Raw genomic sequence first — 57671 nt, 5'->3', positions numbered from 1 at the left:
ACGGTTTTTTTCATAGCGACCCCCATCCCGGGAATTTACTCCTCACCGCTGACGGCAAGTTATGCTTACTTGATTTCGGACAAGTCGGACGTTTAAACCGTTCGATGCGTAATGATTTCATTAATTATGTGATTGCCATGACGAAAAGAGATCCGGAGGAAGTTGCCCGTATGGTCTACAACATGGCTGATGTTCCCGAGGATGTGGACGCTGAAGAATTTGCGGACGAAGTCGAACATTTATTATCAAAATATTACGATCGCCCATTTGAAGAGGTGCGCATCGGCGAAGCGCTCAACGATATTTTTTCCGCTTCGCAACGCTTTCGTATTCGTATTTACAAGGAATACACGCTGCTTGCAAAAGCCGTGATTACGATCGAAAGCGTTATTTCCGAGCTAGACCCCGGATTAAGCATTGTGGAAATCGCGGAACCTTACGGGCGATTGCTTGCCCGCGAGCGGATAAATCCAAAAACATGGTCTAAAAAATGGCTCAAAGAAGCAAAGCGGCAACGGGACACCTTGCTCGTATTGCCCCACTCATTGAAAGCGGCATTGGCGAAAGTCAATGAGGATGAGCTCTCTATTGGGATACGGCTGCCGAAACTCAACATTTTTTTGAATAAGCTTGACCGGATCAGCAACCGAATTTCGTTTAGTTTAACGCTGCTTGCGTTTTCCATTATTATGGTCGGGTTGATCGTCGGTTCAACGTTTGGCGATTCTTCATCCTTTCTTGTGCAACTTCCCGTCATTGAAATTAGTTTTATCATTTCGTTTCTTATGTTCTGTCTCATCATCTTCTCTATTTTTCGTTCCGGACGATTTTAAGAGCATTCTGGAATAGCAAAAACGATAGCGGGACCTGTCGGAACCCTGCTATCGTTTTCTTGTTTCCAATTCTTCGAGTACGATATTCAAAATGTACGCAATTGCTTGTTGCCGTTCTTGATAACGCTGCTTTTGTATATGCGGTTGAAAAGATTCCGTGGCCAGTACGTACATATTTTCATACGTATGCTCCACCTGGTCGGGATGCAGTACACCGAGTGCGCGTTTGGAAAGGAGCGATTGCACGTCCGCACGCCACTCCTCGGCTCTGGCCTGTACATCGTCCACGAAAGGAACGATCTCCTCTTGAAACGAAAACGATCTGCCTTCGTCAACCGCGTTTCGATAAAAGTTTGCTTCTTCCATATCTTTCGATAAACGCCGGCTCAGGGCGATGATTTCTTTTTCCATGATCCAACCTTCTAACTTGAAAATAAAAACATATTTGCTAATTTTCCCCGTTCTTTCTTCGGACCTTCAATCCTTCGTTCGGGTTCAATCTTTTCGACTTGCAAATCTTTCAGATCTTTTTCCATCGCGGCCAGGGAACACTGAACGTCGTCCAATTCTTGTCGATGCTTAAGGAGTTGGAAACTAACGACTTCATCGGCTTTTTGCTCGATCATATTTTCAAGATGATCCAACCTGCGCAAAATGTCATCCATGCGCTTCTCCGCTTCTTCGTATGTCGGCTTTGCCTCTCGTTCAATGAATGGTTCCTTTTCCTCCGGCATCTGCGTGGACTTTACGGTTCGCAAACGGTCAATGGAGTTATGGTCATATAAATAGTGGCCACGGTCATTCGTTTGCACCGGAATTTGATATTTTCTTACCCACGTTTGCACCGTCTTTGGGGCAACTCGCAATACTTCAGCGACGTTTTTCGTCTTCACCAAGGTTGCCATCCTAAACACCTTCCTTTTCACGCTTGTAACTTTTAAGTTTCTCTTTTCGTTAAAAGAAACCTGCAAGCCTGACAAAAGAGGTGTCTATTCGGCAAAGGTTCCGGGATTTCGCTGCATGTTTTCCTTAAGCATCCAATCTTTGCGCGACGGTTTCCGGATGGATCGCCGACAAGATTAAGTGCTCGCTGTCCACCAATATAATGCTTCTCGTTTTGCGGCCATTTGTCGCATCGACGAGCATCTGGCGCTCTCGTGCCTCCTGAATCATCCTTTTGGTCGGCGCAGAATCTGCTTGTACGATCGAAACGATCCGACCCGAAGGCACAATGTTGCCAAAACCGATGTTTAAAGGCTTCTGCGTCATAATATGCCTCATTTCCGTAATATTGTTCCCAATGAAAGTTTAACATTTCAATGGACAAGGCGAAAGGTGGTTCTATAATTCTTATATTTATGGTATTATTTAATGTTGATTGGAAACCATGCATAATGAAAGGATGGGGAACTCGGTTGCGCTTTCGATACCCCAACGGAAAATTATATACGTCAAAAAAAACGTCCTCCTCCCTTCCTGCAACGAACAACGGGAATCGGGGGATGCGGTTGGAAGATGATATCAACGAATCGATCGCTTACTATCGGCGGGAAAAGTTGGCCGTCATTCACAAAAAACCAACACCCGTGCAAATTGTTAACGTCGACTATCCGGCAAGAAGCCGGGCGAAAATTACGGAAGCCTACTTTCGGCAAGCTTCCACAACTGACTACAATGGGGTTTACCGTGGATGTTATCTCGATTTTGAAGCGAAGGAAACGAGACAGAAACAATCGTTTCCCTTTAAAAATTTTCATGAGCATCAACTGCGTCACTTAGCGGATGTGGATGAGCAACAAGGGTGCGCCTTTCTGATCCTTCGCTTCGCGGAAACCGACGAAATTTTTGTAATGAAGGCTTCTGTTTTTGTACAATTAAAAGAGAGAAGCACACGCAAATCATTACAAAAGCAAGTGATTGCCGAAAATAGCTTAGCTGTGTCGAGTGGTTTCATTCCGCCGATCGATTTTTTACCGGCTGTGCATCGGTTATTTTTTTAGGTAACTGCGTAACAAATAAGGACAAACGTCGACAAATGTATGAGGAAAATGGCTCATTCAGAAATGAGGGAACCGTAATTCTATGTCCGAATATAGATCGAGAACTGAAAAACGGCGTGCCCGGGAAACGGCGCGTAAAGGAAATAAAAACACTAAAAAACGGAGGAAAAAGAAAAGTGGCGCTTTAAAGAAGAGCTTGGTAAGCGCGCTCATTGTCATGCTTGTTGCCATTATCGGCGGAACAGCGACAGCGGTAGCGATGATTTCAAACGCCCCTCCCATTGATGCCGATGAGCTGGTGTTCGCAGAAGGTTCAACGATTTATGACCAGGATGACAATGAAATTTTTCGCTTACAAGGGACGGAAAATCGCACGTATCGTGATATTTCGGAAATGCCCGAGCACATGAAAGATGCCTTCATTGCTGTTGAAGATTATCGCTTTTACGATCATATGGGTATTGATGTCCGCCGGATTGGCGGAGCCATCACTTCGAATATTACGCAAGGTTTCGGTTCGGAAGGCGCGAGCACCATCACACAGCAGCTTGTTAAACAAGCTTTTTTGTCCACGGATCAAACGATTGAAAGAAAAGTGCAAGAGCAATGGCTTTCCGTGCGCATGGAACAACAATATTCCAAAGATGAAATCCTGGAAATGTATTTGAACATTAATTATTTTGATGAAAGCGCTTGGGGGGTTGGCGAGGCTGCCATTCGTTATTTCAACAAAGATGATCTAAGCGAACTCACGGTGGCCGATTCAGCTGCATTGGCGGCCATTCCACGGCGCCCCTCCTATTATAACCCGGAAAGTAACCCTGAAAATGCCGAGGAGCGACGAAACTTGGTCATTTCCCTGATGGAGGAACAGGAGCTAATCACAGGTGATGAAGCCGCCGAGGCAAGAGCGGTCGATATTGAAGATCAACTGGATTACACGCCTGCCGAAGACGAGGGGATGTATGAATCATTTGTCGATCAAGTCATGAATGAAGTGGAAAATATCGAGGGGATTGAAAGCGCGGACTTGTATGCTGCCGGTTTTGATATTTACACCACATTGGATCCAGACGCCCAAGCATACGCCGAAGACGTGATTCAAACCGATGATTATATTGCCCAATACCCGGATAATGAAGATTTTCAAGTCGGTTTTACCCTGCTGGATACCGAGACCGGAGCCTTGCGCGCAATGGTCGGAAATCGTCAGGAAACCGATGAGCAAAGAGGCTGGAACCACGCGTCCACAGGTGGTGGCCAACCTGGATCTACGATCAAACCAATCCTTGATTACGGACCGGCCATTGATTATCAGCAATGGTCAACGGGAGAACCGCTCGTCGATGAGCCCCATTCGTATACCGACGTTGATGAAACCGAGGTGACGAATTACGGCGGAGGCTACAGCGGTGAAGTGACAATGCGTGAAGCCCTCGTGCGCTCTTTGAATATTCCGGCCGTGAAAGCGATCCAGGAGGTCGGAACAGACGACGCACAAGCTTTCGCGGAAGGGCTTGGGCTCGACCTAGGTGATGAAATTTATGAATCCTACGCATTGGGTGGTACCGAAGAAGGCGTGCCGAGTTTGGATATGGCGGGTGCGTACGCAGCCTTTGGCAATGACGGCGTATACAATGAACCGCACGCTGTCCGCAAGATTGAATTCCGGGACGGTCGGGAAATCGAATTCTCCCCTGAATCCGAGCGCGCGATGAATGACTACACCGCTTATATGATTTCGGATATGCTCAAGGGTGTAGTGAGCGATTCATCGGGGACCGGACAGCGGGCCAACATCGAAGGATTGCCGCTAGCGGGCAAAACCGGCACATCGAACTTTGACAAGGATCAACGGGCAAACGTGCCTGAGGGCGCGGTTCCCGACGTTTGGTTTAACGGTTACACGACCGATTATACGGCAGCTGTATGGACCGGCCACAGCAATCGTGGAGACGGTTATTTAGCTGCCGGTGAGGAGCAACAGATCGCCCGGGATATTTTTAGGATAATCATGTCGAACGTCCACGAAGGGGAAGACACCGCTGACTTCTCGCAGCCTAATTCCGTTTGTGAAAGTGAAATGGAAGAAGGCAGCGGGCAACTACCGAGTGATTTTACCCCGAGTAATGAGATCACAACGGAGCTATTCATCTGCGGAAACGAACCACAGGAAACCTCCGACACCTATGAAGTGGATGCTTCGATTTCGGAGTTGGATGCCACCTATGATGAAGAAGACGAGGAAATCGTCGTTAGTTGGGACTTTCCAGAAGATGAGGCGGATGATGTCACGTTCTCGGTCAGCCATGATCCCGGGGATGGCATGAGTGAAGTTGCCGATAGCGATGAACAAGAATACGTTCTTTCCGAACCCGAATCCGGTGAGCACAGCTTTGAAGTGGTGGCAACACAAGATGGAAACAGTATCGACTCTGCCGAAACGAGCGTAGACGTCCCGGATGGCGTCGAGGATGACGAGGACGATCCGGATGAGGACGAAGAAGGACGTACCGAAGATGAGGATGACGAGGAAGATGATGAAGAGGAAGAGGAAGAGGAAGAGGGAGATGGAGACGAGGATGAGGATGAGGATGACGATGAGGACAACGAGAATGATGAAGAGGATGACGAGGACGATGAGGATGACGATGATGACGATGATGACGACGAGGAAAATTGAAGCAACAAAATCCTAAAGGCACATGCTGAAGCCATCGAGTAGCAGAGACCATATACGGCGGTTCCGGTCAAGTCAAACGAAGACGTTCACATAACGGTTTAACAAGTTTTTCAACCCGTTGTTCGTCCAGTATTGGGTGCCGAGGGTTTTGTGTAGGATCGGGCTATGGGCGATATGCCAATAGCCCTTTCTTGTGTTCGCCCATGTCCATGCTTTTAGAGCGTGGAATTCCGAGGACCATAAGGTTTTTGAATTTCGCCTTCAACTTTCTTCCACTGAGAAAGGAGATTTCTAACATGCTTTCCATTAAGCAAAAAACCCTTGCACTTCTGGCAACGTACGGAGGGATGACGCTGCAATGGCGTAGACATCAAAACAGACGCGTCAAGCCCCCGCAGCGCCGGTGTTGCGCGAGGAGGCTTGACCGTTCGTCCGCGGAAAGCGAAGCCATGGAAGCGGCATCCCGGCTTCAGCTGATAGCTGCAAGTTGTTCAGCAATCCTTAAATAACGGGTAACATGTTATGCTTCTTCGTGCGGATACTCAAAATAGAACACATCAGCAACGATTTTTGCATGCTTCTGAAACAATTCTTTCATTGTAAACAAAGCTTCCCAAACTCCTTCATCACTGCCATCTGCATACGTTAGAAGGAGTGATTGCCAATATTCTTGCATTAGAAATTTTTCTAAATACTTTCCGAATTTCCCAATACTAATAGAAAAGTTTGTTTCTAATTGGGCTATTTAAAAACTAATGTATTGCCAACTAATAATTACAAAAAACGCCCCTGCCAATACGATATATCCAGAAAATATTGTAATCTTTCCTGCCGTAGATATCTTCCTCATCCATCCAAATTTTTCAAGATTCACTTTAAAGATGCTATAACTCCCGTAAGTAACAGCAACAATTATAAGTAAAGCTATTAATGGGTGAACCATGAAAACACCTCCTGATATTACAAGACTTCCTCAATTAAAGCCTGGTTCTGGTATAATTTGTATTTGATTAAGACACCCCAATTCCGGAAAATTTTACATTCATTCTTGAGTTAAACCTTTCGATTTGTCCTGAAAATAGTGATTTTTTTACATTTCCATGTTAACATCAAAACCTTTACACATCTAATTATTTTAAATATATGTACCTGTCCTCTGTTTCAGTGACGAAACAATGACGACTTCATCACTTTATATGCTGTTTATAATTAATACTAAGCGTTTATTTCCCACTGTTTTAATCACAAATATCGCAAAGAATATGCGTTCCTCTAATGCTCAATCTATAAAATCACCATAAGAATCCATACATGAGTGTCATTCCATATGAAATACTGCCTGACATTCGCAAAATGGTTCAATACGTTTTCCCTTTGATTATGGCACAGCAAATTGTATATACTTTTGCATCTACTCTGTTGAACCATCTGATAAGTCTGTCGGGCGCTCACTTTCCAACGTTTGTTTTTTCGTGAAGTGAACTGGTTGGATAATGGAGTTCACCATAGCGATTTCTCCTCTCCTTTGTTAGTGTCACTTCACAGAAGGGGCATTCTGTGAAGTGGCATTGATGGATCAAAAAAGGAACATGCGTGTAAACTTTATTCCGAAACTGGAAATTCCATTGAAACTATTAAGCCTTTGTGGGGGGCATCACTTTCAAGCGTTAGGTTACCACCATGGGCTTCAACAATTCTCGCAACCATTGGTATTCCAAGTCCATGACCATGTTTGTCAGGTCGAGGTTTTTTTGATGTATAAGGCAATTCGGTGACATCTGCTATGTCTCTCTTTGGTATCCCTTTCCCGTTATCTTCTACGATCAGGTAATATTTTGACCGATCCTCGGATAAGTGGGTTTCCAACATGATGTCGCAACCTTGAGGATTATGGCGGATGCTATTTTGGACCAGATTACCAACTGCTCGGGACAATAGTTTCTCATCTCCAATAATCTGGATGCTTTCAACCAACATGTTTAGTTCAATATTAAACTTATCGTCTAACCCATCATTCAAAAAGTCTGTGACAACCTGTCTAACCAAAACTGAAAGTCGAACCTTCTTTAAATTTATCGGCTGCATTTCGTACTCGAGCATCGAAACCAAATTCAGATCATTGATCAGTGAACCAAGCTTTTCCCCTTGCCGTCGAATAACAGTAGCCTGATTTCGTTGCTCGTGCGTTAAGTTCGTATTATCTTCCATGTCGCTTGCATAGCCAAGCACCATGGAAAGTGGTGTCCGAATATCATGCGAAATTCCGGCTATCCAGTTAGACCTTGCTTCATCTCTTTCTTTCAATGCCATTGTTTTATTTTCAAGCGTAGATGAAGCGGCATTAATACTTTGCGCCAAATCACCAAATAGCCCACTATGATCTAATTGAACGTCTTTTTCCTTACCCAGATTATGGACTGCAGTTACCAAAGGGCGTATTTTTTTTATGAGCCGTGAACCCATGATGATCGAAATAAGCATAGCTAAAGCAATATTAAATAAAAACAGAAGCACTAATCTCAATGGGAATGATTCAATCCAGTCTGACAAAAATTGAATTTGGTATTTCCAATAACTATCCTGAGGATAGCCCATCACAACTAAGCCATTCTCATGCTCCCAAATATAAACAGGATAATCATTTAGATAGTAACGGGAGAATTGCGCAACATCTACCAAATCGTAGGAACGCGGCAGATCATCTGGCAAACGATAGTTCCATTGAACGTCGCCATCGTTACCAAGTAACATCGCCCAAGCCTGATTATCTTGCAAAAGAGCCTCACTATGCTCATTCAGATCATAGCTTCCGCCCTGTATGTTTAAATCATCAGCAACCTCCTCTACAACGTTCTCAGGTGAAGGTTCTTGGTTGATTTCAGTGAAAACTAGTGTGCCTAATAGGAAGAAGTTAATCAGAAGAAGAAATATGGAAATTAAGATCGTCGTAACGACATAGCGTCGTAATATATGAAGAACGCCTTCCACTTAACGTTGCTCCTTCCCTATCAGTTTATAACCAAGTCCCCGAACGGTGAGTAGATAACCGGGCTTGGAAGGCTCTTGTTCGATTTTTTCTCGAATTCGCCTAATATGAACCATCAATGTATTTTCGTAACCGTAACTGTCATCTCCCCAGGCAGATTGACATAGAGCATCGTTCGTGACAATTCTTCCTTGATTCTCGTACAATTTTACAAGAAGCGCATGTTCCTTCGCTGTCAAAGGTACGGTGTTTTGCTTGTTAGTTACCACTGCACTTTCTAAATCAACCGTCTGGTCACCTAATTGGAAAATAGGTAATCTTTCTTCTGTGTCAGAGGAGCTATAGGTACGTTTTAGGATGGCGATCAAGCGCAATACCATCTCGCGAGGTAGGAACGGTTTTACGATATAATCATCTGCACCTAAGCCCAAACCTAAAATTCGATCTTCATCTTCACCGCGAGCCGTCAAAAATAGGGCAGGCATATCCGAAAACTTTCGAATAGAAGTGAGAAGCGAGAAGCCGTCCCCATCAGGTAACATGACATCCAGTATTGCAATATCAGGTTTAACCGACCGGCATAAAGATAAAGCTTGAGAGCAATCACCGGCTTTATAAACACGTGTAAAACCATCTTTTCTTAGAAAGTTTTCAATCATCACTTTGCTGGGTGGGGGTTAACAGCTTTTTGTGAAGCATTGTGTGCTGGAGTATTTTCAGCAACTGTTTGCTCTCAATATCCAGACTAAATTCAAAAAAATAATCCAATTTTAGCTTTAAGAAACACCACCGATTTTATCGGTGGTGTTTCTGTATAAGCAAACCGTTTCCATGTCTATATAGGTTTAATAATAGTTTATGATTTTCCTTTTATATAATATTCGCAATGACATTATATAAAAGGAAAATATTATGAAAAATATAATCAGATATATAGTTGAAAATGTTGAAATAAAATCATCTTGCCCGATTCTCCAACCATAAAAAAAGAGGGGTAAAGCAATAACTAATAACATAGTTAAAATGCCTTGACGAAGGTACTTTAACCTTTGTTGATTTAAATTTGATTTAAAGTAGCCAAAAAAGGAAACTGTACCAACTATTAATTGAAGAAGAAAAACTGTCATAATACCAGCAATAGAAGCGTTAAATTCTCCATGTAATATAGGTAAAGCTAAAGGTCCAAATGGTGCAATCACTGAAACAAACGCTAATTTAAATTTTGTATCATGTGCATCTAACGAATGTTTTTTTGCTTTATAATGTTCGTTTAGAATATCATCGGCTAGCTTTTCAGGCGAGACAAAAGACTGCAATGTTTTCTTTTCAGAGGAATCACTTTTATCTTTTATCTCATACAAGTGATCACGGATTTCATTTATTTGCTGTTTTTTTTCTTCTTCAGGTAGTGGATGTAAGTGGTATTTTAATATATCTAAATAGGTTTCAATTGATGCATATTCTTTCATATTTGTGCTTTCACTCCTTTAAAAGCCGTAAAAAATCATACACATTTTCTAAACGTTTAAAGTTACTCAATGCTATAGTTCTCCCTTCTTTTGTTGTTTCATAGTACTTTCGAATACGTCCTTTATGATACTCCTCAAAAGAAGAAGCCCATCCTTTTTTAATTAATCTTTGTAAAATGGGATAAATGGAACCATTGGCTAAAGTAAAGGTATGGTTTTCTTGAAGGTAAGTTGTAATTTCATAACCATACATTGGCTTCTTCGATATTAAAAAGAGTACAACTAATTCAAAAATTCCCTTCAACAATTCAGTGTTTAGGCTATTCATGTTTTTATTTTCCATATCAAAATTGTATGTCATTTACATATATATGTCAATGACATACATATGGTGTATGCATGATCGACGGAAGCCAATTCTTTAAACATATGATATACTGGACGGAACAATAGAATGTCGTTTCTCAGGGGTAGGAGTTTACCGTTTGTACCTTCCACCCGTCGCTAACGGGTAGAAGGGAGGTGAACGGTCATGTATGTCACGTACGAGTCATTGATGCTATGTATTGCAGTTGGCACACTCGTTTATTATGTCGTGTCACATGATGAAGATAAAAAAAAGTGACTACCCCTGGGATTAGCCATCTAGTAGGTAGTCACCTTGCACAAAGGTGAACTTCGCCTCTGTGGGACGAGTTCTATTGGGAGACCGTCGGTGTATCAGCACCGTTCGGTCTTTTTTAATGTATGCCTTTTCTATCCATAGTATACAATAACATCGGTTTTATGGCAAATTTAGTGGATATTATATATCTTCTTTCATCTTCATCATAGCACGTTCTGAAGCTACAACAGTTTTCTCTAACATGCGAGCATGCCTTGCAGCATAGCTGTCTAAAACTAGAATAATGGCTTCATCTTCGGATATACTTTTTAATGTCATAATTCTTTCGATTTGGCGCTTAGTGTCGGCGTTTATAAGGTTTTTATCCACGCTATCCCCTTCCCTTTCTTGTGAATTTCCAAACTTCTCTTTTTTGAGCATCTAAATGTTCATCGTTTTGTTACCTCATCCAAAAATACCTGAAGGTCATACAGGGCTTTGTGAGTGTTGTAAGTGATCACATTAATTCCGAACAAAACCCTACTATATTTTCAAATTATTTCAGATGTTTAAGTGAAACCTTCTGAAATAATGTGCTAAAGTTTAAGCAGATTATTTCGGAAGGATTTTTTTTATGATTATTCATGATTTTGAGATGGATTTGACCACGTATGCCGAAAAGGGCTTGGATAATGATTTTCCCGCCTATGCCTGCCCTAATCCAGAATGTTCTTCCATAAACATCCTTCATCGGCATGGGTTTTATTGGCGTTACGGGATCGCTGAGGAAGACATCGAGTACATACCGATTTGTCGGCTTCAATGTCCGGTTTGTAAGAAAACCTTTGCCATTTTGCCGGACTTCCTCATTCCCTATTACCAACACACCTTACATACCGTTCTCGATCAAGTGGAAAACGTGTTGAGCTTTTTGCGTTGTAACGATTTTTGCGCTTTAGGCGTAAAAACGGGACCAGGTTCACTCCTGGTTTTTTGTTGAAAACGCCTTAAAATTTCCTTCCACGAACCAAAATCGCTACTATTCGAATATCATTCGTTTTTATACCTCAAAAAAGACACACGTACCCTGTTATCCACAAAAACTGTTTTAAAATTCGGTTTCCCACATGTGGATGCTTTCAGGAAACCAAGCTTCGCATTTTTTCCGGGCGGCCTTCTTGGATATGGCCTAAAGCCATCGCCAACATCGTGCACAGAGCCAACCCAGTTTTCATTTTCATCTTCTTTTGCCCGCGTGTGGTATGCTGTTCGAAGCCAAAGGAGACGTCAAGCCGGCTGTTCACACGTTCCACGGCCGTTCGTTTCGCGTATGCCTTCGCCCATGTGTAACTGGCTCGATCGATCGGCGTGAAGATCCGGCGGTCCTCCTTGAGCGGAATCCGAATTCCTTGGGCAATCGGACACTCCGCTTGTCCTTCACAGGTGATGCCATATTGTTTGGCCGGACAACGCTTTTTGAGGGTGGCTCGATCTTTCTCAAAGCCCCCATTCGCCATTTCGCGCTCTTTCCCGGTCAGCGGGCAGTGACAGTACACGGTGCCTTTATAGTCATGCGTGACATTTTCAATGTCCATCAGTTGGCGCGTGTCCTCGCCATCTTTCCACATGTCCCGGATATCAATGACAGGCTTGGTTTGATGGTCATCCCACAGCCGCTCAAGCATTTTGGTGTCATCGTAACCGCGATCACCGGCGAGTGTTTCTGCTTGTCCCAAAAGCCAAGGGCGTTCTTTTTCAAGCTCATTGATCATATCATGACCGGCGTTAATATCGGGCACCGATGCTTTCGTAACTGAATAAGCCACAGGCAATTCATAGGCCGCGTCGACGATCAGGTGGATTTTATAGCCGAACCATTTGATCACTTTGTTCCAGATCGTCCCGTCTTTGTGTTTCCCCTTATATTCTTTCTTCCCATAATCGGCATCGGTATCACGGCGTCCGTCAGGATCCTCATCCTTATGTTTTCCCTTCGCAAAAGAGTCTACTGCCTTACCATCGATCGCAAGGGCCTTCCCGAAATCAGGGAGGAGCTCGCTCAATTGTTCCACCATCGTTTCAAAAATCGCTTCAACCTTTGATTCGTGCGCCCGCAGCTTTTTTAAAAAGCGCGTATATACATAAGCAGGGGGCACGATCACGGTGAGGCCACACAATTCGCGTAGCTGTCCATTGCGGCTCAATTCCCGACGCAATGATTCAATCGATGTGTGCTCAAAGACAACCCCTGCAAGCATCGTATTCCACATCGCGCGAACAGGGTATTCATTTCGCCCTTTATATCGTTTTTTCTCCAACGTTCGCATCAACGCTTCATCCGGTAAATAATCGAGCACCAAACGTAAGCGTTCCAAATCTCCAAGATCCGCAAGATCTTCCCATGAAAACAAGCTCATTTGTGGTATAATAGCCATAACAGGTGACCCTCCAGGGTAATAGTTGGTTTTTTGTCTATAACTATTCTAACCCACTAGTGGAGCGGTTTCACCTGTTTTTTTATGATTTGGGGTCGATGTATCAGGATCCGTGCTTTTGACCTTCGCCAAGCCTTTAATTCCGTTTGATTTTGGGAGAAAATATTTTTTTACGTCACTCGCACCCCTTGTGCGGCAACGGTTTTGAAACAGCGCAATTAGCTCGTGTTGAAAAAGAAAAAAGGACAGATCCTTCGCCAGCTTGTCGCTTTTTACCTGCGGCGGTTTCTTTATTTCCTTACTTGGTTGCACAGCTTCTTCATGGATCAGAGGGTTGCCCTGAACGTCCGGTGTAAAAAAGAAAATGCCACAAAATACCTGACAATGATCCGAGATTTTGGAGAATCCACCTTCCTAAAAAGGTCAAAGGGTCATTTATCAAGCTATTTTATGGCACGACCAGTATAACATAATCAAATTATTTCGGCATCAGGGCACCGCTCATTCGTTGTTTTGGCCATCCCACATAACGTTTGCGTATACGTGCCAAGAGGAAAAAGATAGAATCATAGATAACGGATGGCCGGCCATCCTTCAACATTTTTGAAGGGGGAATCCGAATCCATGGATGAACAAACGAAAGAAAACGTGGCTCTATTTCGCTACGGGCTGATCACGCCATTACTCAATGACTTGGTGGAGCGCAAAGACTACTTGGATCAGCAAGCGCAGAAGACGCATGACATGCCGTATTACGGTGAAAAGCAGATTGCCGCAAAGACCATCCTGGAATGGTTGTCGGCGTATCGGCGAGAGGGGTTTGATGGCTTAAAGCCAAGACATCGCGGGGACAAAGGGAATGCCCGACGGTTGTCGCCCGACCAACAGGATCATATTCTCGCTTGTCGTGAAGAGGTGCCGGATATGCCGGTGACCGTCTTTTATCAACAGCTGATCCAAAAAGGTGACATCAACGCCGGGGAAGTGTCCTACGCCACGGTGAACCGGTTATTGAAACAACAGGGCCTCACAGACAAAGAGACCAAAGATGCGCGCCGAAAACGTTTCGCCCACGGCAAAGTGAATGTGCTTTGGCAAGGCGATGTCTCCCATGGGCCATTTATCAGGAAGAAACAAACGTATCTATATGCGTACATCGATGATTGTTCGCGCCTCGTCCCATACGCACAGTTTTTCGATAACGAGAAATTTGACGGCCTTCGTGAGATTACCAAAGAAGCATTGCTTCGCCGAGGGGTTCCAAAAGTCCTATATGCGGACAATGGTAAAATCTATCGGTCGGAAACATTGCAATTCGCTTGTGCGCAGTTGGGAATTACCTTATCACATACGCAACCTTATGATGCCCCTGCAAAAGGTTATGTATAGTAAATGATAATGTAAAGTAAACTAATAAATCTCCTATTTTTCAAAACTTTTTATTGATTTACTTTACATTATCACCCTATATTTTAAATAGGCAGATGCCTAATAAAAAATATAGGGAGGAATTTAATGACGGGTGAAAAGAAACAGACACTTTGTGAAATTACATCGGAGGTGGAGGCTTATTTTAACGAACTTTCATATCACAAAGTGCGAATCAGGGTTTACCAAAATGGTTGGAAACGTCTGAAGCAATTTATGGAAGAGCAGCGAACGGAAATCTTTGATGCGAAGGTGGGCGATGCATTCATAACAAACATATTAAATAAAAGATCTTATACGGAACTTAGCAGGAAAGAAAAGGACTTAATACGGAGTACCAATGTGCTTATTGAGTATCAAACCACCGGGATGATAAAATTCCGGTCTGTTCGAAAGGACTATAATTTTGAAGGTGAAATAGGAAACCTTATGCAAAATTTTCTGTCCTATAGAAAGGCACAAGGGATGTCGAAAGACACTATAGCTAGCAACAAATTGTATCTCCATAGATTCTTAAGCTATCTTAATTCGAACAAAATATTGTCTCTTTCTGGTCTTGACAAACAACACATTCTGGGATTTATTAATGTACTTGGCTTTTCTTCTAAGTCGACAATACACTGTACGCTTAGTTCCATACGTGGTTTTCTAAGATACTTATTTGATAATCAATATTTAGATTATGATTTAACGTATCTTGTACCTAAAAGTAGCTATAAAAAAGAAGCACGTCTCCCTACAACCTATACAAAAGATGAAGTAGAACGGGTATTGGCCACTGTAGATACAGCCAGCCCTAAAGGTAAAAGAGATAAAGCTATGATACTATTGGCAGCCAGACTCGGATTGAGAGCCTCGGACATCTGTGGCTTAAAATTTGAAAATATACTTTGGGAAACCAACACTATACATCTAATTCAAAAGAAAACCAAAGAAAAATTAGAGCTCCCACTTTTAGTTGAGCTTGGAAACGCTATTATCGATTACCTTAAATACGGAAGGCCTGAATCAGATCTTCCATATATATTTTTACGAGCTGGGCAACCATATGACAAACTTGAAGAGCCTACGCTTCATAGTATCGTTTCCTTTTATCTAAAACACGCAAACATCAGTAATATTGATCATAAAAAACATGGTCCCCATGCATTGCGGCACAGTCTTGCGGGAATTCTTCTGGAACAGAAGACACCCCTTCCAGTTATTTCAGAGGTTTTAGGACACACCAATACGGAAAGCACAAAAACTTACCTTCGGATTGATTTGGAATCCCTTCGTGAATGTGCGCTGGATGTACCAAAAATTCAATCACCCCATTACCAGGGGGGTGAACTGAAATGAAATTATCAGGGGTTAATACGTATTTGATAGAGCAATATATAGCATTTAAAAGAAATATGGGCTATGCCTTAAGTGATACTTATACTTTCAAAATGTTTGACGATTTTACAATCAAAAATGAATCAACTTCAGTCGGCTTGACAAAGGAATTGGCAGACAAATGGATAGAAAAACGCCCGAATGAATCTGATGTCACCAGGTATAAACGAATTAATGATATAGCCAACTTCTGTATATACCTGAATCAGCTGGGATATCAGTCTTGCATTCCGAGAACGCCTAAAAAGTATCAATCAACTTTCACACCATATATTTTTTCAAAAGAGGAGCTAAAATCTTTCTTTACTGCATGTGATACGATAAGGGTTCATCGTAATTCTAATATGAAGTATATTCTTCCTGTCGTTTTCCGTGTAATTTACGGCTGCGGGTTAAGGATAAATGAAGCATTGTCCCTTAAAAATAAAGATGTGAACCTTGACGAAGGTTATATTATGGTTCGGGAAACGAAAAATGGAAGTGATCGAATACTCCCCCTTTCCGATTCTTTAATAACTATTTGTAAACAATACAATCTTCATTTATCGTCAAACGGCTCCGAGGATTACTTTTTTATACAGTGGAATGGTAGCCGGTACGCTTCGGACACAGTATATAAGTGGTTTCGTAAAATTCTCTGGGAAGCTGGGATTTCCCATGGTGGGAAGGGTTTGGGGCCAAGGGTACATGATCTTAGACATTCATTCAGTGTGCATTCATTGGCAGAAATGTCCCGTAAAGGAATGGATTTATACTATTCTCTCCCGATTCTTTCCAAATACTTGGGTCACAATTCATTGGAAGCTACCGACAAGTATGTCAGATTAACCTCGGATATGTATCCGGAATTAATTCAAGATGTAAACAAGCTGTGTTCATACTTGTTTCCGGAGGTGAAGCCAAATGAAGCCCACTGATTTTTCCTATTATCTAACGAGGTTTCTGACTAAATACCTTCCAGGCGAAGCCGGCGCAAGCACAAACACCATAGCCTCCTACAGGGACTCGTTTATTCTTTTTCTTCGCTTCTTAAACGATGAAAAGGAAATTCCCGCGGATAGTTTGACCTTGAATATGGTAACCAAACATATCGTAGTGGAATATCTGGATTGGATGGAAGACGTACGTAGATGCAGCACATCAACAAGGAATGTGCGACTGGCAGCTATCCACTCCTTTTTTAAGTATCTTCAATACGAGAATCCAGATCATCTATTGGAATGGCAGAAGATCCTTTCTGTTCCAGTCAAAAAGACAAACAAGAAAGCCATAAACTATCTAACCCTTGATGGAATAAAGCTACTTCTAAAAATGCCAAATTTAGAAACAATAGCCGGACGTCGAGATTTAGCTTTATTAACACTAATGTATGAAACGGGTGCCAGGGTACAGGAAATAATAGATTTAACGCCATCAATGGTTAGGTTTGATAAACCCTATACAATAAAATTGATCGGTAAAGGAAACAAAGCCAGGATTGTACCTTTAATGGATCCTACTGTACAGATACTAAGGCGATATATGGAAGAACAAAGTCTTTTGAGGAATTCTTCGAATTTATATCCTCTGTTTTTCAACAAGAGGAAGGAGAAACTGACAAGAGCCGGGGTAAACTATGTATTAACCAAATACAAAAATTTAGCACGTGAAGAAAACAAAACATTGATTCCAGAAGTGTTTACCTGCCATTGTCTCAGACACTCAAAGGCAATGCACTTGCTTCAAGCCGGTGTAAATCTTGTATATATAAGAGATATTCTTGGTCACAGTTCTGTACAAGTGACAGAAATCTATGCCAAAACAGATTCAAAACAAAAAAGAGAGGCGATAGAGAAAGCATACACTGATGTAGCACCTTCTGAGGCACCGGAGTGGCAAGAAAATGAAAATCTATTGACTTGGCTGCAAAGTTTCAATAATTGATAGTGGTAATGTAAAGTAAATCTCGCATAAATTAATTAATATGACCACAAGAAAAGGTTTACTTTACATTATCATTTACTATACATAACCCTTGCTCTGAGGGTCTGCTTTGCGACAGATGTACATGGTTAATTTCCTCTCCTCGCGATACGCCTGAAATGCCTCCGTCAAGATCAAATCCCCAGCATTTTCGCTCACGACAAGCAAGGCATCTTGGTCATAAACGATTTCATAAGGCATGCCTCCAAAAGCATGAAAGGCCTTCTCGTGGCAGTTAATCACATCTTTTGTTGTAAAAGGCCTGTCCAGCCACTCGACAAATTTATAGCGCGAGTGCGAAAGAACGAATGTAATGAACGTGAGCTTCATCTCCTTGCCGTCAGCTGTTTTTTGGACGGTGTGACCAAAGTCTACTTGAGCCTGTTCGCCCATCGGTGGATCTGGAAGGCTTTGAAAGTCGCGCGCCTCCGCCGTTTTAGGAATGTTGTATGTTTCACGAAGCTCATTGACATACAGACGCACGGTGCTTTCGCCAACCTTGAGATTCGAATGTCTTTCAAATAACCAATCATGAATTTGTGATGCGGATAGATCCGGATGTTCACTGAGCCATGTTTGGATGAGCATTTCATACGGATCTAACTTTTTCTTTCTGGTTTGAGTTGAGGCCATCCATTCACTCATTTCTTCCGGAGATTTTTCGAGATACTTGTAGACCGTCGTCCTTGAGATGCCTAGCTTTCTGGCAATTCCTCGAATCTTGAACCCTTGCTGTTTTAATTGATAAATATCCATGTACACGTGCCACTTTTCCACCTTTCCGTCTCCCCCATTGCTGTATGTAGTAGAAATGTTCAACATCTAAGCATTATACAGGAATGGTGAAGCAAAAATTTCAAGATCAGGGGAGAAAAATTTTCGAAAGCGAATGGAGGGCTGCCCCTCGGGGCAGCCCTCCATTCGCTGCTACCCCCTGCCAGAAAGTGTTCATTTTTATTTAGCGGAAACTGTCTACTTTAGTTTAGCAGTCACAACATTTCTTTTCTTAATTCAGCTTTTATTAATCTATTCATATTTTATTTACCTTTTCCAGTCCTTGCTGTTAATTCAAGGTATCTGTCTTCAAGGTTGTGTGACTTTTCTTCAAACCCATAGATATCAATCTGATGATTAACTAATAATCGTATAACCTCAGGTATTTCCTTATAATCACATTGAATAAAAAGTTGTTCGTTCTTAATCATTGAGTTATATTGGTTTTGTCTGAGGCAATTTAACGCTGATTGTAATTGAACAGTTTTTATGTTATACATCTTCTCTGATGTTTTATTTACATTCTCCACAGCCAATAGATCACTGTTTTTTATAATGCCGATTCGATCACATATGAGTTCAATTTCACTCATTAAGTGACTCGATACAATAATTGCTTTTTTCTTTTCTATTGCAATTCTTCGAATATATTGCCTTATTTCTCTTATACCGACGGGGTCTAGACCATTTGTTGGTTCATCGAATATAAGGACTTTAGGGTCGTGTAACATAGCTTGAGCAATCCCTAATCTTTGCTTCATACCAAGAGAGTAAGTAGAAACTTTATCATTTATACTGTCATGAAGCCCAACTATATCTATCATCTCTTGGATATTTTTAAACGTCCCACCACTTATTTCTGCAAAAAATTTCAAGTTTTGATACCCAGTCATAAAAGGATACATCTCGGGCTTTTCAACTATTGCTCCAATATTTTTTAATGCTTCTTTTTTATTAGTAATGATACTATGTCCACAAATCCTCACATCTCCACTGGATATATTAATCAAACCAACCATCATACGGATCGCTGTTGTTTTACCAGCACCATTTGGACCAATAAATCCAAATACTTCCCCGCCACTAACATTAAAATTTAATTCTTTGACCAAATGTTTTTTTCCAATTTTTTTATTTACATTTAATATCTCGATATTATTTTCCTTCATCACATAACCTCCGGAAAGTGTGGTATACTATTTTATCCTTGTAATGATTTGCTGGTAAACTCCTACTTTTTCTATAAAGGAGATATATGGATCTTTCACATCATCTATTAAATGTTTTCGCCCTCTACTTTCATCCCTACCTTTTTTACCCATACCTATAAATGATCGTTCACTATGGAAAACAGGGTTACCTTCTTTGCCTTTTAGGTAAATTAATGTTTTAGTTCCAAATTTCGAGGTTTCGAGTACGTATGTTTTTCCTTCTACGTGATAGAAACACTTAAATGATAATCCCCTTTTTAAATTTTTCATCCCAGTTTCCATCTCTAATATTGCATGCTCTTCTCTGTTTAGGAAAACCTTCCACTTATACCTACGTAACGACTTTCTAATAGGCATTGTTTGAAAATAGACGATGTCTTCCCCATCTGCCAATTTTATTAGAATATTGCTATAATCCATAAATCCTGTTACACTTGTTAATTTTTCCCAATTATTCTTGAAACGTATGTCTAATATAGCACTCGGATGCCCTTTTTTATTAAATATACGCACCGGCTGATGATCTAACTGGTGAAGTGGCTCCTGGTATATATACTGGTTTTCATTGAGTTCATCATGATTATTTTTTTCTCCTACATTTTTTTCATTTTCTAGATTCCTTTGTGCTTTTGCTCTTGCTGATATAGTGTATAATCTCCATCCTATAAGAACTGCAACAAATAAAATAAACCCACCAACTAAAGCAGGATACCCAGACATTAAATCTCGATTTTGAACAGTTGCAAGAAACGGTTCAACGACAATTAACACCATAAATGCTATAACTAAAGTAAACAGTTTAGATATTCTCAATAACGTCAACCACCTTAATCACTTGATTACATTCAGGACATCTGTCTAGAATATACATTGTCTTGTAATTCTTGCTCATTGACAAAGTTTATGAAAGCCTCGGTTCCTTCAACAGATGTATGCTCAGCACTTAATCCTAGTGCATCTTGTACTTTTTCGTGTGAAGAAAGTTTAGAGATTTCCTTCGCATTATAAACTTTATGTGTTTTCAACGTAACTTCAGCCAAATTGATCGCCTCCGATGAATACTGTTATTCAATTAAATGGCCTCTTTTCCGCAAGAAAGGCCATTTATTCTTATTCCGCAAAAGCGCCACGCTCGACAAGTTCTGTTATAAACGCTTTATAGCGCGAAATACAGAGGGTTTTAAAAGACACCCTAACTTTACAACCGAGGATGGGAATGACGGAACCACGTTTCCCGAAACCATCCCGTCAATCCTCCTGCATGCGTCGTAACGGACAGGTTACGGGGTTTGAAGTACAGGTAGATTCGGCAGAACGAAGGCTGGAGCCACTCGGGAAAAGAGAAGGTATGCCGACGGATATGCCGCACGGCTGAAAAACTGGATAGGGTGAGAATGGTTTCCACAGAAGGAAACTGACGAACGCCCGAATATACAGGTCTAGATTTTGACTATAGGGAAACCTATAGGCCATTTAACGATGGCGTGAGTGGTGTGAAGTAAAACTAGGCGCTCTGAAACACGCTATACCGAACAACGGCGGTATCCAGCTCACAGGCTTAGAGGGAACACCTACGTCCAGTATCTAAAGCTAAGTTGTAAGGGACTTGGAAAACAAGGACCATTGAAACAAGGACTGTCATCCGAAATGGTTGCTATAAGACTTAATGTCGAAAGGCATTTATCCTTGCGAGGGTAGGGGCATGACCAAGGAAGCTCCTGTAATGGGAGGGGAGGAATAGCCCCAAGTCTAGCGAATGGAACGATCATTTTCCAAACGTGCATTGCATCGATCGGGTAAGAACGTGGGAACATCACTCTTTCGGGAGGGATGCCACAATGCAAGCTTTACGTTATTGGGATTACTACGATATGACGGAAACATTTACGGATTTGTATGAAAAGTCCATCGAACGCCAAAGCTTTTCTCGTCTTTATGATGTCATCACAGCACGGGAAAATATCCTTTTAGCCTATCGGACCATCAAATCCAACAAAGGTTCAAAGACATCGGGAACCGATGGGAAAACCATCGCCGATTTAAAATCGTGGTCGGAAGAAGAATTAATTACTGAAGTCCGAAACAAACTCAAAAACTATTGCCCAAAGAAAGTCCGAAGGAAGTGGATTGAAAAAGATAACGGAAAATGGCGACCACTGGGTATTCCATGTATACTCGACCGTATGATCCAGCAATGTTTTAAACAAGTGCTGGAACCGATTGCGGAAGCGCAATTTTACAATCACAGCGATGGATTTCGCCCTCTTCGGTTTGCCCATCATGCAATGGCAAGAATCCAAACGCTGATCAATACTGCCCAGTTCCATTTCGTGGTAGACATTGATATAAAAAGCTTCTTTGACCATATTAACCATACGTTACTCATTAAGCAACTATGGCACTTGGGCGTGCAAGATCGAAAAGTCTTGGCTTGCATTTCGAAAATGCTCAAGGCGGAAATTGATGGAGAAGGTAAACCTACCTGCGGCGTACCGCAGGGTGGATTGTTATCAACTTTACTTTCAAATATCGTGTTGAATGATTTAGACCAATGGGTCGCCGGTCAATGGGAGTTCTTCCCTTTGTCAAAGCCCTATCAATCCAAAGTTGGGGAAAGAAATGCCAAGAAACGCAGCCGACTCAAAGAAGGTTACCTTATCCGTTATGCAGATGACTTTAAAATCCTCTGTAAAGATGGGGAAACGGCACAGAAATGGTATCATGCGGTTCGCTTATACCTGAGAGATCGTTTGAAACTGGATATATCGCCAGAGAAATCCCATATTGTGAATATGCGGAAAAGGGAATCGGAATTTCTCGGGTTCACCATCCGTGCGGATAAAAAGGGCAATAAGAGAGTCGCGCGTACAGGGATCAAAGCAAATAAAAAGCAGAAAATCAAGCAAAAAGCGAAAGAGCATATTCGAAGGATCAAAGCTTCACCTTCTGCACTCAATGCGCTCCTTTTCAACAGTTTTGTTTCAGGACTTCATCATTATTTTAGACGAGCCACAAAAGTAAATCTAGAGTTCTCACGTCTTGCCTATGATCTACAAGCCTATATCTATAACCATCTCAAGCCGGTCGGGAGATACGAACATCCTGCCAATCCGCCACCAGTTTATCATAAGCTCTATAGTTTGGGTTTCAAAACGTTCAAAATCGCCGGTGTGTATTTATTTCCACTTGCCGACGTGAAAACGGCGAACACTAGGGGGTTTACTCCTGCGCTTACGCCTTACACGAAGAAAGGCAGGGAAGGCATACACAAACAGCTACGTCCTGATATCCAACGTGAGATTGGCGTTTTGATGACCTCAACGCTTCCGAATCGAAGTGTGGAGTATATGGATAATCGGATCAGCCGATATAGCATGAAAATGGGGAAATGCGAAATCACAGGCAATGACTTGCTGGCTTCAGACGTCCATTGCCATCATTATACCCCAACATGTTTAGGTGGAACCGATCAATTCAACAACTTACGAATCCTTCATAAAGATATACACCGACTCATCCATTATACCGACAAAGAGAAGATAAAGATGCTCCTCCGTCGGTATAGTATTACTGCATCTATGCTTGAAAAGATCAACAGATATAGAGAAAACTGTAGATTATCAAAAATCGAGCAATCCTAAACACGAAAGTAACGGGGAACTTATGGTCAAGTATATGTCGTTAGATGGAACGCGGAGTGCTGGGAAACTAGCACGCTCCGTGTGGAGCAGGGGAAAAGCCGGAGATAACGTCAAACGCTTACCTATTGCTGACCGTTTGCGGTATAAATTGTATTAAACAATCAGGAACAAACCAAGACCTGAAAAAGCCCACTCCAACGATGATTACAAATGGCCGAGCTAAGGAAAAAGGTAAATTGTAGATTAACAGTGTAAGCCATTCAATCTCAAACAAGAAGTTGTCACCACGTCTTGGTTTTAAGATCTTTATGACTCATTTTCTTTGCTCCTATGGCAAGTACACCCCATTTAAGAACAATGCACCTAAAATAATGTTCAACCCCCAATCTTGCCGAATTCATAGATACAGGCGATGATTTTAAACAATTACGCTCGTTTGCCTAACTAATGCTTTTGTTCATCGTTCTGCTTTTGAGATATTTTTTTGTTTCCAATAGCCAACAAAATTATAGCTAAAACAAAAAACAACATACCAATGAAAAATCCTAGTCCTGAATCAAGAAATACTAATTGAATGATCATACTAACTCCAGCAAGGAAAAAGCTCATTTTCATTAAAATGTTGTAGACCATCATGAAGACCCCTACCTTTAATTATTCCGAAAAGCGTGATCCTGGTACAACTTTTATTCCGCAAAAGCGCCCGATTGCGGTATAGTTAAATCATTCTTTTTCAAGTAGTACATTGATCTTTCGCTGGTAGCATTCTACTTGCAACAAAAACCAACACATACCACAAAATATTCATCATCCATACTGTCATGATGAAGGTTGAATTAGAATAGAATAGAATACTGTCCATAAAGATATTTCAATGCCAAGTGCATTATATTCTAAAGCCAAGAAAGTCGATAGCATCACATTATTTGCAGCATGTGCTCCAATCGCAAATTCAGATCCATTGAACATAATAACTGAATATACATTGTCTTGTAATTCTTGCTCATTGACAAAGTTTATGAAAGCCTCGGTTCCTTCAACAGATGTATGCTCAGCACTTAATCCTAGTGCATCTTGTACTTTTTCGTGTGAAGAAAGTTTAGAGATTTCCTTCGCATTATAAACTTTATGTGTTTTCAACGTAACTTCAGCCAAATTGATCGCCTCCGATGAATACTGTTATTCAATTAAATGGCCTCTTTTCCGCAAGAAAGGCCATTTATTCTTATTCCGCAAAAGCGCCACGATTCTGGAATAGTCCAGTTCTTTTATAAGCTGATATAGTTACACGGGTACCAATATTTAGACGTGATTATTTTTTAATGATGAATACGCCACCACAATGAGAAATCGGATAAAACTGGCACTCGCTCTTTAATGAAGAATTAATTTCATCGTAAACAAAATAAAATTCGTCATCATCCCAGTTATCAATATTATTTAAACGGCATTTTTCAAGTTCATCCCTTGTTTCAAAAGAAACATCACCAATCAAAATTTCACCATTCTTTTTAAGAAGAGATAGCAAATTGGATATGAACGATATTTTTTCTTGATCTCCAAGATGATGCAAGGTATATGTGCTTATAATTGAATCATATTTGTTACCAGTAATTTCAGGTGGTAGACCATTTGAAATATCCCACTCTAACAAATTTGCATGAGGCATTTTAGTTTTTGCAATAGCAAGCATCTCAGATGAAAAATCTATACCATCAATTTGGTGTCCATTTTCATATAATGCACTTGATAATACCCCTGTTCCAAACCCGACATCTAAAACTGTAGAATTTCTTTTCTGCATCGCTTCATCAAAAATTGTATTAAGGATTTCCTTGTATCCTGCGAAGGGATAACGATCCTTTTCATCGCTAACCTGAACTGTTTCATCATAGTTATCTGCCCATAAATTAAACCCTTTATTGTTTAACATAAAAACTCTCCCAATCCCAACATAGTGATGTTCCACAATATGTTTTGAGAGCGCAATCCCTGTTACTCCAGAATCGCGCTTCTATTGTGGAATATTGTTTTCCGTGAAAATACCCTTTGAAGCATTTTCAAAGGGGTAAACCTTTGCAAACTTTATTTTGAATCCCCACAGGGTATCTCGCTTGAGCCCTAAAATAAGTATTACAGCAAGAAAACATAATAAAAACGATTCCTGTATTGGAAAACTTTTGTTAAATGGATTTTCCATCGGTTTGTTCTTTTTTGTTATTTTCTTCAATTAGTTCATTAATTATATTGTAAATTAGAGTAAACCTCCGTTGTTTTCTCAGTGTATCTTTCATTACCGTTACTATTACATATAAGGTACTAATGATTAATGTGAAACCTGAGATTTCTATATTTAGTACTATGGGAATATAATCTCCACTAATTATTCCTTGTAAAGCAAAAACTGATAAGACTAAAAATAACCCTAAAACTGTTTGTACAATAGGTTTTTTGTTGTTAGTAGTTAAATTGCCATAGTAAGCTCTCATCATCCTTAGAGTATTATCACCCTGATTCCACTCATAACAATATTCAATTATACTATCTCTAATAAAATGCAAATTCCCACTAACATCAATACTGTTAATATGATTACCTTTATATTTATCTTTCTTTTTCTCTCTAAATTCTGTATGGGAAACATAACTAGAAATCGGATCGTCATTGTCATTCATTTCGCTAATCCAATCTGCAATGAACGGATATTTTACCCTAGGTCTTTTAATTTCATCAGAATCTAATGCTGAATTAAAGATTGAATATACATAGTAAATTATAATGGGACTCAAAGCTAATACTAATGAATTTACAAAAAACTCGTTATCTTGAAATATAAAAAATGAAATAAAAAGCAGGAAGATTGCTGTCACAGGTACAACATGTTCAATTAATACACTTAAAATTTTAATATTTCGTCGACTCTTTAATAATTTTTGGAATTCTGGATCTTCCTCTAACCTTTCTATTTCTTTTTGTAATCTGGGATCATCGTGAGATGGTTTTTTCTTTAAAAAATTCACCCTCATTTCAAATTACCTCCCCCTTGTGCGTTACAATTTAGCCAAGATAAAGCCTAAACCACAACAAAAGTCTATCATAATCTATAAAATGTCTCTGTTTATTTTACCCGTTTCAGCACCAATTTCCAAGTTTTTTCAGTAATATAACAATAACCTATTGATTTTAAAATCATCATATCCAAGGTATAGCTTTAAAATAAAGTTTGATCAAAAATACCTCACAAATCCTTATTAGCATAAACAGAAAAGTCCATTTTTGAAAAAAGAGTGATCAAAATAGGTTCTTTCTTCGTGAGGTTTAATTTCTATACAAAAGTTTGATCGATTTCTAATGCGTCATCAACAATCGCGACTCGATTACGGTACTTTTATTTAGCCATTCGTAGATTCTTCGAGCTTTGCTTTTTTGTATTGTTGTACGAGGATAAACATAACTACTATTATTGGTGGAATAATCGTTACCACATATGTAATACTTAGAGTGTTCATCGCTAAAACAGCCATTATAATTAGTAATACAGAGAAAAAACACTTGATAAGATAAGCCATGCTTTTAGAGTTTTCACCTTAGTTTCCATAACATCCTCTCTCGATACTTATGCCAAAAATACGTTCATTTCAGAATTATCAAAGACCTAATCCCCGCCCCTTTTGACAAACTCTTAAGCCATCCCCATCTTTGTTGATCCACATCAAGAGCGAAATAATCAAAGATCACTACAACTATAATTAAAAGAATCACTAAGAACGGATTAACCACCCCAATCACACCTCTTTCAAGTCAGAGTTATTCAACAATCTGGCCTCGATTGTTGAATAGTAATTCTTACATTTCCACATTAACATCAAAAACCTTTACACAGCTAATTATTTTAATTGTGAGCTTTTTGCGTTGTAAGAATTTTTTCGTTTTAGGCGTAAAGACAGCACCAGGTTTTACCTAGCTTTTTTGCTAAAATCGCTTTGAAATTCCCTTACACGAACAATAGTCGGTATTGATCGAATATTGTTCGGTTTTATGCTCTAAAAAGGACACACAGGTATCCTGTTGTCCACAGAGCCTTTTTAAAAATCCGCCTTCTCCACATGTGGATTACTCAGGACACCAGGCTTCGCATTTTTTCCGGTCGCCCTTCCTGGTTATGACCGATAGCCATTGCCAACATGGTGCACAGGGCTAACCCGGTTTTCATTTTCATCTTCTTTTGCCCGCGCGTGGTATGCTGTTCGAAGCCAAAAGAAACATCAAGCCGGCTGTTCACGCGCTCCACGGCCGTTCGTTTCGCGTATTCCTTCTTCCATGTGTAACTGGCTCGATCGATCGGTGTGAATATCCGACGGTCTTTTTTGAGCGGAATCCGAATCCCTTGGGCAACCGGACACTCCGCTTGCCCTTCACAGGTGATGCCATATTGCTTGGCCGGGCAACGCTTCTTGAGGTTTTTCCGATCTTTTTCGAAGCCTCCATTTGCCATCTCGCGCTCTTTCCCGGTCGCTGGGCAGTGGCAGTACACCGTACCTTTGTAATCATGAGTGACATTCTCAATGTCCATTAATTGACGGGTTTCATCGCCATCTTTCCACATGTTCCGGATATCAATCACAGGCTTGATACGATGATCATCCCACAGCCTCTCAAGCATTTTGGTGTCATCGTAACCGCGATCACCGGCAAGTGTTTCTGCTTGCTCCAAGATCCAAGGCCGTTCCTTTGTCAGATCCTTGATCATATCATGACCGGCGTTAATATCGGGAACCGATGCTTTCGTGACTGAATAAGCCACAGGCAACTCATAGGCCGCATCAACGATCAGATGGATTTGATAGCCGAACCATTTAACGACTTTAGTCCAGATCGTCCCGTCTTTGTGCTTCCCCTTATACGCTTTCTTTCCAAAATCGGCATCGGTATCACGGCGCCCGTCGGGGTCCTCATGCTTATTTTTACCCTTTGCAAAAGATTCGACCGCCTTGCCATCGATCGCAAGCGACTTCCCGAAATCAGGAAGGAGATCGCTCAACTGTTCCACCATCGTTTCAAAGATCGCTTCTACCTTTGATTCGTGTGCCAAAAGCTTTTTGAGGAAACGCGTATACACATAAGCAGGGGGAACGTTATGAAGGCCACACAATGCACGTAGTTGCCCATTGCGGCTCAATTCCCGACGTAATGATTCAATCGTTGTATGCTCAAAGACAACCCCTGCAAGCATCGAATTCCAAACCGCGCGAACAGGGTAGTCATTGCGGCCTTTATATCGTTCTTTCTCCAACGTTTTCATCAACGCTTCATCCGGCAAATAGTCCAGCACCAAACGTAAACGTTCTAAATCTCCGAGATCCTCAAGATCTTCCCACGAAAATAAACTCATTTGTGGTATAATACCCATAACAGGTGACCCCTCCATTCCAGTGTTCAATTGTTTGGCTATAACCATTGTAACCTACTGGCGGCGCGGTTTCACCTGTTTTTTATGCTTTGGGGTCGATTTTTCAAACATAATGCTTTTGGACGTCGCTAAGCCCATGAGTATATTGAATTTTGGGGGAAAGTTTATTTTCTCCTTACCCTTAGCCGTTACGTGGCAAGGATTCTGGAACAGCGCAATTAGCTCATTGTATGTAACTGTTCTCCATTTCAGTGACGAAACAATGACGACTTCATCACTTTATATGCTCTTTATGGTCAATACCTTTTCCAAAAGTGGTGATTTTCCTCGGTTTCATTCATAAATATTGCTTATATTTCTCTTATTTTCCCATGGTAAGGATGAGGTCGCCGGTTCGAGTCCGGCAGGAAGCTCCAGTATAAATACTTTCATAGTGCGGGTTCCAGGTGTTTACCGAAACTCGCATTTTTAATGTTCTGGGGTCAACTGGCAACGGATTGGCAACGTTTCGCACGGTATAATAGTCCCTTTATTCAACAATCGCGCCCTTTAACGGAACAATAGATCTACCCTTATCAAGCTAATGCACTCCGTTAATTGAATACCACGCTATTTTTTAGTGGCATTTCCTGAGACATTGACTCTCTTTGATACAAAGAAATATACAAATACATAAACAAATACACTTCCAATTATAAGGTTGAATACGTTAGCAGTAGAAGTAAGCATGAACGTTGCGAAATATAGAATAAAAAATTGAGTATATAGCATGACCAAGACAAACTTTAAGAAAGAATCTTTTATCTGAGATTTTGAAATAGGATAAAGTGTGACATTTTGCTTCATTTCATGTTGCAAAGGAATTACTTGAAATCCTGTCATAATTAGAATTAGGAGATTAAAAACCCATCCACTTGTTGGTATTACATAATTAACAAATATGCCAATTACAGTCAGTCTTAAATAAAGGTAAAAGTAATCATTATATCTTACAAATAATTGTGAATATAGATATACGAATGTATTACTCTGTCTATATGAGATACATCTTTTCAGAATCATTGTGAGCAATCGTCTACGCCGAAAAGAACGTTTAAGATTAGGGACATCTATGAAAAAATTAATAAATTTGTAATTTCTTACTAAGGCACTTTCTTCTTCATCTATTAGCCACTGCCAATTTAACTTTCTTTTTTTTCTTGTAAAGTAAATCAAATACACGAAATTTATACTCATTAATGCAAGTACATAAATCCAGTCATTTCCAAGCAAAAAATAACACATTAAATATAGTAAAAAAAATCTATTCAACCTATGTAACACAAGTTGTACATGGCTATCTAACCATTGCTCAATCCACTTCATTAAAATGTTATAAGCAGCAACCCCCACTATAATAAAAAGAAAGAGAAGATTTATACTAGTTGCGTGCAAAAATAAGGATAAAAAAACAGTAAAGAAACTTACCAATTTAATAACATCAATAACAAAACTATACATAAGTGATTTAATAAAATAGTTCTTCAAACGCCATTCTAATGGCAACAAAAAGGGGATATCTGCCCTTTTAACAAAAGTGCGAACTTTTGATCGCATTAAAATGTAGGTTACAAATAGTGATACGATTACTTCAACAGATAGTTGAAGAGGTAACCACTGTAGAAATAAATTAAAATAATAAATAAAAATACTGCTTATGATCAGAAAAAAATAAAAAACATTTGCTCCAATTATTGAATAGTATCTGAACATTTTTTTAGAATATTCCTGTACCCTTAAACCCCATAATGTTTTTATATCCATTAGTACACCCATACCTTTATTGAATACTATCCCAATCCTTTATTAAATGTAACGTATATGCTCATTTTCCTTTTTACATAAAGATACCACAAACGACCGCTTATGGTACTGATGAACTTGTATGGGTCGTTCTTTGAATTCACCTTGCTGTAACCCCATCTATGAAGTATTGCACTCCTCCGTGGGCAAGCAGATCATACACCAGGTCTACGTACTGTCATATTTCACCAAACAAAACACTCCAAAAATGAGTTTTTAACTCTCACTCTTGGGGTGCGGTACCAAATAGTAGCCGTTTTTCATTTAATTGCCCGATTCTGGCATAACTTTTATTTACAAAAGCGCCTCGTTTGCGGTATAAATTTATGTCTCCATTCAACAACTTTGTATGCTTGCTATTACTCTGGTTTTTTCGTTTACTAGGAGCTACTTTAATTCTGTACGAATCCATAATAAACAAATACCATTACTACGTTAATAACAAATAATCCAAAGGATCTCCCCTTTTCTCCACTCAAAAAACTTCCCACAGCAAAAATCGCACAGATAACGGAAAGAATAATAACCGCCCAAAATGCAATAGGTTGTAACGCTGGTAATCCTGTCGCCAAAAATAGCTCAGTGATAAAAAACATATTAATCCCCTCTTTTAAAAATATAGACTAAGACGAGGAGCGAAACCCCTCACCTATTACTGACTAAATGTATCGTCTCTTGGAATAAGATCGATTCTTGTTAGTAAACCTTACTGTAATATAATAATGACAAATACATTGTGATTACGATTGCACTAATTAACAAAGTGAACATCCATGTCGCAGAAAGCCCAAATATGACTGTCAGGCCAAATGCCACTACGATTAATCCTAATGTGATAAACATAGATGTCTTCATGGCTTTATCCTTAATTAGCACCGATCGTTCATCTTTTGCAATCAATTGTGGATAAAGGTGGTACATGACAAAACTAAGGAAGGCCATTGCTGCATTCACATATGTTTGCGAACTGGGTACCGATGAAGCCATAAAAGCTACAAATAGATAAAATAACGTGAGCAATGAAAAAAATACGCCTAACGGCAGAAAAGTTCTTCTTTCAAATTTTCGATATTTTTTCTGCGTACGGCTCTTCATCTGTATCGTCCTTTCGTCGTTTCATGATGATTATCTTCAAACAAAAAAACCTCTTCAATCGTCGCTCCAAAGAACTTGGATATCCGATAGGCAAGTTCAAGCGAGGGATTATATTTTCCTTTCTCAATGGAAATAATCGATTGCCTTGAGACATTCATTTGTTCGGCTAAATATTCTTGAGAAATCTGCAGATCCTTTCTACGATGTTTAATGTTATTTTTCATCCATGTATCTCCCTCTCTATAGGGATGTATATTCCCATTTTAACGTAAAGTTTCATTTACGTAAAGCTTTGTTTACATTATCTAAAACAGGTTACTCATTGAATGATTTTTCGAGCTATTTTACAGAAAGCTTGTATAAAAAAAAGTAACCAGTGCTGTGAACCCTGGTTACTAATAATCGGTTTAATTATTCCAGATAATGGCCCTTGAATAAAGACATGAGATTAGCCCTTTTCCGCAAGATTGGCGCTGATCGTTATTCCGCATAAGAGCCTTGTTTGATGAAGATCGTGGCAGATGAACTGTAGTGTTAAATTATCAGATACAGCTGATATCCTAAGTAAATGGCTACCCCCCAGATAATCACTGCGGAAATTTTATTAATAAGAACAGTTATCTTCCCTTCCTGATCGATCGTTCGAATGGTTTTTCCGATCATTACTAACCCAAGAAAAGAAATCCAAGATACAGCTATACAGGCGACTGTAAACCCGATTAACTCGGGTGCTGCTGAATATCTTAAAGAGTTGGTTCCAATAACTCCTACCGTATCAAGCACAGCATGTGGGTTCAAAAGGGAAACAGATATAGCGAATAGGATTTGTTTTTTTGCACTCATAGCACCGTGCTGTTTATTCACTTTTACTGGATCACTGGCCCATATTGTCCATCCAATGTAAATAAGGAAAAGGAATCCAGCAGCAAAAAATATCACTTGAAAAACAGGGACAGTCATGACGATGAGTGACACACCTAGAACTGCGAGAATAATTAAGATGGTGTCACAAATGGAAGCTGTTACCACCGAGGGCATCGTATGCCGTAACTTTTTGTGAGCAGCCCCTTGATTAAAAAGGAATATATTTTGCGCTCCAAAAGCTAAAATTAACCCAAAGGATAATACGAATCCGTGTATGATAGCACCAAACATAACTGGTTCCTTTCATATTTCCATCGTTCAAATACATATATGGAAAAAATAGGTGAAATGCTATTTGACTTTATTATACATTAATATCGGCAACACATATTTATTCTCCTATATTTATCTGTCCTTCTACACAAGTCACTGCATGTCCTCCAAGAAGTATGTCTCCGTTTTCTTGATAACGTATCTCCACTCGACCATCTCGCCCTACACAATACCCTTGGCTAGCAATGTAACTTGAATCACTTATAAGTTGTAACTGTCTGACCATTGTCGCAACACAGCCATTGCCACTACCACATACAGGGTCTTCAGGTACCCCTTCACTAGGAGCAAATGAACGCACTTCAAACAGTGTATCTGTATTTGTTGATGTTCTTCCAAAGACAGTGACACCAGTTACATCAGCAGGAGTCAAAGCAGTTAGCTTCTCCATATCCGGTTTTAAACGTCGTACCATTTCTTCATCAGAAAGCTGTAATGTCATCCATACTGCTCCAATATCGATAATGAGACTTGCCTTTACATTGTTTGAATCTACTCCTAAAGCATTTGCAAGATCATTAACGTCCACATGATCTATAGATCTTACATTTGATTCAGGCAAAGTAAAAAACAGTTTATCCCCTTCAGAAACAATGGTAACAAATCCGATTCCACTCTCCTGCACCAAACGCCCCGATATCTTTGGCTTAAGCCCATTTTTAAGTACAGCAAAAGCTGATCCCAACGTAGGATGACCAGCAAAAGGCAGTTCATTATTTGGGGTAAAAATGCGTAGTTTATAGTCTGCTTGTGAGTCTGTAGGTTTACACACAAAGGTCGTTTCCGATAAATTCGTCCAATTTGCTATTGATTGCATTTCATCTGAAGACAAATCATTTCCATCAAGCACAACAGCAACAGGGTTACCTTTAAATGGAATATTTGAAAACACGTCTACTTGTTGAAACGGAACCTGTAATTTCATTATACTGCCCCTTATGAATAAAAATTCTCCAACGATCTAAACACCAAAAAATAGAATCATTTTTCCTTTTCCCTTATTAAATCTGACTCAAGTCAGGAATAGAGATTGCTCGATTAAAGTGTTTATTGTAAACTACCATGTTCTACTCTCATTTATTTTCATTTTCTCCGCGAATGCTTGTGATAAGTCAATATCAAGTTTGTTGGCAAGGTCAAACACATTCCAGACCACATCAAACATTTCCATCCCAAGATTTGTTTTCGCCTCTTCTTCGTTAACATTTGGATTAAGTTTAAGTTTAAGCAATTCATCCGAAATCTCACCAATTTCACTGACTAGAAATTGATAACGCTGTTCTACGGTTAATTCTTCGAATCCTTTTTGTCTACTGAACTCTTTTACGTAATGTTGAAATTGCGCAACATCCACTAATAAATCACCCTTCTCACATTCTTCAACCGTTCATTTCTTAAATAAAATTATTTTGTGTAAAGATTATTTCATAGCTATGCAAAACATTTCTGCAAAATCATTTGTAATTGTGCTCTGCCGATCTTTTTTCACGTCATATTTGAGTCTTTCACACCCCTGTTTATAATCTTCGTCGTTTATTAACGTAAGTACGGATATACCTCTATTTTCAGCGTGATCCAAATAATCAGCAGCTTTTACTTCTTCCATTCGATAGCCAATCTTCAACTGTGCTTTAAATCCCAAGTTTGATAATTCATTAAATATGGTCACTTTACTCCAATATCTTTTCACATCTTCATCATAAGCTGAGGGAAAGTAATAATAAATCCACCATTTGGGCATGTCATGAATAGATATATTATGTAGCTCATAGATACCGCCATTTTTCAAAATACGGTGAATTTCAGTCAAGACTTGATCTTTATTTTTAAAATGATGTAAAGCATGGTTGATATAAGTGAATAATTATGGTATTTACACTAATAGCCTCTCGGAATTAGAAGGCGACGGGGGTGGTTCGAGGCAAGAAACGGATAGACAATAGGCCTAAAATGGTTTGAAGCATATGGAAATGAAAACCATTTTCAAAAAAGGGCATACGTGCAGAATTTTGGATGTCGTTTTTTAAAACTTAAGCAGCGGCAGGGCAGATAGTCGTTTTGAGCTGGTTCCAGTCGTCTTTTTGGCTTTCATACCAGGCGTCTATGTGTTGGCAGATCATAATGCCATAAATACGCATGTACCACATCATCGTTGATCGGTGTCGACCGGCTTCCAGTTGATAATCATTCTTCTCGCGTTTGTTTGTCCGTTCGCTTGAAGTGCGGCGTTTGTAGATGTCTTTCCACGCTTGAGAATCGCGTGGCGTTTTGGGAAACAAACGCAGGTTGTCACTTGATTTCGTGTGATAGGTCCGGCCGTATGTCGCGTCCGAACACCCGCAGGATGGCGTGCAGCGCCACTTCCTGCGATTCTGGGATTTGTCGAAGCCATTTGGTTTCATTTCACGACCGTTGGGGCAGATGGGAATGCCCTCGGGTGAAATCTGAATATCACTGTTCGTTTCGATATTCTTTTTGCTTCTGTTGTTCAAATCGATGAAAGGCTCGGTACCTTGCTTATCCAAGAGCTCATAGATAGCCTCGGCGTCATGAGCGGCATCGAGAAGCATACGATTCACGGATCCCAAGGTGTAGCGTTGGTTGAATTCAACCGCGCTCGCGACCAAACTGACGGCATCATGCCGGGATGCCGGATGCAGACGTGGATACAATGGCAGGTCATGCGGGCTGTCCGCGGCCGCTAACATATAGAGATGATAGCCGTTAAAGTACTTCTCACGGGAGCTGTCCCATCCACCGTCACAATCCGGCTGGGAATAGATGCGATGATGATGGCAGCCATAAATCCCGTTCGCGCGACAATCACAGGTCGGTTTGCTTCGCCGGTAAGCTTGCGTGACAACAGGCGTACCATCCCCGGCGACACTGAGCGCATCAGGATCTCCGATCAGGCCTAGGTCCGCAGAAACCTTTAAGATATTCTGTTCGAAAAACTGAAAAAGTGGGTCGCCGGGCAATGGTTTGACGATGTCCATATGGCGTTCCGACCATCGTGCGAAGCGTTCGACTTTACCCGGTTTGTAATTGGCTTTTTGGCCTTTCTTTCCTTTTTGGCCCTTCTTCTTGTTCTTTTTCGGTTTTTGCTTCTTGGGTTTTAAGTTTTTGGTCGCCTCGGGCCAGAGGCGCTCGATAAACTCATAGAACGTGCCAACCCCGGGGATATCATCAGGAGAAAAGCCGCTCAAGATCGCGTAAATAGGTGTGCGTTTCATTTCGTTGATCCATTGGGTGATCCCGATGCCGGGATTTGTGAACAAAAAGACGAGATAGGAACGCAACATGGAAGCCGGATCGCGGGGTTCTGGCCCTTGATCCGCATACTGCTCCATCAGTTGGCCGGTAATGCCTGAAAGGTCGGCTTGCCAACATTTGAGGATGAGCGGCCAATCCTGACTCAAATGGATAATGGAGCGTCCGTAGTGTTCCTGAAGTTGTTCAAGGACAAAGGTTTGATACGTGTCATGAGGAAAAACCGTTGGTTTCAAAAGAAAACCCCCAAAAATCGTAGTAAAGGAAAATACATTCCCTTCACCGGCGATTATGAGGGTGATTTGAAAAAGTCAAGGGCTTACAGACCCAATTATAAAAGAAATTTTCGTGATTCACATGACTGGATTTAAAATTGAAAAGATAAAAATCTCCTACCGAAGGTAGGAGGATAGCAAAATGGGTGCGACAAGGAATCCCTTGCCGCGCCAGCCTTGGCGAATGCCGAGAGGCTATACTAGCTAGCGGAGGAAAAACACGGAGACTCCTGTGGGAAAGCGCAGGGCGAAGACCCCGCAGAAAAAAGCGAACTTCTTTTTTCGAGGAGGCTGAGCGCAAGCCCACGGAAAGCGTAGTGTTTTTCCGTAGCGTTTATCATCAATTACACCTATTTGTCAACCATAGGTTTTAGTGTTGACCCTTTAGAAATTGAAACAAAAATGCAAAACCTGCAAATTGTACTAATCAAACAAAAACATCTGAGAATAACCCCTATAAAGCTTGTGCATTATGAAGCTTGTCAAGTTTCTTTTGCCAATTCGAACTATCCGTTACAACCGCTAACTGAAAGGCGGATACACTATTGGAAAGTTTTGTCGTCTCATAACCATGAACATCGTTGAAGAAGATCGCTACCTCCGTTTTGTTTTCCTGTTTGTCTTCCGCATATAACGCATAGGTAACAATTTGAGCCGTTGATCCTCCCTTTCCACCTAAATGGTGAAATTTTTCTTGGTTTTTCGGATGTTTCATTGGCCATTCCAAAATAGGTCGAAGTATTCCCTGCACGGCCTGCGTAAAATAAAATAAGTCATTGATTTTTTGCAAACAACATATTCTGATGTTGTGGAACGAATATCTCTTTTAGAGGCTATCTGATCAAATGCCATATTATGCCATGCTTTTACATTCACCTGTTCTTTGTAAAAACCGTCGTGGTCTTGGCTTAACTTTGTATGAATATTTATCGCCTCTTCAATGTATGCCTCTTGAGACATTTCTTCGATGAAGGTTTGTACTTTTTTTGCATCTGTTTTCTTAAATATATTCAGTTTATGTTTTTGTGCGATCTCATATGGAATAAGAAGACTTGATACCAAAGAAGGGTAAAGTTTTTCGTGTTTCGGTAATTGAAGTTGTTTTAGATTGTCGTTCATTCGGGCAAGTCCTAACCGCATCATCAAATATTCCGTGTTGGCATTGGAACTGTGGGAAATCATTCCTTTAGCAATCTCTTCTAATGAAACGTTTCCATTTTGGAGAAGTTCCTTCGATTCCATCGACTTTAACCACGTTTCATGCGCGCCACCGTCCGTTCGCGGAATATAATAACGGGCAAGATCATCCGTGTTTAATCCTCTCTTCCGGATCAATCTCTCCGTTAGCCACCTGATGAGCACACTCAATAGCTACGATGATCTTAACTGTACTCGCTAAAGGACGCAATTCATCCGACTGAACATCGGCAAGATCTCTTCCATTTCTCACAATAGACAACGATGCTCGCTTTGGATTCTTGGCAATAAATTTTAAAACGTAATCTGCATCAGGCTTTTGCGTCCATCGATGTAACCAGAAGAATCCGATTGCTAACAATAAGAATACTGCAAGCCCTGCTGCGATGATATATATCAACTTAATCTTCCCTTCATTAATATTTTCATCAGGAGTTATTCCGTTAAAGGTCTCGATTCTGGCACAACTTTTATTCCTTTCGCCTCCCTTAAAAGAATAAAGATAAGTCACATATAAGCTGGTATGCAGAATTATATGCGACGTCTAACCTTACCTTTATCCAACACTTCCTTCATCCATTTGTTTTTGGCTATAGTATTTACTTTTCGAATTATCAAATACAACTAGATTAATCATTAATCCTAAAGTCAAAAATACAAATGAACCAATGATATAAACTGGACGAATTTCAAATAGATCAGCTGAAACCCCAATCACTGCCGTGAGTAAAATTATTAGCACAGCTTCTAAAATACCTAGAACACTCGAAAACCTCCCCATAATGTTTACCGGGACATTATTTTGATAAAAAGTTAAAAAGCCTGTGTTTGCGAATGACAGGGCAAAGGTTAGAGTGAAAAAGCCTATAGATGCAAAAATAAAGTCATGCGAAAACGCAAAAATTAAATAACCAACCGGCGTAAAGATAGCACCAACGCCGATTAATATATTTAGTTTTAAGTTTTTAACGAATAAAGCATTTATTAATGAACCAGCTATGATGCCTATTCCCGCAATACTCACCAAAAATCCATACGCACTTTCAGATAAGGAAAGCACTTCAGTTGCAAATGCTGCCTCTAAAGAATCTAACGCGGTCATAAATACAGTCATTCCACTAAAGAGAATGTACACCAACGTAATGTGCAAATTTGATTTACCAAAACGAAGAATTTGCTTCCAATCATTTCTTATTACTTTTACATTTACTTTTTCCGACATTACTGATTGTCTTCTTAATTCCAAGTTCGGGAGCAAAAGGATGATTAAGGCTGATATACATAATGCAAGAGCATTTAATTGGATAGCTAAATACGGGGATCCTAAAATAAACAGAAAACCTGCAATTGAAGGCCCTAATATAAAACCACTTGAATTAATGAAATTTCTAAGTGCATTAAATCTTTGACGATTTGTTTTAGGTATAAGCTTCGTCATGTAGACCATGGATGTAGGCTCAAAAATTGAACTTGCAATATTGATGATGAAAACAAATACATAAATGAAAATAAGAGAATCCATATATGGAAGCGAAAATATGAATATCGCTCTCATGAAGTCTAAGAAAATCATCAGATTCCTCTTATTTAATCTATCGATAAAACTTCCCGACCAAAAATTAGTACATATAGTGGCGACTGGTATAAGGATGTACAGAATCGATACCGCGAGTGGCGAGCCTGTCATATCCAAAACAACCAAGTTTAGCGAGATTAAATAAACCCAAGCACCTAAATTTGATACACCAATACCTACAAGAAGCAATAAGGGACTTTTCCACCGCTTCAAATCTCACTCCCCCCTAAATTCGATGTTTTGAAACAACAAAAAAAGAACCTCTCCTCCTAGTCATTCGACTTGAGGACGAGACTCCTTGAATTTAGAAGTTCGCGGTGCCACCCCAGTTTGTTCTTGTGTCACCACAAAAACCTTTTCAAGTACGCCTGCAGTGTATACTGTAGGATATACTCTATCTCTATAACGGGAGATACCGGCACATCATCAATCGTCATAATAACAGTATCCTCTGTGCAGCTCCAAGGTTTGGTTCCATGTACCTGTACATCCTCCATCGCAGCAAACGGAGTTCTCTGTCATGCTTAGCTACATGTACTCCTCTCTTCATCGCTTTTTAGTATGAATATATTGTACTACAATTCAAATCGTTTTAGAACAGCGCCCGAAGGAATCAGCTCAATTTCATTGAATTTTGGATAGGTAAGGGTTTGAAGTTATCGTTCCCCTTTTCCCCTCTTATAAGCACTCAGTACTACTTTTACCATAAGAAACCCCTTTAGACAAACTGCATCTAAAGGGGCGAAACGATACATCTTTTTTTGATAAAGTGAAACTTCCATTAGAAGGAGTTTTTTATCCCCTTCTGATGGTTAGTTGAACCAATCGGGGTGTCGGTCGCCCGTTAACTCTCGCTTACGGGATTGAAGCAGGGGTTTTACGGACGCTTACCACCGGGATAAACGATGCAACTTTAATTTACATTTACAATTCCATCTGCAATCCGGTGATTTCGGCGTTTTTCCTGAGCGTTTTAATTTCTTCCTCGATCGGGATCACATCCGGCTCTTCAGACGTTAGAAATTGGAGCCTGTCCGCTTGTTTCTTCTCTTTGATTTTCATCTTTGTTTGCATATGCTCCTTGATGTTCCCCAGTTGGTCGCTTTTGCCTTTTCTTGCCGATTCGGCCGCAACTTGAATGCGCGCACGAACATGCTCTTCCAATAAAGAAAATACATCTGTTTTGAAAGCGTCAAATTCGCCATCGTAAAAAAAGGACTTTTTCAGTTTTCGCTTATTCGCTAACGTTTGGAGCAATTGAACCGGCAATTGAAGGTCAATCCCTGTTTCCAAACGGACGTACATGTCTTCAAATAAACGCCCGTCCCCGTACATCCGAGTCATTTGATCTACTAACGATGCATGTACGCTTTTTTCCAATGCATACTGTTCTTTTTGCCATTCCTCTTCACATTCCTTTAGAAACACGTCCAATGCCTGATGCAGCTGTCTTTCCCGTGCACTTTTATCCTTTGCATTTACGGACGCCACATGGATCGACGCGGCGAAACGATCCGCAAAAACCAATAACAATCGCCTCGTTACATGCCCTTCCCAAACTTTTATTTCCCCATCATCTGCATCAACGTTTTTAAGGTTCCATTCGGTTTCCATGTGTGTGCACTTTTCCTGTTCGGCTAGCCTTTTTCGCTCTTCTAATGGCTGTTTGCCAATGTTTGCAACCGTATGAAGGGCGTCGATTAAGGTATACAATTGCTTATTGATTTCCCGAATAGATTCCGCCTGCAAGCGAGGCCCTTCCACTGTTTCCAAATAATGCATAAAATCGGAAAACCGTTGATCACCATCAGGAGCAAGGGCACGCTTGCTTGAAAGGGGGACCGTAATGCTTTCGTGGCAGCCGGCTTGTTTTAATTGATCATTGACGAATGACGTTACGTACTGCGCTTCTTGCTCATCCTTTGCCAAGTCTGCCGCGTTGACCACCATGTAATGAGGAACTTGAATCTCTTTTATTCGTTTGATAAACGATTGGTCTGCCCGAGAAAAAGCATGATGATAATACGTAAGATACATAAACCGATCGGCGCTCTTTATTTTTTCGACCGCCATTCTCGTATGGCGCTCGTTCACGGATTGAACGCCTGGGGTGTCCACGAGTGACCAGCCTTTTGCGGTAATATCCGAACGAAAATAGACCGTCGATGTTTCAATCAAACAGGCATGGTCTTCTTTTGCGGCGATTTCTTGCCAATTATGAAGAGGCATGTCATAGGTTTTTCCGTATCCATATTGTTCTTTCTTCACGGCTAATTGTAGCGCACGTAAATACTCGAGGCGTTGTTTTTCCTCCAACGTATTTGTTTTTGCAATTGATAAGCCCTCGGCTTTTTTCAATCGTGTTAAATTAAACGTATAGCCGCATTCATAGGCGACCGCTTGTATTTCCGCGTCCAATACGGCTTCGGATTTTATTTGCACGGTTACATCGCCGTGTTGATATTTCTCATCCGGGTAACGAACGATCGTCAGCGATGCCGTCGTCGGATGGGGGGACACCGGCATGATCTCCTCCTGAACGAGGGCATTCAAAAACGTTGATTTGCCGGCACTGAATGCGCCTGCCATTACAAACGTATACTCGCATTTTCCCGCCTTTTTAATGGTGGTTAGCAAATCTTTGCGCTCGTCTTCCGCGTAAGGCTTGCCCATATATTTTTCCACGGTTTCTTTCCATGCCTGCCAATCAACTTGCGGTAGGCTACCCGCTCCCTGTGAAAATTCATCACGTGGGAACGTGTTCGTTTCCGTCTTGACCGGCTCGACTTGTTCGCTTACTTCAATGTCGACATGCAAACCATCCAGATCCGGCGAGCGCCCCAATAATGCTCCCATAGCTTCTTCTAAGCCTTCGTCACCTGCTAACGCTTCCGACGATGCTTTTACATGTGTGATTGAATCATCGATTGTTTTCAAGTGTTCTTCATTTTCTGCTTCCAACGCTTCAATTTCCTGAAACTCTCCGGCTTTTTCCGAAAGCCGAAATCGTTCATCTTCAGCTTGCCGTTCAACGTCGGCAACGATTTCCCGGAATAGAGGCCAGACTATATCTTTGACTTCTTTTAACAATGCGTGATTCAGACGGGAGGCCAACGTATAAACGTATTGATCGTTTTTCACCCCATCGCCAACAAACGAACGTAACCAGCCGGATTCCCCGGCGCGAAACGGGATGGTTTGCACAATCGCTTCCGCATGTCGGGCGATGGATGGCGAAAGGGGTAATTTCTTAAAGTACTCGCTTAAATACAACTGCACTTCTGTATCCCAACGCCGCTTCAGCGCAAGTGTCAACGCTTCTTCCCGCTTCTCTTGTTCGGCGATCTTCTTCTTTTTCGATCCGAACATGCCGACTTTGAACGATGAATCCAGCGATTCAATCCATGTTTTTGTGTCTTCCATCAAGTCGTGGGGAAACAAATAGGTTTGCTTAAAAAATTCATCAAGCCGATGACGCATGTCAGCGATCGCTTGACGGCTTTCTTCATCCAAACGTTTTACCCTTTCGCGGATCTGCACGAGCATTTGATGGTCTCCGACCGTAAATCCGTGTGCCTGCAGGGAATCTTCAATTGCTTGCTCTCCCCTTGCGCGGTCCCGATACAAGCGTTCTAAAAGAGCGGAGACGGCACTGCGGACCATTCGCGTTTTTGACTGTTCTTTGAGCGATGCAGCGTGATAAAGAAAGGACCGCATGTCCCCGATCCAACTTGTAAGTTCATTTTCCGGGTGATCGAGTTGATAGCCGGATGTAAAATAAAGGGCAATCGGATGAATGTCAAACCGTTGCAACATATCCCGCAAACCATGGGAGAAGATAGAAAAAGACAACTCGTTTTCATCATGTTTGTCAATTTGATTCACAACGAGAACGATTGGTTTGTTTTCCCGTTGCATTTGCCGTAAAAAACGAAGATTCGTCTCCGAGCGTACATGATTATAATCCGTAATATAAATGATCGCATCTGTCGTTAACAATTCGGTTCCCGTATAGCTTTCATGGGTGCCATCGGTTGAATCTACCCCGGGTGTATCCGCCAGTGTTACGCCCGCGGGAAGAAAAGGCAACGGGAGGGAAAGTTTAATTTCCCGAATACTCGCACCATCGAGTGCAAAGGATTGCAACTTCTCCCAAGGGATGCGGCCGGAAAAAACGTGAGTTTTACCATCATTCGTGATGGCTGTAAGACCGGGATCACCAGCAGCGATTGTCATAATATTTGCGGTCGTTGGAATAGGGCTGGATGGTAAAAGATCAGCACCCAGCAAATGGTTTAACAACGTTGATTTTCCTGCGGAAAAATGTCCGCAAACGGCAACGGAAAACGGGGAATCGTATGCGAGTTTCCCGTCAAGCTTTTCCAACCTGGCTTTCTCCGGTTCGCCGAATGGCAATGTTCGTTTTCGTTCTTCCAAAGGGGTGAGGGTTTCCGTCGTCACGCCTTCTCCTCCTCATAAAGTGAAACTTTCAACAGAGGGTGGTTTTCCCTCTGATGGTTCGTTGAACAAATCGGGGTGTTAGTCGCCCGTTAACTCCGGGCGCTTACCACCGGGATTACGGTTCAAGATCATCCAGTTGCTTTTTCTTTCATTCGCTTTTGGCCTTCCCGGCAGATGGAAAGCAACGGGCATGCCGGACAGGATGGATTACGTGCTTTGCAATGATAGCGGCCAAAAAAAATAAGCAAGTGGTGGCTTTTCGACCATTTTTCTTCCGGCAGTTTTTCCATGAGTGTTTTTTCTACTTGCAGGACACTATCTTTCCAGCGGCAAATGCCGAGTCTTTTCGACACCCGTTCCACGTGTGTATCCACGGCGATTGCCGGCAAATCAAAAGCTACCGATGCCACCACATTCGCGGTTTTGCGTCCGACACCGGCAAGTTCCATTAATGCATCGCGATCGGCAGGCACGTTTCCGTTGTATTGCGTTAGAAGGGAATGGCTCATTTTCTTTAGATTTTTGGCCTTATTCCTGTAAAGACCGATGGAGCGTATTGCTTGTTCCAGATCTTCCGAGGAGCTGGCGACAATATCTTCGGGCCCTTTGTAGGTTTCAAATAAATGTGGAGTCACTTTATTGACGAGGGCATCGGTGCATTGGGCAGACAATATGACAGCCACTAGCAGCTCAAAAGCGTTTCGGTGCCAAAGTTCACATTGGGCATCCGGAAACATCTCTTCCATCGTATCGATGGCGTGAACGGTGTCTCTTTTGGATAGCATTTTCTCTTTTGCCACCCCCCTTTTCGGTCATCTAATCGGCTTCCAGCCAATTATAGTTTGGATAAGGCTGGGTCTGGGGCTGTTCCTCCGATGGTGCTTTACCCCTTTGTTTTTGTCGGAATTTTTCACTGAAAGCATCCGCTTCTTCAGGCGTTTTAATGCCATTTTTTTGCCATTCAAACAAGATGCGGTCAATGTAACGCAAATTTAATTTGCCCGAAATCACAGCTTCCCGCAATGCCGCCCTTATTAATGGATACGTGTACTGGTCCCGGTCTATCCACATGGCGAGCGTCTCCCCTTCCATCGGGGAGAGCGGTCGCCCGAATTCATTTTCAAATAATCTGTACAGCTCGCCGGCATCTATATCGTTCTCATTATTCTCCGGTGCATGTTCTGCTTCAAGATAAGCAATGACTTTGTCATAAAAAGGCCCCAGGCTATACGTTTCATACATTACACCGTTATCATCCTCGTTTTGTTCAAGACGAAGGACTCCCCGCTTTAATAACCGACCGATCGCCTGTTGACAGTTATTCACAGTCAATGTCATTTTTTGTGCCAATTGCTCCGGAGTCGGGAAGTTATGGCCTTGTTGGACAAAACGATGGATGTGCAGCAGCAGCATCATATCGTTTTCGTTTATGCCGAGCGCATCGTAATAATCAAGAAATACGGCTGGAATCGATACATGACCTTTTTCCAAAAGCTTGATCATAACGTCCCGTTCCATGCGTATTCTCCCTTTCGTTCGTGATTGTCTCCCTTTGATCGGGTCGTTCCATTCTGCGATTTAGGACGTCGTGCGCTTAATAAAGTGTTCGATTCGCTCTAAGGCATCCGTGATGAACGAAAGGGAGGTAGCATAGGATAAACGCACATTGTCAGGAGCGCCGAATCCTGCACCGGGAACGATCGCCACTTGTTCTTGTTCCAACAAAGCGGCAGCCCAATCGTCCACAGATGCAAATCCGCCGGCGTCCGAAGCTTCCTTTACATTCGGGAATAAATAAAATGCGCCTTGCGGTTTCATGCAACTGACACCCGGGATTCCCACGAGTTGTTCATATGCCAGGTCCAACCGTTCTTCGAACGCCTGTCGCATTTCTTCCACAGGTGCTTGGTCCGAATTATAAGCGGCGATTGCGCCGTACTGCGCCGGCGTCGTCGGGTTCGACGTGGAATGGCTCGCCAAGTTGCTCATTGCCCGAATAAGCTCCTTATCACCTGCAGCGTAGCCAATTCTCCATCCCGTCATGGAATAGGATTTAGAAACACCATTTACGATAATGGTACGCGCTTTTAAATCTTCCGAAAGGCCTGCAATGGAGTAATGTTTTGCATCTCCATAGATCAGTTTTTCATAAATTTCATCCGAAACGATCAAGATATCACGCTCTGCCGCCACTTCGCCGATAGCTTGCAGTTCCTCTTTTGTATACATTCCCCCGGTCGGATTGCTCGGGGAGTTTACAATCATTGCCTTCGTTTTCGGCGTTATCGCATTCGTCAATGTTTCTTTTGTCATCTTGAAATCATTTTCTTCTTTTGTTTGCAAAATGACGGGGGTTCCGCCGGCGAGTTTAATTTGTTCAGGGTAACTTACCCAAAAGGGAGCGGGTACAATCACCTCGTCTCCCTCGTCCAACAAAGCCTGAAAAATCGTATACAACGCGTGCTTGGCACCCGAGGATACCATGATTTCTTCTTGTATGTAGGTGAGGTTTTGATCTCTTTTAAATTTATCGATAATCGCTTCTTTAAGCGTGGGCAAACCTCCGGACGGCGTATATTTTGTCTCGCCTTCTTTCATGGAAAGGGTTGCCGCATCAATGATGTAGTCAGGCGTGTTAAAGTCCGGTTCTCCCGCACCCAAACCGATCACATCATGCCCCGCCGCTTTCAATGCTTTCGCTTTTGCTGTGATGGCGAGCGTTGATGATGGGGTAATCGTTTCTACTCGTTTCGACAGTTTCATGTTGTTCCTCCTTTAAAAAGCGCAAGGTGCGCTAATGCCGGCGTTGTTGCAGGATGTTCCCTTGGCCGACTTTCTTAATTTAAAGTGTACGCAATGACAAGATGAACTGCAACACCCGAAATAAGGTGTTTTGTCTGCTGTATGCCTCTCAGGCCTATCCGTTGCCGGGCAGACGGTATTGTTTGAATGATTCTCCTTCTTCCGCTGTATAATAGTCATAGTAAAGGATGTCATCTGCGTCCGAATAAACGAGTTCATAGACGATTTCCTCTTCTTCGAAACCGATACGGATCTCTCGTACGTCGATCTCTCCATGCTCGGAACGGGCCTCGTTGATGACCGTTTCCTCATCCGTTACGTCGGCAAGGGGAACGCGCTCGATCTGTTCATAACCCTCATCATAAAACCAATAATATTGGTCACCGTCTGTTTGCGTTGTCGTGGCTACGTAGATCGTTTCCATCCCGTAAAACACATGGAAATCGTCAAATGTTTCCGCGTCTTCATCCTCCGAAACAAGCCATGCAACTGCTTCTTTTTGTTCTTCTTTCGGGGCTTCAATGCTTTGGTAAAATCCATACACCCCCAGCCCCAATAAAAGGACAAGGGCAACAACTCCCAAAATGATCCAACTCCGCATCGCGTACCTCCCAACTGATGCGATTCCTTTTTAGCCGTTAACTTCCCAAACGAGGGACGGAATTGCATCCTTGCCGTGATTTTCTTCGTAAGCGCCGCCCCTTCATTGAGCATAATAAGACTGTTCTCTTCTAGAGAGAAATTAAAATACGCCCGCACATGAAAGGCTGTTCCACGCAGCCTTTCTTTTTTTAGGATTAGTGATCGTCAGCAAGCTTCTCTGATGCAGCCATCGCTTCATGGCGAATCTTTTCCTCATCAACAGTGAGAAGTCTGCCATCTCGCATGAGAGGCTTCCCTTCAACAAAAACGTCGGTTACATCCCGTCCGGTAGCGGAATAAACGAGTGTTCCGTGATTAATGCGCGGAATCATATGTGCTTGATCGCTGTTAATGAAAATAAAATCGGCATCATAGCCTTCTTCAATGAATCCCGCGTTGGAAAAGCCAAGCGCGTTTGCGCCATTCACCGTTGCCATTTCCAAAATCGTTTGCGCATCCGTCGCATTCGCCTCTTCTTCCAATCCTTTATGAACCATCGCTGCTTGTCGCATTTCATCAAAGACATCCAATGTGTTATTCGAAGCTGCACTATCTGTACCGAGAGAAACCGGGATATGATGATTTAACAATTGGGGCAACGGTGCGATTCCCGAACCCAATTTTAAATTGCTTTGCGGATTATGGGATACATGGACGCCGTTGTCTTTCAGCCCCGTGAGTTCCGAATGGTTAATATGGACAGCGTGCACAGCGAGAGATCCCTTTGTCAAGATGCCTTCTTCCAAAAGATGAGCGACAGGCGGCAAGCCATGCTTTGTTTCGTGTTCCTTTACTTCCTTTCGTGTTTCGGCAATGTGAATCTGCAAAGGCAGTGCCGCTTCCTCCGCTTTTGCTTTTGTTTCCCGTAAAAATTCAAGCGGACACGTATAAGGGGCATGAGGGAAAACGGCGCCCCTCAGGCGTCCACTCGCGGAAGATTGGCATGATTTCGCGTAATCAATGGCCGTTTTCAGCTTTTCCTGTTGTTCTTTCTTTGAGCCGAAAGCGATCATTCCGCGCGAGAGGGAAGCTTTCATGCCCGATTCCTCTGTCAACGCCGCCGCGCCTTCCCGGTTGAGATGATACATATCGGCAAAACAAGTCGTACCGGAACGAATCATTTCAACGATCGCGAGTGCCGTTCCGGCAGCGGCACTTTCATCATCCAATGCAGCTTCCGCGGGCCAAATTTTTTCGTTTAACCAACGCTCAAGGGGCAAATCATCACTGATCCCCCTAAGCAATGTCATCGGCGTATGGCCGTGGGTATTGACGAGCCCGGGCATGAGGATTTTCTTCTGCCCGTCTATCCTTTCCCACCCATATTCGGCCTGCGGTTCTCCTTCTCCGACTGCAACAATTTTTTTGTCTTTCACTTTGACAAAACCTTTGGAGATCATCCGCACTGCATCGATAATCGTTACATTCGTTACCACATATGGGCGTGTCATCGGGGGTCATCCTCCTGATACTCCTGATAAAATTCCTCCGCACGTGCAAGCAATTGTTCCGCAGGTGCGAATAATTGCGGCATAGTCGGCAAGGAGCGCAAAAACACCTTTCCATAACGGGCTTGGATGAGCCGCTTGTCTAAAACAAAGACAAGTCCACGGTCCCTTTTTGTGCGAATCAAACGTCCGAACCCTTGTTTAAATCGGAGAACCGCCCGGGGTAATGCCAGCCGGCTAAATGCGTTGCTCCCATCCGCTTCAATCTGTTTTGCTTTCGCCATGTACACCGGATCATCCGGCGGGGCAAAAGGCAAACGTACGATAATGAGCGCTCGGACGTCTTCTCCCGGCAAATCAATGCCCTCCCAAAATGTCGTCGTTCCCATTAAAATCGACCGCTCGTGGCTACGAAACTGTTTCACAAGTTTAGAACGATTATCCCCATTCACTCCCTGAGCAAAAAGGGAGTAACTCAAATCTTGCATATGCGGTTTCATCAATTTGGACACGTCTTTTACCATTTGATGGGAGGTGAACAGGACGAGCATCCGACCGTTGACACAGGATGTGAGTGAACAAATAAAATGAGCGACGGCATCCGTAAAACGCTCTTCCCCATCCAGGCGGATGTCCGGAAAATCTTCCGGGACGAGCAACTGCGCTTGCTTCTCATACTGAAAAGGAGAAGCTAGCTGTAAACATTCCGGCTGTGCATTTGTTAATCCGAGTTGGTCGATCGTATATTGAAAAGACCCTTTCACGGTAAGCGTCGCTGAGGTAAGAATAATGCTTTTCGTGTTTGAAAAAAAATCTCCGGCGAGTTGCTCGCTAATATTAATCGGCCTACGGTACAATCGTAAACGATCCGGGCGCTTGTTGGCATCGCTTTCTGCCCAATACACTTCGTTTTTTTCTTCGGAAGTTAAGAGCGATGCCAGTATCGTTTGCGCTTCTTCCAAATCGTTGCAGAGTGTGTTCACTTTTTGAAGCAACGTTTCTTCCGCGGGCGCGAGCGCCTCGTTTTTTAGCGTGCGGATGAGGGAACGCCAGGCACGAATGACATCATTTCCTCCTGCTTCCGTTCGCTTCCATACATCAAACACATGAGCATTGAGCACGTCATCGGGGATATATACTTCGCTTTTTTCCCGTGTGCGTTTGTCATTTTTTACAATCGCCGTTTGCAAAACGGTAAATAATTGATTCCATTCATGATGCAACGATTGCAATTCCCGTTTGCGTTCACTCAGCCAATCGGCGGAAACCGCAGTTGGGTGGCGGTCGATCAAAACGGAAATATCGGCGAATAATCCCGCATGTTCCTGTACCCCAAATTGATTATACAAACGCATAAAATGTTGGTAGCTCATGGTTGCTCCCAAGTGACGCCCCGCAGCTTCTTCCAAATGATGGGCTTCATCCACGACCAAATATTCATAGGCAGGGAGCGTACGCGTTCCCTGAAAATGATCGGTAAACAAAAGCGCATGATTGGTGATAATGATATCTGCCTGTCTGGCGTTCTCCTTGGTTCTCGGATAAAAACAGCGGGAGAAAAAAGCGCAATTCGAATGTGTGCAAGATTCCGGATCACTTTTCAACTCATCCCACAGGGCATATCCCCCGTTTGGCAAATTAAGCTCTTCCACGTCGCCTGTTTCCGTCTCTGTCAGCCAAATCAAAAGTTGGGCGGCACTTAATTGTTCGTCGTAAGATGCTTGTCTCGTTCCCCTTATCTGCTCCAAAAAATGGGCGAATTTTTGCAAGCATAAATAATGGCTACGCCCCTTCAGTACCGTCGCTTCAATCGGAAGGCTCAACCCTTTTTCCAATAAAGGCACATCCCGATCTTTAATTTGCTGTTGTAAAGCAACGGTTTCCGTTGCGATCACCACCGGACGATTTTTCTCTCTGCTCTTGACAACGGCAGGATACAAGTAAGCCAACGTTTTCCCCGTGCCGGTTGCCGCCTCCGCGATAAGATGCTTTCCATCCGCAAAACAAGCATAGACGTTATCGGCCATGTGTTCTTGGCCGTCTCGATGTTCAAAAGAAGGAGAGACATTCGCAAGAGCACCGTTCATCCCGAAAAAATCCTCGGCATTAAAAGGGATTGTCGCTTTCACTTCCGCTCGGGTGGCCGTTTGCTTTTTCAAGGCAAAATCTTGATAAATGTCATAGGTACTTGCTTTTTTTCGATGGCGTGTTCTCGCCGTTTTCATCGCATCGTATACCCATAAATGCAAACCTCTATACATATCAGTGGTACAGGCTTCAAGCTGCTGCAACGTAACATGGGGCAATGCATCCAATTTTTTTAACATCAGGAGCAAAAGATGAGCCGTAACTTCTGCATCACTTCCGGCACGATGAGGGTTCTCGTGAGAAAGGTTGAATTGGTCTGCTAATGATGCTAAACGATACCCATCAAGCGTTGGGTAGAGCATACGCGCCATTTCCACCGTATCCAACACGTCTCCGCGAAATCCTTCATAACCGGCTTCAACGAGTTCATTATTCAAAAAATGTAAATCAAAATCAATATGATGGGCGACCAAACAAGCGCCGTCCAAATCATTTAAAATATCGGGCGCCAACTCCGAAAATAACGGCGCATCCATTAAGTCATCTTCTGTTATGCCTGTAAGCCGGCTAACAAAGGAGGGGATTTTCCGATCACAAGACACAAAAGAAGAGAACGTCTTCGTGACTTGACCGTTCCATACGACGGCCAGACCTATTTCGATGATTCGGTCGCCGTCCTGCAGCCGATTCCCCGTCGTTTCCACGTCAATCACGACGAATTTATTCGATTTATCTATGGTCATGGCATTCATCACATCATTCTTCACTAATCAATGTCTACATTTTATCATAAAGCATCATGATCGTCATAGCGGCAATTTCCCGAGGAGGAACAAGAAGAGCAGAGTAACCTCTAACAGAGGGCGCGATGCTCCGAAAGGTACAAGTGAGGCATAGTAATCCCTCAAGCAATGGGCGCGCTAAAAGTTACTCCCGCTCAAAAATTACATTGTCAATCAAACGCGCTTGCGGATAGCGAACGGCAGCGGCGAGAATGAGCTGTTCGTCCGTGTCATTTTCATCTGACGGCTCCAGGCTCGGGTATGTCAAAAGCTCCACGTAATCGATGGAAGCAGTAATACGTTCCGAGAGCTCGGCAGTGACCTCACGCTCCGTTTTCACCGGGCTTTCCTTCTGTTGACGAAACCGTTCATAACCTTTTTGTAAGGTTTTGTATAAAAGCGGCGCTTCCTTTCGTTCGCCCTCGCTTAAAAATACATTTCGCGAGGAAAGCGCTAAGCCATCTTCTTCTCGAACGGTTTCGCCGCCCACAACGGCAACGTCTAAATGAAAATCCTCACACATGCGTGTTAAAATCGCGAGTTGCTGGCCGTCTTTTTTTCCAAAATAAGCAGCGTCCGGGCGTACCAGTTGCAAGAATTTCATTACAACGGTAGCCATGCCGTCAAAATGACCGGGACGGTGACGACCGCAAAGACGTTCGCTCATTTTGCCTACCCTAACGGTTACAGCCGGATCCCTTGGATAAATATCGTCCACCGACGGCAACCAAAGGACGTCGACACCTGACGCTTTTGCTTTTTCAATATCCGCCTCTTCCTGGCGCGGATAATGGTCATAATCTTCCCCTTCCCCGAACTGTAAGGGATTGACGAAAATCGTCATAACCAATTGGTCATGATCGGCCTTTGCTTGCTTTGCCAACTGCAGATGTCCTTGATGCAACGCCCCCATTGTCGGAACGAGGGCAATGGAACCATTTCCCTCCATTTGATCACGACAGTTCAGCCATTCTTTTTTTGTTCGGCAAATAAGCATCCTCGTTCCTCCTTTGGATTATTCCAAATCACCGCTGTAAATCAAATGAACCTTCCCCTGTTGATCCTTTAATTGCAAGACGCCTTCACGATTAATACCTAGCATGTGCCCAACTACGGTTGTGTTGCCCTGCACGGCTTTTACCGGCCGCTCATAAAGCGCCGCATACTTTTCCCACGTTTCGCGAATGTAATCAAATCCATTTTCAATCCAAGTGTCATACCATTTTTCAAAAGAAATAAACAAAGCCTGCAGAATATGTGCCCGCGGCCATTCCTTTTCGCTTTCCACGTATAATGACGTCGCTTTTTCCTGGAGCTCTTCGGGAAATTGGGCTTGTTTTTGATTAATATTTAATCCGATCCCGACGATCATCATTTGCATTTTGTCCGCTTCCGCTTGCATTTCCGTCAAAATGCCCGAAACTTTTCGGTTATTAATATATATATCGTTCGGCCATTTGATTTGCACAGGAAGTTGCGTCGTTTGTTCCAACGCTTCTGCTGCCGCAACCGCAGTCACTAATGTTAACTGCGGTGCTTCTCTGATCGATATGTCCGGTTTGACAACGATGGATACGCTGACGCTCGTCTGTTCCGGCGATTGCCACGGCCGTTCCATCCGTCCCCTTCCTCCAGTTTGTTCACTGGCAACGATCGCTGTTCCATGGGGGGTTCCTTCACGATAGGCCTTTTTTGCAAGCGTTTGCGTCGAGGTCACTTTTGATTTAAAAAAAGTTGTCTGCCCAATGCTTTTTGTCGATAAGCCGGCTTTGATTTCAGCTTCGCTTAATGTTTCCGGACGTGTTTTCAATTGATAACCTTTCCGGGGAATGGCTTCGATTACATACCCTTCTTTGCGTAAATCTTCCATATGTTTCCATACGGCTGTTCGACTCACTCCTAAGCGGTCGCTTATTTGCTGTCCGGAAACATAGCCGTCCTGCATTTCCGTTAACACTTGCAACAGATCATGTTTCATACAAACGCTCCTTTGCCCAAGTAAGTAACGCCGCTCGCTCATTTGCCACCTGTTGTTCCACCACGGCCAATTCCAACGCATGCAACATGTCCCCGAGCCATGGTCCTGGTTCCCAATTCATATGGGTGCTGATTTCAAGCGGAGAAACGGCCAGCTCATGCCGGCTTTGAATCGGCAGTTCAGCCAAAAGGCTCCTCACATTCATTACTCCTCCGGGAACCGAACCCGAGAGAATGTGCGCCATCTTCTCCGCAGCCAAAGCTGTCGTTTTTCCGGCCTCATAGAGGCGCCACCGATCCCACGGGGCCTCCATTCGCCTTTTCGTATAAAAAAACAATTGTTCCGCTTTTTTTGCCATTGTTTTCGGTAATCGCCACTTTTTCAAGCAATGGCGCACGTTTTCCTCTCCGAGCAGATAGAAAAATACCACCCATTTTTCCACAAGCGTATTGACTTTATGCAACGCCGAAAAGACGGGAGGTTTATGTAACCGTGTGGCATCCGGACATAAAATCGAAAGGATGCCTTGCTCGGCTAACCATTGCATCCCGGAAGCAGCATCGCGGCTTCGCAACAAACGGTTCAATTCCTCCCCGATTCTTTCGGCTGCGATTGTATTTATGCGCTGACGCTCTGCTTTGCTACTTTTTGCAACACGGGGATCGACCGTGAATTGGTAGTCAGCCACCAAGCGAGCGGCACGCAGCATACGCAGAGGGTCCGATTGAATCGAATCCTCGCGGACAAGCCGAAGCACTTGGCGTTCAATATCGACCTTTCCATAAAAAGGATCGATCCATTCTCCCCTTTCATTTATGGCTATCGCGTTTACGGTAAAATCTCTTGCCGCTAAATTCTCCATCAGTGAGTGCCCTTGTAATTCACTGATTTCCACACGCACTTTGGCCTTCATCATGGAAAGGAGCGGAATGTTCGTTCCAATGATGGCCGCCTCTGGGAAAATGCCCTCCAGTTCATCCATCGTTGCCGAGGTGACGATATCAAGGTCAGCGGAAGCTTCTTTTAAAAGCCAATTGCGAAGAGCTCCGCCGACAATATATGCATCATGCCCATCGCTTGCCAATGTTTGCAGCAAGGAGAGTCCCAACTGCCATTCATTGTTTGTAGTCATGGCCGTTCCAACATTTCCGCGTAAAGTTTTTCATAGCTGGCGACGATCGTATCACTATTGAATTTCGAGAATGCACGCGTCTTTGCGGCATTGGACATTCGACGATGCATCGCTTTATCGTTAAGAATCGCAAGTGTTGCCTCGGCGGCTGCTTCATAATCGTAAACCGGGCGAATCAGCCCCGTTTCTCCATCGCAGATCACCTCAGGAATGCCCCCGATATTGGTGCCGATGACCGGCACACCGACGGCCATCGCTTCCAATGCCGTAAGGCCGAAACTTTCCTTTTCCGATAGCAAAAGCATAGCATCGGCAAGGGAAATCAGTTCATAAATGCGGCTTTGATTGCCGAGAAATAAGACATCTTCTTGGATGCCTTCCGCTTCGACAAGTTCTTCAATCGAATTTCGTTCCCGGCCGTCCCCAATCAGAAGCAGCTTGCTTCGTTTTTCTTGCCGTATGAGACGAAAAGCGCGAACTACGTCTTCGACCCTTTTCACCGGACGAAAATTAGACATATGTACGATCACATCTTCATCATCTTTGATGTCGTAACTTCGCCGTAATGCATGCTGATTGGCGGGCACGGCAATATTTGGCGGGACAAAATTATAAACCGGCTCCATATGCTTTGCAATGTCCAATTGTTCTTTTGTTTCATTAACGAGAAAGCGGGACACGGCCGTAACCTTATCCGAACGATTAATTCCATAACGGATAATATTTTGCAAGGACGGGTCATTGGCAAGCACGGTAATATCCGTGCCATGCAGCGTCGTCATTACTTTCACGTTCCCGCCGCTCATATCCTTGGCAAGAGCAGCGGAAACGGCATGAGGAACGGCATAATGGACATGCAAAAGATCCAAATCATACCTTTCGGTAACTTCTGCCATTTTACTGGCCAATGTTAAGTCATAGGGAGGATATCGAAAAATTTGATATTGGTTAACTTCCACCTTATGGAAATTAATGTTCGTATAAGCTCGGTCCAACCGAAAAGGTAAGCCGGACGTAATAAAATGGATCTCATGCCCCTTTTCCGCCAAGCGTTTGCCAAGCTCGGTTGCTACAATACCGGATCCGCCAACGGTGGGATAACATGTGATCCCGATTTTTAAGGCTTTCATAGTAAAACAGAACCTACCCTCCTACCCTTCCGGTTATTCATGGCGGCTATCTCTATCGCAGGTTTCCTTTTTGTGGAAATGAAAAGCTCCGTCGTTCAAGGCGCCCACAAGGATTTCAGCCGTGCCCATGTTCGTCGCAATCGGAACTTCGTGTACGTCACAAAGGCGAATCAGCGCGGTAATATCAGGTTCATGCGGTTGGGCTTGCAAAGGGTCACGAAAAAAGAGAACCAAATCAAGCTTCCCTGCCGCTACACGCGCACCCAACTGTTGATCCCCGCCTAACGGTCCGGATAAAAAACGGGTGATGGGGAGATCCGTCGCTTCGGAAATACGTTTTCCGGTCGTTCCCGTGGCGAAGAGAGCATGAGCAGCTAAAATATGCCGGTAGGCAATGGTGAAGTTGACGATTTCCTCTTTTTTACGGTCATGAGCAATCAGAGCAATATTCATGATCACTCGATAACCTGCTCGAGCCCGTAAATGAGCGTTTTTGTCGCCATTACCGTTTCCACTGCCAGTTTCACACCCGGCATAAACGAACCGCGGTCAATGGAATCGTGCCGTATCGTTAACGTTTGTCCACTGCCGCCGAAGACAACTTCTTGATGAGCCACAAGGCCCGGTAAACGAACACTGTGAATCGGCATTCCTTCGACCTGTCCGCCTCTAGCGCCTTCGAGCGTCTCGCTTTCATTCTGATGCCCTTGTTTTTTCTCTCCGCGAACGTCGGAAATGAGGTTCGCAGTTTTTAAAGCTGTACCCGACGGAGCATCTAGTTTGCGGTCATGATGCCGCTCGATAATCTCTACATCATCGAAATATCGGGCCGCCATTTGTGAAAATTTCATCATTAACACCGCACCTATTGCAAAATTCGGCACGATCATGGCACCCAGAGACTTACTTTCTGCTTTTGCCCTTAACTGTTCAATTTCCTCATCCGTGAACCCCGTCGTACCGATCACAGGACGAACGTGATGATCGAGTGCGATTTCCAAATGGGTTTTTGCCGCTTGCGGTGTTGTTAAATCAATCAACACATCCGCTTCCACCTCGGAAAAGCAGCGGTCAGCATCCGTGAAGATTGGAACATCCCCGTCCGAAAAATGTGTCTCTGTTTGCGGTTTATGGTCCACACAGGCAACAAGTGAAAAATGTGCGGTATGGGCAATCAAATCCCGGGCCGCCGTGCCCATTTTGCCACGCGGTCCCGCCAAAATAATACGAATATCACGACTCGCCATTGTTATTTCCCTCTCCTTCATTAATAATGGATGTCCAACGATTACGATCCCTATCGTTAAATTTATGCATGACGCTTGTAAAACTCTCTGTCAAATCAATATCAAGCGAGTTGGCAAAACAAATGAGCACGAAGAGAAGATCACCGAGTTCTTCTTCCATTTCCTTTTCCTGTTCATTTGTTTTCTTCGGTTTTTCCCCATAGTAGTGATTAACTTCCCGTGCCAATTCACCAACCTCTTCCGACATACGTGCCAGCATGGCCAACGGAGAAAAATAACCTTCTTTAAACTGGCCTATGTATTCGTCCACTTCCGATTGCATCGCTTTCATTGATGGCTCGTTCATCGTTTCTTCCTCCCTTTCTTTTTTGAACATTTGCCCCTTACGTCAAAAACGCCTATAATATGATGGGCTTACCTCACGACAAAGGAGGCACGCACTTGAAACATTTTTTTCAACACGGCAAACGCGTCATTTTAGTGCTGCTCGGAACTGCGCTCATGTCGTTCGGACTCGTTTATTTTAACATGGAAAATAATCTTGCCGACGGTGGATTTACGGGGATTACCCTTATCCTTTTTTTCGTTTTCACAATTGATCCCGCAATTTCCAACATCGTGCTCAACATTCCCATGTTTTTTATCGGGTATCGTGTCCTTGGCCGTTCCCTTTTCATTTACACATTGATCGGA

General features: G+C 42.5%; 57 protein-coding genes and 1 pseudogene (2 of these 58 only partly in view). 11 read left to right on the top strand and 47 right to left on the bottom strand.

Translation table 11 applies throughout. The features are described 5' to 3' along the window. Window positions 1–833: the end of an ABC1 kinase family protein gene (locus HUG20_RS08560; RefSeq protein WP_200090107.1), read on the top strand. It extends 838 nt beyond the left edge of the window; the window shows 833 of its 1671 coding nt (coding positions 839–1671); its start codon lies beyond the left edge, outside the window; its stop codon occupies window positions 831–833. 48 nt (window positions 834–881) lie between these two features. Here HUG20_RS08560 and HUG20_RS08555 read toward each other — a convergent pair whose 3' ends face one another. From HUG20_RS08555 to HUG20_RS08545, 3 genes are all read right to left on the bottom strand, one after another. Then, window positions 882–1244, bottom strand: a complete 363-nt coding sequence (locus HUG20_RS08555) for a DUF1798 family protein (RefSeq protein ID WP_200090106.1) — start codon at window positions 1242–1244, stop codon at window positions 882–884. A gap of 11 nt (window positions 1245–1255) precedes the next feature. Next, window positions 1256–1738 (bottom strand): MerR family transcriptional regulator, encoded by a 483-nt coding sequence (locus tag HUG20_RS08550; RefSeq protein WP_200090105.1) that lies wholly within the window; start codon window positions 1736–1738, stop codon window positions 1256–1258. A gap of 124 nt (window positions 1739–1862) precedes the next feature. Beyond that, complete coding sequence (locus HUG20_RS08545) at window positions 1863–2102, bottom strand: DUF370 domain-containing protein (protein ID WP_142086688.1); 240 nt, start codon at window positions 2100–2102, stop codon at window positions 1863–1865. A gap of 146 nt (window positions 2103–2248) precedes the next feature. Here HUG20_RS08545 and recU point away from each other — a divergent pair, with 146 nt between their 5' ends. The 3 genes from recU to HUG20_RS08530 all read left to right on the top strand — a co-directional run bounded on the left by recU (window position 2249) and on the right by HUG20_RS08530 (window position 6025). Next, complete coding sequence (recU, locus tag HUG20_RS08540) at window positions 2249–2833, top strand: Holliday junction resolvase RecU (RefSeq protein ID WP_200090104.1); 585 nt, start codon at window positions 2249–2251, stop codon at window positions 2831–2833. Window positions 2834–2915: 82 nt separating this feature from the next. Next, entirely contained in the window at window positions 2916–5516 is a 2601-nt protein-coding gene (locus HUG20_RS08535) for a transglycosylase domain-containing protein (protein WP_200090103.1), read from the top strand. 296 nt (window positions 5517–5812) lie between these two features. After that, window positions 5813–6025: a hypothetical protein gene (locus HUG20_RS08530; protein ID WP_200090102.1), complete on the top strand. Its 213-nt coding sequence runs from the start codon at window positions 5813–5815 to the stop codon at window positions 6023–6025. A gap of 11 nt (window positions 6026–6036) precedes the next feature. Here the strand turns inward: HUG20_RS08530 and HUG20_RS08525 are convergent, their stop codons facing one another. The 7 genes from HUG20_RS08525 to HUG20_RS08495 form a co-directional block, all read right to left on the bottom strand. Continuing rightward, complete coding sequence (locus HUG20_RS08525) at window positions 6037–6192, bottom strand: aminoglycoside 6-adenylyltransferase (RefSeq protein ID WP_246476585.1); 156 nt, start codon at window positions 6190–6192, stop codon at window positions 6037–6039. 69 nt (window positions 6193–6261) lie between these two features. Then, window positions 6262–6459, bottom strand: a complete 198-nt coding sequence (locus HUG20_RS08520) for a hypothetical protein (RefSeq protein ID WP_200090101.1) — start codon at window positions 6457–6459, stop codon at window positions 6262–6264. A gap of 659 nt (window positions 6460–7118) precedes the next feature. After that, on the bottom strand, window positions 7119–8504 hold the full coding sequence (locus tag HUG20_RS08515) for a HAMP domain-containing sensor histidine kinase (RefSeq protein WP_200090100.1): 1386 nt from the start codon (window positions 8502–8504) through the stop codon (window positions 7119–7121). After that, entirely contained in the window at window positions 8505–9161 is a 657-nt protein-coding gene (locus tag HUG20_RS08510; RefSeq protein WP_200090099.1) for a response regulator transcription factor, read from the bottom strand. 186 nt (window positions 9162–9347) lie between these two features. Beyond that, window positions 9348–9971: an HAAS signaling domain-containing protein gene (locus HUG20_RS08505; RefSeq protein WP_200090098.1), complete on the bottom strand. Its 624-nt coding sequence runs from the start codon at window positions 9969–9971 to the stop codon at window positions 9348–9350. 10 nt (window positions 9972–9981) lie between these two features. Next, the gene (locus HUG20_RS08500) at window positions 9982–10299 is read right to left on the bottom strand and encodes a PadR family transcriptional regulator (RefSeq protein WP_246476584.1); all 318 of its coding nucleotides are present in this window, start codon (window positions 10297–10299) and stop codon (window positions 9982–9984) included. A gap of 477 nt (window positions 10300–10776) precedes the next feature. Continuing rightward, window positions 10777–11016: a hypothetical protein gene (locus HUG20_RS08495; RefSeq protein WP_200090096.1), complete on the bottom strand. Its 240-nt coding sequence runs from the start codon at window positions 11014–11016 to the stop codon at window positions 10777–10779. A 193-nt stretch (window positions 11017–11209) separates the two neighbouring features. Between HUG20_RS08495 and HUG20_RS08490 the strand changes: the two genes are divergently transcribed. Beyond that, the gene (locus HUG20_RS08490; RefSeq protein ID WP_200090095.1) at window positions 11210–11575 is read left to right on the top strand and encodes a DUF6431 domain-containing protein; all 366 of its coding nucleotides are present in this window, start codon (window positions 11210–11212) and stop codon (window positions 11573–11575) included. A gap of 139 nt (window positions 11576–11714) precedes the next feature. Here HUG20_RS08490 and HUG20_RS08485 read toward each other — a convergent pair whose 3' ends face one another. After that, on the bottom strand, window positions 11715–13010 hold the full coding sequence (locus tag HUG20_RS08485) for a transposase (protein ID WP_200085837.1): 1296 nt from the start codon (window positions 13008–13010) through the stop codon (window positions 11715–11717). A gap of 624 nt (window positions 13011–13634) precedes the next feature. Between HUG20_RS08485 and HUG20_RS08480 the strand changes: the two are divergent. From HUG20_RS08480 to HUG20_RS08465, 4 genes and pseudogenes are all read left to right on the top strand, one after another. Then, window positions 13635–14396 (top strand): annotated as a pseudogene (locus tag HUG20_RS08480) (DDE-type integrase/transposase/recombinase); the annotation flags it as partial. Between the two features lie 129 nt (window positions 14397–14525). Beyond that, window positions 14526–15779 carry a site-specific integrase gene (locus HUG20_RS08475; RefSeq protein ID WP_200090093.1) on the top strand — a complete coding sequence of 418 codons (1254 nt, stop codon included), beginning with the start codon at window positions 14526–14528 and terminating at the stop codon, window positions 15777–15779. Further along, the gene (locus HUG20_RS08470; RefSeq protein WP_200090092.1) at window positions 15776–16735 is read left to right on the top strand and encodes a tyrosine-type recombinase/integrase; all 960 of its coding nucleotides are present in this window, start codon (window positions 15776–15778) and stop codon (window positions 16733–16735) included. Before HUG20_RS08475 ends, HUG20_RS08470 begins: the two co-directional genes overlap by 4 nt. Further along, window positions 16722–17741 (top strand): site-specific integrase, encoded by a 1020-nt coding sequence (locus tag HUG20_RS08465; protein ID WP_200090091.1) that lies wholly within the window; start codon window positions 16722–16724, stop codon window positions 17739–17741. Before HUG20_RS08470 ends, HUG20_RS08465 begins: the two co-directional genes overlap by 14 nt. Before the next feature lie 78 nt (window positions 17742–17819). Here HUG20_RS08465 and HUG20_RS08460 read toward each other — a convergent pair whose 3' ends face one another. The 4 genes from HUG20_RS08460 to HUG20_RS08445 form a co-directional block, all read right to left on the bottom strand. Beyond that, window positions 17820–18536 (bottom strand): helix-turn-helix domain-containing protein, encoded by a 717-nt coding sequence (locus tag HUG20_RS08460; protein ID WP_343073203.1) that lies wholly within the window; start codon window positions 18534–18536, stop codon window positions 17820–17822. A gap of 281 nt (window positions 18537–18817) precedes the next feature. After that, window positions 18818–19723 (bottom strand): ABC transporter ATP-binding protein, encoded by a 906-nt coding sequence (locus HUG20_RS08455; protein WP_200090090.1) that lies wholly within the window; start codon window positions 19721–19723, stop codon window positions 18818–18820. 27 nt (window positions 19724–19750) lie between these two features. Continuing rightward, complete coding sequence (locus HUG20_RS08450) at window positions 19751–20578, bottom strand: tubby C-terminal domain-like protein (protein WP_200090088.1); 828 nt, start codon at window positions 20576–20578, stop codon at window positions 19751–19753. Between the two features lie 32 nt (window positions 20579–20610). Beyond that, window positions 20611–20805 (bottom strand): hypothetical protein, encoded by a 195-nt coding sequence (locus tag HUG20_RS08445; protein WP_200090087.1) that lies wholly within the window; start codon window positions 20803–20805, stop codon window positions 20611–20613. Between the two features lie 798 nt (window positions 20806–21603). Between HUG20_RS08445 and ltrA the strand changes: the two genes are divergently transcribed. Further along, complete coding sequence (gene ltrA / locus HUG20_RS08440; protein ID WP_200090086.1) at window positions 21604–23406, top strand: group II intron reverse transcriptase/maturase; 1803 nt, start codon at window positions 21604–21606, stop codon at window positions 23404–23406. Between the two features lie 444 nt (window positions 23407–23850). On the opposite strand, the gene HUG20_RS08435 is transcribed toward ltrA, so the two are convergent. From HUG20_RS08435 to HUG20_RS08290, 32 genes are all read right to left on the bottom strand, one after another. Continuing rightward, the gene (locus tag HUG20_RS08435) at window positions 23851–24039 is read right to left on the bottom strand and encodes a hypothetical protein (RefSeq protein ID WP_200090085.1); all 189 of its coding nucleotides are present in this window, start codon (window positions 24037–24039) and stop codon (window positions 23851–23853) included. 186 nt (window positions 24040–24225) lie between these two features. Further along, window positions 24226–24561 (bottom strand): hypothetical protein, encoded by a 336-nt coding sequence (locus tag HUG20_RS08430; RefSeq protein WP_200090084.1) that lies wholly within the window; start codon window positions 24559–24561, stop codon window positions 24226–24228. A gap of 157 nt (window positions 24562–24718) precedes the next feature. Next, window positions 24719–25339, bottom strand: a complete 621-nt coding sequence (locus tag HUG20_RS08425) for a class I SAM-dependent methyltransferase (protein WP_200090083.1) — start codon at window positions 25337–25339, stop codon at window positions 24719–24721. Between the two features lie 250 nt (window positions 25340–25589). Next, window positions 25590–26432 carry a hypothetical protein gene (locus tag HUG20_RS08420; protein ID WP_200090082.1) on the bottom strand — a complete coding sequence of 281 codons (843 nt, stop codon included), beginning with the start codon at window positions 26430–26432 and terminating at the stop codon, window positions 25590–25592. A gap of 1091 nt (window positions 26433–27523) precedes the next feature. Beyond that, window positions 27524–28816 (bottom strand): transposase, encoded by a 1293-nt coding sequence (locus tag HUG20_RS08415; RefSeq protein ID WP_200090080.1) that lies wholly within the window; start codon window positions 28814–28816, stop codon window positions 27524–27526. 609 nt (window positions 28817–29425) lie between these two features. Continuing rightward, window positions 29426–30568: an ABC transporter permease gene (locus tag HUG20_RS19970; protein ID WP_425504115.1), complete on the bottom strand. Its 1143-nt coding sequence runs from the start codon at window positions 30566–30568 to the stop codon at window positions 29426–29428. Window positions 30569–31050: 482 nt separating this feature from the next. Beyond that, window positions 31051–31254, bottom strand: coding sequence for a hypothetical protein (locus HUG20_RS08405; protein ID WP_200090070.1), 204 nt, complete (start codon window positions 31252–31254; stop codon window positions 31051–31053). 100 nt (window positions 31255–31354) lie between these two features. Next, complete coding sequence (locus tag HUG20_RS08400) at window positions 31355–31753, bottom strand: hypothetical protein (protein WP_200090068.1); 399 nt, start codon at window positions 31751–31753, stop codon at window positions 31355–31357. Next, the gene (locus HUG20_RS08395) at window positions 31750–31977 is read right to left on the bottom strand and encodes a helix-turn-helix transcriptional regulator (protein WP_200090066.1); all 228 of its coding nucleotides are present in this window, start codon (window positions 31975–31977) and stop codon (window positions 31750–31752) included. Before HUG20_RS08395 ends, HUG20_RS08400 begins: the two co-directional genes overlap by 4 nt. Before the next feature lie 310 nt (window positions 31978–32287). Continuing rightward, window positions 32288–32908: a LysE/ArgO family amino acid transporter gene (locus HUG20_RS08390; protein ID WP_200090064.1), complete on the bottom strand. Its 621-nt coding sequence runs from the start codon at window positions 32906–32908 to the stop codon at window positions 32288–32290. 100 nt (window positions 32909–33008) lie between these two features. Then, a complete protein-coding gene (locus HUG20_RS08385; RefSeq protein ID WP_200090054.1) occupies window positions 33009–33875 on the bottom strand; it encodes a PhzF family phenazine biosynthesis protein in 867 nt (288 codons plus the stop codon). 132 nt (window positions 33876–34007) lie between these two features. Next, the gene (locus HUG20_RS08380) at window positions 34008–34304 is read right to left on the bottom strand and encodes a MazG nucleotide pyrophosphohydrolase domain-containing protein (RefSeq protein ID WP_200090053.1); all 297 of its coding nucleotides are present in this window, start codon (window positions 34302–34304) and stop codon (window positions 34008–34010) included. A gap of 66 nt (window positions 34305–34370) precedes the next feature. Then, window positions 34371–34802 carry a class I SAM-dependent methyltransferase gene (locus HUG20_RS08375; RefSeq protein ID WP_200090442.1) on the bottom strand — a complete coding sequence of 144 codons (432 nt, stop codon included), beginning with the start codon at window positions 34800–34802 and terminating at the stop codon, window positions 34371–34373. 178 nt (window positions 34803–34980) lie between these two features. Then, window positions 34981–36456: a transposase gene (locus tag HUG20_RS08370; RefSeq protein ID WP_200084121.1), complete on the bottom strand. Its 1476-nt coding sequence runs from the start codon at window positions 36454–36456 to the stop codon at window positions 34981–34983. Between the two features lie 493 nt (window positions 36457–36949). Further along, window positions 36950–37210 (bottom strand): hypothetical protein, encoded by a 261-nt coding sequence (locus tag HUG20_RS19130; RefSeq protein ID WP_246476582.1) that lies wholly within the window; start codon window positions 37208–37210, stop codon window positions 36950–36952. Next, entirely contained in the window at window positions 37207–37737 is a 531-nt protein-coding gene (locus tag HUG20_RS19125) for a serine hydrolase (protein ID WP_281392538.1), read from the bottom strand. Before HUG20_RS19125 ends, HUG20_RS19130 begins: the two co-directional genes overlap by 4 nt. Window positions 37738–37798: 61 nt before the next feature. Continuing rightward, on the bottom strand, window positions 37799–38092 hold the full coding sequence (locus tag HUG20_RS19445; RefSeq protein ID WP_281392537.1) for a serine hydrolase: 294 nt from the start codon (window positions 38090–38092) through the stop codon (window positions 37799–37801). Between the two features lie 156 nt (window positions 38093–38248). Further along, window positions 38249–39481, bottom strand: coding sequence for an MFS transporter (locus HUG20_RS08360; RefSeq protein ID WP_200090052.1), 1233 nt, complete (start codon window positions 39479–39481; stop codon window positions 38249–38251). Between the two features lie 711 nt (window positions 39482–40192). After that, window positions 40193–43729, bottom strand: coding sequence for a dynamin family protein (locus HUG20_RS08355; RefSeq protein ID WP_200090051.1), 3537 nt, complete (start codon window positions 43727–43729; stop codon window positions 40193–40195). 128 nt (window positions 43730–43857) lie between these two features. Next, window positions 43858–44514, bottom strand: a complete 657-nt coding sequence (nth, locus tag HUG20_RS08350) for an endonuclease III (RefSeq protein ID WP_200090441.1) — start codon at window positions 44512–44514, stop codon at window positions 43858–43860. Between the two features lie 31 nt (window positions 44515–44545). Further along, the gene (locus tag HUG20_RS08345) at window positions 44546–45247 is read right to left on the bottom strand and encodes a DnaD domain-containing protein (RefSeq protein WP_200090047.1); all 702 of its coding nucleotides are present in this window, start codon (window positions 45245–45247) and stop codon (window positions 44546–44548) included. A 60-nt stretch (window positions 45248–45307) separates the two neighbouring features. After that, window positions 45308–46492: a pyridoxal phosphate-dependent aminotransferase gene (locus HUG20_RS08340; protein ID WP_200090046.1), complete on the bottom strand. Its 1185-nt coding sequence runs from the start codon at window positions 46490–46492 to the stop codon at window positions 45308–45310. Window positions 46493–46646: 154 nt separating this feature from the next. Then, entirely contained in the window at window positions 46647–47132 is a 486-nt protein-coding gene (locus HUG20_RS08335; RefSeq protein ID WP_200090045.1) for a hypothetical protein, read from the bottom strand. A gap of 196 nt (window positions 47133–47328) precedes the next feature. Further along, the gene (locus tag HUG20_RS08330; protein WP_200090044.1) at window positions 47329–48624 is read right to left on the bottom strand and encodes an amidohydrolase; all 1296 of its coding nucleotides are present in this window, start codon (window positions 48622–48624) and stop codon (window positions 47329–47331) included. Next, complete coding sequence (gene dinG, locus HUG20_RS08325; RefSeq protein ID WP_211200015.1) at window positions 48621–51452, bottom strand: ATP-dependent DNA helicase DinG; 2832 nt, start codon at window positions 51450–51452, stop codon at window positions 48621–48623. Before dinG ends, HUG20_RS08330 begins: the two co-directional genes overlap by 4 nt. Window positions 51453–51636: 184 nt before the next feature. Further along, window positions 51637–52488, bottom strand: coding sequence for a pantoate--beta-alanine ligase (panC, locus tag HUG20_RS08320; protein WP_200090042.1), 852 nt, complete (start codon window positions 52486–52488; stop codon window positions 51637–51639). Window positions 52489–52506: 18 nt separating this feature from the next. After that, window positions 52507–53469, bottom strand: a complete 963-nt coding sequence (locus HUG20_RS08315) for a biotin--[acetyl-CoA-carboxylase] ligase (protein WP_246476581.1) — start codon at window positions 53467–53469, stop codon at window positions 52507–52509. After that, the gene (locus tag HUG20_RS08310) at window positions 53459–54601 is read right to left on the bottom strand and encodes a tRNA nucleotidyltransferase/poly(A) polymerase-related protein (protein WP_200090040.1); all 1143 of its coding nucleotides are present in this window, start codon (window positions 54599–54601) and stop codon (window positions 53459–53461) included. Before HUG20_RS08310 ends, HUG20_RS08315 begins: the two co-directional genes overlap by 11 nt. Next, window positions 54598–55731 (bottom strand): N-acetyl-alpha-D-glucosaminyl L-malate synthase BshA, encoded by a 1134-nt coding sequence (bshA, locus tag HUG20_RS08305; protein ID WP_200090038.1) that lies wholly within the window; start codon window positions 55729–55731, stop codon window positions 54598–54600. Before bshA ends, HUG20_RS08310 begins: the two co-directional genes overlap by 4 nt. Before the next feature lie 33 nt (window positions 55732–55764). Then, window positions 55765–56184 carry a methylglyoxal synthase gene (mgsA, locus tag HUG20_RS08300; protein ID WP_200090439.1) on the bottom strand — a complete coding sequence of 140 codons (420 nt, stop codon included), beginning with the start codon at window positions 56182–56184 and terminating at the stop codon, window positions 55765–55767. Window positions 56185–56186: 2 nt separating this feature from the next. After that, window positions 56187–56978, bottom strand: coding sequence for a 4-hydroxy-tetrahydrodipicolinate reductase (gene dapB / locus HUG20_RS08295; protein WP_200090035.1), 792 nt, complete (start codon window positions 56976–56978; stop codon window positions 56187–56189). After that, the gene (locus tag HUG20_RS08290; RefSeq protein ID WP_200090032.1) at window positions 56965–57324 is read right to left on the bottom strand and encodes a nucleotide pyrophosphohydrolase; all 360 of its coding nucleotides are present in this window, start codon (window positions 57322–57324) and stop codon (window positions 56965–56967) included. The genes dapB and HUG20_RS08290 overlap by 14 nt, the downstream gene beginning before the upstream one ends. A 155-nt stretch (window positions 57325–57479) precedes the next feature. Here HUG20_RS08290 and HUG20_RS08285 point away from each other — a divergent pair, with 155 nt between their 5' ends. Continuing rightward, window positions 57480–57671 carry the 5' end (the start) of a YitT family protein gene (locus tag HUG20_RS08285; RefSeq protein WP_246476686.1) on the top strand. 621 nt of this gene lie beyond the right edge of the window, so the window shows 192 of its 813 coding nt (coding positions 1–192); its start codon is at window positions 57480–57482; its stop codon lies beyond the right edge, outside the window.

The sequence above is a fragment of the Salicibibacter cibi genome (assembly GCF_016495865.1).
Lineage (GTDB): Bacteria > Bacillota > Bacilli > Bacillales > Marinococcaceae > Salicibibacter > Salicibibacter cibi.
This window is presented reverse-complemented; position numbering and strand designations above follow the sequence as displayed.

What these genes read in the sequence shown, in the direction of transcription:
- HUG20_RS08555 (WP_200090106.1), bottom strand. Translation starts at nt 1,244, where the DNA reads ATGGAAAAAGAAATCATCGCCCTGAGCCGGCGTTTATCGAAAGATATG.
- HUG20_RS08550 (WP_200090105.1), bottom strand. Translation starts at nt 1,738, where the DNA reads ATGGCAACCTTGGTGAAGACGAAAAACGTCGCTGAAGTATTGCGAGTT.
- HUG20_RS08545 (WP_142086688.1), bottom strand. Translation starts at nt 2,102, where the DNA reads ATGACGCAGAAGCCTTTAAACATCGGTTTTGGCAACATTGTGCCTTCG.
- HUG20_RS08535 (WP_200090103.1), top strand. Translation starts at nt 2,916, where the DNA reads ATGTCCGAATATAGATCGAGAACTGAAAAACGGCGTGCCCGGGAAACG.
- HUG20_RS08530 (WP_200090102.1), top strand. Translation starts at nt 5,813, where the DNA reads ATGCTTTCCATTAAGCAAAAAACCCTTGCACTTCTGGCAACGTACGGA.
- HUG20_RS08525 (WP_246476585.1), bottom strand. Translation starts at nt 6,192, where the DNA reads ATGCAAGAATATTGGCAATCACTCCTTCTAACGTATGCAGATGGCAGT.
- HUG20_RS08520 (WP_200090101.1), bottom strand. Translation starts at nt 6,459, where the DNA reads ATGGTTCACCCATTAATAGCTTTACTTATAATTGTTGCTGTTACTTAC.
- HUG20_RS08510 (WP_200090099.1), bottom strand. Translation starts at nt 9,161, where the DNA reads ATGATTGAAAACTTTCTAAGAAAAGATGGTTTTACACGTGTTTATAAA.
- HUG20_RS08505 (WP_200090098.1), bottom strand. Translation starts at nt 9,971, where the DNA reads ATGAAAGAATATGCATCAATTGAAACCTATTTAGATATATTAAAATAC.
- HUG20_RS08500 (WP_246476584.1), bottom strand. Translation starts at nt 10,299, where the DNA reads ATGAATAGCCTAAACACTGAATTGTTGAAGGGAATTTTTGAATTAGTT.
- HUG20_RS08495 (WP_200090096.1), bottom strand. Translation starts at nt 11,016, where the DNA reads ATGCTCAAAAAAGAGAAGTTTGGAAATTCACAAGAAAGGGAAGGGGAT.
- HUG20_RS08490 (WP_200090095.1), top strand. Translation starts at nt 11,210, where the DNA reads ATGATTATTCATGATTTTGAGATGGATTTGACCACGTATGCCGAAAAG.
- HUG20_RS08485 (WP_200085837.1), bottom strand. Translation starts at nt 13,010, where the DNA reads ATGGCTATTATACCACAAATGAGCTTGTTTTCATGGGAAGATCTTGCG.
- HUG20_RS08475 (WP_200090093.1), top strand. Translation starts at nt 14,526, where the DNA reads ATGACGGGTGAAAAGAAACAGACACTTTGTGAAATTACATCGGAGGTG.
- HUG20_RS08470 (WP_200090092.1), top strand. Translation starts at nt 15,776, where the DNA reads ATGAAATTATCAGGGGTTAATACGTATTTGATAGAGCAATATATAGCA.
- HUG20_RS08465 (WP_200090091.1), top strand. Translation starts at nt 16,722, where the DNA reads ATGAAGCCCACTGATTTTTCCTATTATCTAACGAGGTTTCTGACTAAA.
- HUG20_RS08460 (WP_343073203.1), bottom strand. Translation starts at nt 18,536, where the DNA reads ATGGATATTTATCAATTAAAACAGCAAGGGTTCAAGATTCGAGGAATT.
- HUG20_RS08455 (WP_200090090.1), bottom strand. Translation starts at nt 19,723, where the DNA reads ATGAAGGAAAATAATATCGAGATATTAAATGTAAATAAAAAAATTGGA.
- ltrA (WP_200090086.1), top strand. Translation starts at nt 21,604, where the DNA reads ATGCAAGCTTTACGTTATTGGGATTACTACGATATGACGGAAACATTT.
- HUG20_RS08435 (WP_200090085.1), bottom strand. Translation starts at nt 24,039, where the DNA reads ATGGTCTACAACATTTTAATGAAAATGAGCTTTTTCCTTGCTGGAGTT.
- HUG20_RS08425 (WP_200090083.1), bottom strand. Translation starts at nt 25,339, where the DNA reads ATGTTAAACAATAAAGGGTTTAATTTATGGGCAGATAACTATGATGAA.
- HUG20_RS08420 (WP_200090082.1), bottom strand. Translation starts at nt 26,432, where the DNA reads ATGAGGGTGAATTTTTTAAAGAAAAAACCATCTCACGATGATCCCAGA.
- HUG20_RS08415 (WP_200090080.1), bottom strand. Translation starts at nt 28,816, where the DNA reads ATGGGTATTATACCACAAATGAGTTTATTTTCGTGGGAAGATCTTGAG.
- HUG20_RS19970 (WP_425504115.1), bottom strand. Translation starts at nt 30,568, where the DNA reads ATGTTCAGATACTATTCAATAATTGGAGCAAATGTTTTTTATTTTTTT.
- HUG20_RS08405 (WP_200090070.1), bottom strand. Translation starts at nt 31,254, where the DNA reads ATGTTTTTTATCACTGAGCTATTTTTGGCGACAGGATTACCAGCGTTA.
- HUG20_RS08400 (WP_200090068.1), bottom strand. Translation starts at nt 31,753, where the DNA reads ATGAAGAGCCGTACGCAGAAAAAATATCGAAAATTTGAAAGAAGAACT.
- HUG20_RS08395 (WP_200090066.1), bottom strand. Translation starts at nt 31,977, where the DNA reads ATGAAAAATAACATTAAACATCGTAGAAAGGATCTGCAGATTTCTCAA.
- HUG20_RS08390 (WP_200090064.1), bottom strand. Translation starts at nt 32,908, where the DNA reads ATGTTTGGTGCTATCATACACGGATTCGTATTATCCTTTGGGTTAATT.
- HUG20_RS08385 (WP_200090054.1), bottom strand. Translation starts at nt 33,875, where the DNA reads ATGAAATTACAGGTTCCGTTTCAACAAGTAGACGTGTTTTCAAATATT.
- HUG20_RS19130 (WP_246476582.1), bottom strand. Translation starts at nt 37,210, where the DNA reads ATGAAACATCCGAAAAACCAAGAAAAATTTCACCATTTAGGTGGAAAG.
- HUG20_RS19125 (WP_281392538.1), bottom strand. Translation starts at nt 37,737, where the DNA reads ATGGAATCGAAGGAACTTCTCCAAAATGGAAACGTTTCATTAGAAGAG.
- nth (WP_200090441.1), bottom strand. Translation starts at nt 44,514, where the DNA reads ATGCTATCCAAAAGAGACACCGTTCACGCCATCGATACGATGGAAGAG.
- HUG20_RS08345 (WP_200090047.1), bottom strand. Translation starts at nt 45,247, where the DNA reads ATGGAACGGGACGTTATGATCAAGCTTTTGGAAAAAGGTCATGTATCG.
- HUG20_RS08340 (WP_200090046.1), bottom strand. Translation starts at nt 46,492, where the DNA reads ATGAAACTGTCGAAACGAGTAGAAACGATTACCCCATCATCAACGCTC.
- HUG20_RS08335 (WP_200090045.1), bottom strand. Translation starts at nt 47,132, where the DNA reads ATGCGGAGTTGGATCATTTTGGGAGTTGTTGCCCTTGTCCTTTTATTG.
- HUG20_RS08330 (WP_200090044.1), bottom strand. Translation starts at nt 48,624, where the DNA reads ATGACACGCCCATATGTGGTAACGAATGTAACGATTATCGATGCAGTG.
- dinG (WP_211200015.1), bottom strand. Translation starts at nt 51,452, where the DNA reads ATGACCATAGATAAATCGAATAAATTCGTCGTGATTGACGTGGAAACG.
- panC (WP_200090042.1), bottom strand. Translation starts at nt 52,488, where the DNA reads ATGCTTATTTGCCGAACAAAAAAAGAATGGCTGAACTGTCGTGATCAA.
- HUG20_RS08315 (WP_246476581.1), bottom strand. Translation starts at nt 53,469, where the DNA reads ATGAAACATGATCTGTTGCAAGTGTTAACGGAAATGCAGGACGGCTAT.
- HUG20_RS08310 (WP_200090040.1), bottom strand. Translation starts at nt 54,601, where the DNA reads ATGACTACAAACAATGAATGGCAGTTGGGACTCTCCTTGCTGCAAACA.
- bshA (WP_200090038.1), bottom strand. Translation starts at nt 55,731, where the DNA reads ATGAAAGCCTTAAAAATCGGGATCACATGTTATCCCACCGTTGGCGGA.
- mgsA (WP_200090439.1), bottom strand. Translation starts at nt 56,184, where the DNA reads ATGAATATTGCTCTGATTGCTCATGACCGTAAAAAAGAGGAAATCGTC.
- dapB (WP_200090035.1), bottom strand. Translation starts at nt 56,978, where the DNA reads ATGGCGAGTCGTGATATTCGTATTATTTTGGCGGGACCGCGTGGCAAA.
- HUG20_RS08290 (WP_200090032.1), bottom strand. Translation starts at nt 57,324, where the DNA reads ATGAACGAGCCATCAATGAAAGCGATGCAATCGGAAGTGGACGAATAC.